This is a genomic window from Streptomyces sp. NPDC006326 (assembly GCF_040612915.1).
Taxonomy (GTDB): Bacteria; Actinomycetota; Actinomycetes; order Streptomycetales; family Streptomycetaceae; genus Streptomyces.
This window is the reverse complement of sequence record NZ_JBEXRC010000024.1, coordinates 56,300-111,648: the sequence shown is the minus strand read 5'-3', so window position 1 is coordinate 111,648 and position 55,349 is coordinate 56,300. Positions and strand designations below refer to the sequence as shown.

The 55,349-nt window shown below is 72.0% G+C and carries 54 protein-coding genes, 1 pseudogene and 1 riboswitch (2 of these 56 running past the window's edge); of the genes and pseudogenes, 22 read left to right on the top strand and 33 right to left on the bottom strand.

Annotated elements, in window-relative coordinates:
- From ABZ128_RS20140 to ABZ128_RS20115, 6 genes are all read right to left on the bottom strand, one after another.
- A protein-coding gene (locus tag ABZ128_RS20140; RefSeq protein ID WP_356849943.1) for an HEXXH motif-containing putative peptide modification protein crosses the window boundary here: on the bottom strand, positions 1 to 263 show its start. Its footprint begins 1,003 nt before the window's first position; the window shows 263 of its 1,266 coding nt (coding positions 1–263); it begins with the start codon at positions 261 to 263; the stop codon falls past the left edge of the window.
- A complete protein-coding gene (locus ABZ128_RS20135) occupies positions 260 to 1,516 on the bottom strand; it encodes an FxsB family cyclophane-forming radical SAM/SPASM peptide maturase (protein ID WP_356849942.1) in 1,257 nt (418 codons plus the stop codon). Before ABZ128_RS20135 ends, ABZ128_RS20140 begins: the two co-directional genes overlap by 4 nt.
- A gap of 115 nt (positions 1,517 to 1,631) precedes the next feature.
- The gene (fxsA, locus tag ABZ128_RS20130; RefSeq protein ID WP_356849940.1) at positions 1,632 to 1,826 is read right to left on the bottom strand and encodes an FxSxx-COOH cyclophane-containing RiPP peptide; all 195 of its coding nucleotides are present in this window, start codon (positions 1,824 to 1,826) and stop codon (positions 1,632 to 1,634) included.
- An 85-nt stretch (positions 1,827 to 1,911) separates the two neighbouring features.
- Positions 1,912 to 5,034: an SAV_2336 N-terminal domain-related protein gene (locus tag ABZ128_RS20125; RefSeq protein WP_356849938.1), complete on the bottom strand. Its 3,123-nt coding sequence runs from the start codon at positions 5,032 to 5,034 to the stop codon at positions 1,912 to 1,914.
- A 6-nt stretch (positions 5,035 to 5,040) separates the two neighbouring features.
- Positions 5,041 to 6,051: a MoxR family ATPase gene (locus ABZ128_RS20120; RefSeq protein WP_356849936.1), complete on the bottom strand. Its 1,011-nt coding sequence runs from the start codon at positions 6,049 to 6,051 to the stop codon at positions 5,041 to 5,043.
- Between the two features lie 19 nt (positions 6,052 to 6,070).
- Positions 6,071 to 8,149, bottom strand: a complete 2,079-nt coding sequence (locus tag ABZ128_RS20115) for a trypsin-like peptidase domain-containing protein (RefSeq protein ID WP_356849934.1) — start codon at positions 8,147 to 8,149, stop codon at positions 6,071 to 6,073.
- 132 nt (positions 8,150 to 8,281) lie between these two features.
- Here ABZ128_RS20115 and ABZ128_RS20110 point away from each other — a divergent pair, with 132 nt between their 5' ends.
- Positions 8,282 to 8,467 (top strand): DUF6104 family protein, encoded by a 186-nt coding sequence (locus ABZ128_RS20110; RefSeq protein WP_010061466.1) that lies wholly within the window; start codon positions 8,282 to 8,284, stop codon positions 8,465 to 8,467.
- A gap of 89 nt (positions 8,468 to 8,556) precedes the next feature.
- Here the strand turns inward: ABZ128_RS20110 and sodN are convergent, their stop codons facing one another.
- The gene (sodN, locus tag ABZ128_RS20105) at positions 8,557 to 8,952 is read right to left on the bottom strand and encodes a superoxide dismutase, Ni (RefSeq protein WP_048475438.1); all 396 of its coding nucleotides are present in this window, start codon (positions 8,950 to 8,952) and stop codon (positions 8,557 to 8,559) included.
- A 181-nt stretch (positions 8,953 to 9,133) separates the two neighbouring features.
- Between sodN and sodX the strand changes: the two genes are divergently transcribed.
- Complete coding sequence (gene sodX, locus ABZ128_RS20100) at positions 9,134 to 9,553, top strand: nickel-type superoxide dismutase maturation protease (RefSeq protein WP_356849933.1); 420 nt, start codon at positions 9,134 to 9,136, stop codon at positions 9,551 to 9,553.
- Here the strand turns inward: sodX and ABZ128_RS20095 are convergent.
- Positions 9,457 to 10,086 (bottom strand): CGNR zinc finger domain-containing protein, encoded by a 630-nt coding sequence (locus ABZ128_RS20095; RefSeq protein WP_356849931.1) that lies wholly within the window; start codon positions 10,084 to 10,086, stop codon positions 9,457 to 9,459. The two genes, sodX and ABZ128_RS20095, sit on opposite strands and share 97 nt — an antisense overlap.
- Before the next feature lie 80 nt (positions 10,087 to 10,166).
- Between ABZ128_RS20095 and ABZ128_RS20090 the strand changes: the two genes are divergently transcribed.
- Positions 10,167 to 10,922 (top strand): class I SAM-dependent methyltransferase, encoded by a 756-nt coding sequence (locus ABZ128_RS20090; protein WP_356849929.1) that lies wholly within the window; start codon positions 10,167 to 10,169, stop codon positions 10,920 to 10,922.
- A gap of 168 nt (positions 10,923 to 11,090) precedes the next feature.
- On the opposite strand, the gene ABZ128_RS20085 is transcribed toward ABZ128_RS20090, so the two are convergent.
- Genes ABZ128_RS20085 through ABZ128_RS20075 form a run of 3 tightly spaced genes read right to left on the bottom strand, consistent with a single transcriptional unit; the run spans position 11,091 to position 13,808 of the window.
- Positions 11,091 to 11,858, bottom strand: a complete 768-nt coding sequence (locus ABZ128_RS20085; protein WP_356849927.1) for an amino acid ABC transporter ATP-binding protein — start codon at positions 11,856 to 11,858, stop codon at positions 11,091 to 11,093.
- Positions 11,855 to 12,805 (bottom strand): amino acid ABC transporter permease, encoded by a 951-nt coding sequence (locus ABZ128_RS20080; protein WP_356849926.1) that lies wholly within the window; start codon positions 12,803 to 12,805, stop codon positions 11,855 to 11,857. The genes ABZ128_RS20085 and ABZ128_RS20080 overlap by 4 nt, the downstream gene beginning before the upstream one ends.
- A gap of 40 nt (positions 12,806 to 12,845) precedes the next feature.
- Complete coding sequence (locus tag ABZ128_RS20075; protein WP_356849925.1) at positions 12,846 to 13,808, bottom strand: ABC transporter substrate-binding protein; 963 nt, start codon at positions 13,806 to 13,808, stop codon at positions 12,846 to 12,848.
- Between the two features lie 536 nt (positions 13,809 to 14,344).
- Here ABZ128_RS20075 and ABZ128_RS20070 point away from each other — a divergent pair.
- Complete coding sequence (locus ABZ128_RS20070; protein ID WP_356849965.1) at positions 14,345 to 15,535, top strand: NADP-dependent malic enzyme; 1,191 nt, start codon at positions 14,345 to 14,347, stop codon at positions 15,533 to 15,535.
- A 495-nt stretch (positions 15,536 to 16,030) separates the two neighbouring features.
- Positions 16,031 to 16,993: a zinc-binding dehydrogenase gene (locus tag ABZ128_RS20065; RefSeq protein WP_356849924.1), complete on the top strand. Its 963-nt coding sequence runs from the start codon at positions 16,031 to 16,033 to the stop codon at positions 16,991 to 16,993.
- Positions 16,994 to 17,078: 85 nt separating this feature from the next.
- On the opposite strand, the gene ABZ128_RS20060 is transcribed toward ABZ128_RS20065, so the two are convergent.
- A complete protein-coding gene (locus tag ABZ128_RS20060) occupies positions 17,079 to 18,008 on the bottom strand; it encodes a helix-turn-helix transcriptional regulator (protein ID WP_356849922.1) in 930 nt (309 codons plus the stop codon).
- Position 18,009: 1 nt separating this feature from the next.
- Complete coding sequence (locus tag ABZ128_RS20055) at positions 18,010 to 18,924, bottom strand: DUF4097 family beta strand repeat-containing protein (RefSeq protein WP_356849920.1); 915 nt, start codon at positions 18,922 to 18,924, stop codon at positions 18,010 to 18,012.
- Between the two features lie 314 nt (positions 18,925 to 19,238).
- On the opposite strand from ABZ128_RS20055, the gene ABZ128_RS20050 reads away from it, so the two are divergent.
- Positions 19,239 to 19,649 (top strand): VOC family protein, encoded by a 411-nt coding sequence (locus ABZ128_RS20050; RefSeq protein ID WP_356849919.1) that lies wholly within the window; start codon positions 19,239 to 19,241, stop codon positions 19,647 to 19,649.
- Between the two features lie 23 nt (positions 19,650 to 19,672).
- Here the strand turns inward: ABZ128_RS20050 and ABZ128_RS20045 are convergent, their stop codons facing one another.
- Positions 19,673 to 20,605, bottom strand: a complete 933-nt coding sequence (locus ABZ128_RS20045; RefSeq protein WP_356849917.1) for a LysR family transcriptional regulator — start codon at positions 20,603 to 20,605, stop codon at positions 19,673 to 19,675.
- 246 nt (positions 20,606 to 20,851) lie between these two features.
- On the opposite strand from ABZ128_RS20045, the gene snpA reads away from it, so the two are divergent.
- Complete coding sequence (snpA, locus tag ABZ128_RS20040; protein WP_356849964.1) at positions 20,852 to 21,487, top strand: snapalysin; 636 nt, start codon at positions 20,852 to 20,854, stop codon at positions 21,485 to 21,487.
- Here the strand turns inward: snpA and ABZ128_RS20035 are convergent.
- The 5 genes from ABZ128_RS20035 to ABZ128_RS20015 all read right to left on the bottom strand — a co-directional run bounded on the left by ABZ128_RS20035 (position 21,484) and on the right by ABZ128_RS20015 (position 25,609).
- Entirely contained in the window at positions 21,484 to 21,690 is a 207-nt protein-coding gene (locus tag ABZ128_RS20035; RefSeq protein ID WP_356849916.1) for a hypothetical protein, read from the bottom strand. The genes snpA and ABZ128_RS20035 overlap by 4 nt on opposite strands.
- Positions 21,691 to 21,726: 36 nt before the next feature.
- The gene (locus tag ABZ128_RS20030; protein WP_356849915.1) at positions 21,727 to 22,311 is read right to left on the bottom strand and encodes a dihydrofolate reductase family protein; all 585 of its coding nucleotides are present in this window, start codon (positions 22,309 to 22,311) and stop codon (positions 21,727 to 21,729) included.
- Between the two features lie 104 nt (positions 22,312 to 22,415).
- Positions 22,416 to 23,009 (bottom strand): GNAT family N-acetyltransferase, encoded by a 594-nt coding sequence (locus ABZ128_RS20025; RefSeq protein WP_356849913.1) that lies wholly within the window; start codon positions 23,007 to 23,009, stop codon positions 22,416 to 22,418.
- A gap of 154 nt (positions 23,010 to 23,163) precedes the next feature.
- Positions 23,164 to 24,201, bottom strand: a complete 1,038-nt coding sequence (locus ABZ128_RS20020) for a family 2 encapsulin nanocompartment cargo protein polyprenyl transferase (protein ID WP_356849912.1) — start codon at positions 24,199 to 24,201, stop codon at positions 23,164 to 23,166.
- Between the two features lies 1 nt (position 24,202).
- Complete coding sequence (locus tag ABZ128_RS20015) at positions 24,203 to 25,609, bottom strand: family 2B encapsulin nanocompartment shell protein (RefSeq protein WP_356849910.1); 1,407 nt, start codon at positions 25,607 to 25,609, stop codon at positions 24,203 to 24,205.
- 318 nt (positions 25,610 to 25,927) lie between these two features.
- Here ABZ128_RS20015 and ABZ128_RS20010 point away from each other — a divergent pair, with 318 nt between their 5' ends.
- Positions 25,928 to 26,518 carry an N-acetylmuramoyl-L-alanine amidase gene (locus tag ABZ128_RS20010; protein ID WP_356849909.1) on the top strand — a complete coding sequence of 197 codons (591 nt, stop codon included), beginning with the start codon at positions 25,928 to 25,930 and terminating at the stop codon, positions 26,516 to 26,518.
- Between the two features lie 74 nt (positions 26,519 to 26,592).
- Positions 26,593 to 27,501 (top strand): pyridoxal-phosphate dependent enzyme, encoded by a 909-nt coding sequence (locus tag ABZ128_RS20005; RefSeq protein ID WP_356849907.1) that lies wholly within the window; start codon positions 26,593 to 26,595, stop codon positions 27,499 to 27,501.
- Between the two features lie 47 nt (positions 27,502 to 27,548).
- Here ABZ128_RS20005 and ABZ128_RS20000 read toward each other — a convergent pair whose 3' ends face one another.
- The gene (locus tag ABZ128_RS20000; protein WP_356849906.1) at positions 27,549 to 29,129 is read right to left on the bottom strand and encodes a Na+/H+ antiporter; all 1,581 of its coding nucleotides are present in this window, start codon (positions 29,127 to 29,129) and stop codon (positions 27,549 to 27,551) included.
- Between the two features lie 64 nt (positions 29,130 to 29,193).
- On the opposite strand from ABZ128_RS20000, the gene ABZ128_RS19995 reads away from it, so the two are divergent.
- From ABZ128_RS19995 to ABZ128_RS19985, 3 genes are all read left to right on the top strand, one after another.
- The gene (locus ABZ128_RS19995; RefSeq protein ID WP_356849904.1) at positions 29,194 to 29,454 is read left to right on the top strand and encodes a UBP-type zinc finger domain-containing protein; all 261 of its coding nucleotides are present in this window, start codon (positions 29,194 to 29,196) and stop codon (positions 29,452 to 29,454) included.
- Between the two features lie 204 nt (positions 29,455 to 29,658).
- Positions 29,659 to 30,072, top strand: a complete 414-nt coding sequence (locus ABZ128_RS19990) for an anti-sigma regulatory factor (protein ID WP_030153599.1) — start codon at positions 29,659 to 29,661, stop codon at positions 30,070 to 30,072.
- Positions 30,069 to 31,163, top strand: coding sequence for an RNA polymerase sigma factor SigF (locus ABZ128_RS19985; RefSeq protein WP_356849903.1), 1,095 nt, complete (start codon positions 30,069 to 30,071; stop codon positions 31,161 to 31,163). Before ABZ128_RS19990 ends, ABZ128_RS19985 begins: the two co-directional genes overlap by 4 nt.
- A gap of 40 nt (positions 31,164 to 31,203) precedes the next feature.
- Here the strand turns inward: ABZ128_RS19985 and ABZ128_RS19980 are convergent, their stop codons facing one another.
- A complete protein-coding gene (locus ABZ128_RS19980; protein WP_356849902.1) occupies positions 31,204 to 31,641 on the bottom strand; it encodes a hypothetical protein in 438 nt (145 codons plus the stop codon).
- A gap of 84 nt (positions 31,642 to 31,725) precedes the next feature.
- Between ABZ128_RS19980 and ABZ128_RS19975 the strand changes: the two genes are divergently transcribed.
- Positions 31,726 to 32,691: a diacylglycerol kinase family protein gene (locus ABZ128_RS19975; RefSeq protein ID WP_356849900.1), complete on the top strand. Its 966-nt coding sequence runs from the start codon at positions 31,726 to 31,728 to the stop codon at positions 32,689 to 32,691.
- Between the two features lie 322 nt (positions 32,692 to 33,013).
- Positions 33,014 to 33,271 carry a WhiB family transcriptional regulator gene (locus ABZ128_RS19970; protein WP_003953983.1) on the top strand — a complete coding sequence of 86 codons (258 nt, stop codon included), beginning with the start codon at positions 33,014 to 33,016 and terminating at the stop codon, positions 33,269 to 33,271.
- 179 nt (positions 33,272 to 33,450) lie between these two features.
- On the opposite strand, the gene ABZ128_RS19965 is transcribed toward ABZ128_RS19970, so the two are convergent.
- Both ABZ128_RS19965 and ABZ128_RS19960 read right to left on the bottom strand, forming a co-directional pair.
- Entirely contained in the window at positions 33,451 to 34,920 is a 1,470-nt protein-coding gene (locus tag ABZ128_RS19965) for a PAS domain-containing sensor histidine kinase (protein WP_356849962.1), read from the bottom strand.
- A 389-nt stretch (positions 34,921 to 35,309) separates the two neighbouring features.
- Positions 35,310 to 35,408: pseudogene (locus tag ABZ128_RS19960) on the bottom strand (TetR/AcrR family transcriptional regulator); the annotation flags it as partial.
- On the opposite strand from ABZ128_RS19960, the gene ABZ128_RS19955 reads away from it, so the two are divergent.
- Both ABZ128_RS19955 and nagB read left to right on the top strand, forming a co-directional pair.
- Positions 35,394 to 35,693, top strand: a complete 300-nt coding sequence (locus ABZ128_RS19955; RefSeq protein WP_356849899.1) for an SDR family oxidoreductase — start codon at positions 35,394 to 35,396, stop codon at positions 35,691 to 35,693. The pseudogene ABZ128_RS19960 and the gene ABZ128_RS19955 overlap by 15 nt on opposite strands.
- 156 nt (positions 35,694 to 35,849) lie before the next feature.
- Positions 35,850 to 36,635, top strand: coding sequence for a glucosamine-6-phosphate deaminase (gene nagB / locus ABZ128_RS19950; protein WP_356849897.1), 786 nt, complete (start codon positions 35,850 to 35,852; stop codon positions 36,633 to 36,635).
- A gap of 62 nt (positions 36,636 to 36,697) precedes the next feature.
- Here the strand turns inward: nagB and ABZ128_RS19945 are convergent, their stop codons facing one another.
- The 4 genes from ABZ128_RS19945 to ABZ128_RS19930 form a co-directional block, all read right to left on the bottom strand.
- The gene (locus tag ABZ128_RS19945) at positions 36,698 to 38,188 is read right to left on the bottom strand and encodes a glycoside hydrolase family 3 N-terminal domain-containing protein (protein WP_356849895.1); all 1,491 of its coding nucleotides are present in this window, start codon (positions 38,186 to 38,188) and stop codon (positions 36,698 to 36,700) included.
- A gap of 6 nt (positions 38,189 to 38,194) precedes the next feature.
- Entirely contained in the window at positions 38,195 to 39,031 is an 837-nt protein-coding gene (locus ABZ128_RS19940) for a carbohydrate ABC transporter permease (protein ID WP_356849961.1), read from the bottom strand.
- A 56-nt stretch (positions 39,032 to 39,087) separates the two neighbouring features.
- The gene (locus tag ABZ128_RS19935; RefSeq protein ID WP_356849894.1) at positions 39,088 to 40,104 is read right to left on the bottom strand and encodes a sugar ABC transporter permease; all 1,017 of its coding nucleotides are present in this window, start codon (positions 40,102 to 40,104) and stop codon (positions 39,088 to 39,090) included.
- A gap of 122 nt (positions 40,105 to 40,226) precedes the next feature.
- A complete protein-coding gene (locus ABZ128_RS19930) occupies positions 40,227 to 41,513 on the bottom strand; it encodes an extracellular solute-binding protein (protein ID WP_356849892.1) in 1,287 nt (428 codons plus the stop codon).
- Between the two features lie 290 nt (positions 41,514 to 41,803).
- Here ABZ128_RS19930 and ABZ128_RS19925 point away from each other — a divergent pair, with 290 nt between their 5' ends.
- The 3 genes from ABZ128_RS19925 to ABZ128_RS19915 all read left to right on the top strand — a co-directional run bounded on the left by ABZ128_RS19925 (position 41,804) and on the right by ABZ128_RS19915 (position 45,100).
- Entirely contained in the window at positions 41,804 to 42,568 is a 765-nt protein-coding gene (locus tag ABZ128_RS19925; RefSeq protein ID WP_123080305.1) for a GntR family transcriptional regulator, read from the top strand.
- A 247-nt stretch (positions 42,569 to 42,815) separates the two neighbouring features.
- On the top strand, positions 42,816 to 44,906 hold the full coding sequence (locus ABZ128_RS19920; RefSeq protein WP_356849959.1) for a carbon starvation CstA family protein: 2,091 nt from the start codon (positions 42,816 to 42,818) through the stop codon (positions 44,904 to 44,906).
- Entirely contained in the window at positions 44,903 to 45,100 is a 198-nt protein-coding gene (locus ABZ128_RS19915) for a YbdD/YjiX family protein (RefSeq protein WP_356849890.1), read from the top strand. The genes ABZ128_RS19920 and ABZ128_RS19915 overlap by 4 nt, the downstream gene beginning before the upstream one ends.
- Before the next feature lie 52 nt (positions 45,101 to 45,152).
- Here the strand turns inward: ABZ128_RS19915 and ABZ128_RS19910 are convergent, their stop codons facing one another.
- Complete coding sequence (locus tag ABZ128_RS19910) at positions 45,153 to 45,737, bottom strand: Uma2 family endonuclease (RefSeq protein WP_356849889.1); 585 nt, start codon at positions 45,735 to 45,737, stop codon at positions 45,153 to 45,155.
- A gap of 78 nt (positions 45,738 to 45,815) precedes the next feature.
- Between ABZ128_RS19910 and ABZ128_RS19905 the strand changes: the two genes are divergently transcribed.
- From ABZ128_RS19905 to ABZ128_RS19895, 3 genes are all read left to right on the top strand, one after another.
- Positions 45,816 to 46,316 carry a GNAT family N-acetyltransferase gene (locus tag ABZ128_RS19905; RefSeq protein WP_356849888.1) on the top strand — a complete coding sequence of 167 codons (501 nt, stop codon included), beginning with the start codon at positions 45,816 to 45,818 and terminating at the stop codon, positions 46,314 to 46,316.
- Between the two features lie 76 nt (positions 46,317 to 46,392).
- Positions 46,393 to 46,469, top strand: a riboswitch (cobalamin riboswitch).
- 152 nt (positions 46,470 to 46,621) lie between these two features.
- A complete protein-coding gene (locus tag ABZ128_RS19900; protein WP_356849886.1) occupies positions 46,622 to 49,003 on the top strand; it encodes a ribonucleoside-diphosphate reductase subunit alpha in 2,382 nt (793 codons plus the stop codon).
- Positions 49,003 to 50,022 carry a ribonucleotide-diphosphate reductase subunit beta gene (locus ABZ128_RS19895; protein ID WP_356849885.1) on the top strand — a complete coding sequence of 340 codons (1,020 nt, stop codon included), beginning with the start codon at positions 49,003 to 49,005 and terminating at the stop codon, positions 50,020 to 50,022. The genes ABZ128_RS19900 and ABZ128_RS19895 overlap by 1 nt, the downstream gene beginning before the upstream one ends.
- Before the next feature lie 10 nt (positions 50,023 to 50,032).
- Here ABZ128_RS19895 and ABZ128_RS19890 read toward each other — a convergent pair whose 3' ends face one another.
- The 5 genes from ABZ128_RS19890 to ABZ128_RS19870 form a co-directional block, all read right to left on the bottom strand.
- On the bottom strand, positions 50,033 to 51,454 hold the full coding sequence (locus tag ABZ128_RS19890) for a recombinase family protein (RefSeq protein WP_356849884.1): 1,422 nt from the start codon (positions 51,452 to 51,454) through the stop codon (positions 50,033 to 50,035).
- Between the two features lie 240 nt (positions 51,455 to 51,694).
- A complete protein-coding gene (gene def, locus ABZ128_RS19885; RefSeq protein WP_356849882.1) occupies positions 51,695 to 52,330 on the bottom strand; it encodes a peptide deformylase in 636 nt (211 codons plus the stop codon).
- Between the two features lie 66 nt (positions 52,331 to 52,396).
- Positions 52,397 to 53,392, bottom strand: coding sequence for a hypothetical protein (locus tag ABZ128_RS19880; protein ID WP_356849880.1), 996 nt, complete (start codon positions 53,390 to 53,392; stop codon positions 52,397 to 52,399).
- A 117-nt stretch (positions 53,393 to 53,509) separates the two neighbouring features.
- Positions 53,510 to 54,769, bottom strand: coding sequence for an HD domain-containing protein (locus ABZ128_RS19875; RefSeq protein WP_356849878.1), 1,260 nt, complete (start codon positions 54,767 to 54,769; stop codon positions 53,510 to 53,512).
- Positions 54,766 to 55,349: the final stretch of an HD-GYP domain-containing protein gene (locus ABZ128_RS19870; protein WP_356849876.1), read on the bottom strand. It continues 919 nt past the right edge of the window; 584 of the gene's 1,503 nt are visible here — the last part of the coding sequence; its start codon lies off the right edge, out of view; its stop codon occupies positions 54,766 to 54,768. The genes ABZ128_RS19875 and ABZ128_RS19870 overlap by 4 nt, the downstream gene beginning before the upstream one ends.

Genomic DNA, 55,349 nt, shown 5'->3' with positions numbered 1-55,349 from the left:
GTGGCCGGGTAGTGCAGGACGTCGTGGACGGCGCCGGGGTCGTGCCGTTCGGCCTCCTCCAGCAGGGCCCAGTGGTCGGCTGCCTCCGCCGCCCGGCCGCCGGGAACGGCGTCGAGTACGGCGCGCAGCAGGAGGAGGCGCTTGGAGCGGCGGACGGCGCGGATCAGACGGGTGCCCTCGGCGGAGGGTTCGGTGGAGGCGAGGGCGCGCAGGGTGGCCGCGCTGACGGCGAATCCGGTCAGGGTGGCGGCCGTCCCGGTCATGAGGCGGCCGCCCGGGGGGCCGCGGGGACCGCGGCCCGGTGCAGGGCGGCGGCGATGTGCCGGATGAGGACCTGGAGGTCGGCGCAGTACACGGACGGCTGCCGGAAGCCTTCGCCGGCGCGGTAGCGGTGCGGGTAGTGGCCGCCGCCGCAGACCGCGACGAGCTCGCAGGAGCGGCAGCCGTCGGCCAGGGCGTCGAGGCCGAGCTGCCGGGCGGCGAGCCCGGGGTGGTCGAGGAACTGGTCGAAGCTGTGGTGGTGCACGTCCATCCCGGTGGCGGCGGCGCCCTCGTAGGCGGATTTCAGGGAGTCGGCCTGTTCCAGGCTGCCGTCGGTCTCGATGACGGCGGTGGCGGCCGGGGCGAGGCCGAGGGTCTCGGTGGCGGCGGGCAGGCCCAGCAGCAGGGCGATGATCTCCTCGAAGATCCGGATCCGGGTGCGCAGGACCCCGTCCTGCCACCACCGTTCGAAGACGGCGAGGAGCCAGTCGGCGTACGGGGTCCGGGGCGGCTGGTGTCCGGGCGGCGGGGTGCTCCAATTGGCGAGGGGCAGCAGCAGCCCGATGGCGGGCGGGGCGAAGGCGAGGAGGGACTCGTAGGTCTCCACCGGGTCCTGGTCGAGGTCGATGACGCACAGCACCCCGGCGTAGCCGGCGGGATGGCGGGCGAGCAGCCGCAGGCCGCGGGCGGCGGCGGGGAAGCCGGGCCGTCCGGCGTGGTCCACGCGCCGGGTGTTGTGCGCGGGCAGCCCGCCGTCCAGGCTGACGCCGACGCGGATCCCGGCGGCGGCGAGCGCCGCGAGCCGGCCGCGGGTGAGGAGGGTGCCGTTGGTCTGGACGGTGGCGGTGACGCGGGTGCGCGGGGAGGTCCGGCCGAGCGCGGCCCGTACGGCGTCGACGGGGACGGCGAGCCGGTCGGGTGCGGTGAGCAGCGGTTCGCCGCCGTGCAGCACGAGGTCGACGCGCGTCAGTGCGTGGGCGGCGGCGTGTTCGGCGATCCGCTCGGCGGTGCGGGCGACGGTGGCGGGGGCCATGGCGGCGGGCTGGCCGCGCCAGCCCTGGTCGGCCATCTCGTAGACGTAGCAGTAGGTGCAGGCGAGATTGCAGCGGCTGCGGGTCTTGAGCACGAACTGCCGTATGGGGTACGGCCGGTGGCCCTGGGCGCGGGCGGCGGCCACGTCGAGCAGGGTGTGGGGCCAGGGAGCGTGCGTGCGGTGGGCGGGCAGCGCGGCGCCGCCCGTACGGGTCTGCCTCATGGACTGCACCTCCCTCCCCCCGGCGGACGGTCCATCCCTGCCCGCGGACAGCCCGGGCTAACGGCGGAAAACGGACAACTCTGCGTGCGGTGCGTGGTGTCGGGAACGCGCTGTGTCACGAAACCCCGGAATCGAAGGCGTTGAGGATTTCGGCGGGATGGGTGACCCGCTCCACCATGCCCTCGATCACCCGGGCGAGCACGGGATGGTCGATGGAGCGCAGTGCGGCCAGATCGAAGCCGGACAGGTCCGGTAAGGGTCCGGAGCAGGCTGTTTCCGCCGTGACCGGTTCCTGCTGCCGCGTCACCATGGGCTGCCCGTCCCCCTGTCGAGTCTGCGCGTTCAATGGTCCACTGCCCTTTCCCACTGCCTCGGCCCTCCAAGCCCCGGGGACGTCACAACGCCGCCTCCAGCAGGCGTACGCGCACCTGCACCGCCTCCCGCCGGTCGGCTGCGGCCGGCCCGAGCCGCCCCAGGAGCTCCACCGCGGAGCGGTAGGCGTCCAGGGCCGCCCGTGGCCGCGCGAGCCGCTCCAGCACCTCCCCCCGCAGCTCCTGGACCCGGGCGGCCAGTTCCACGGCCACCTCCTCGCGCTCCTCCCGGTCGACGGCCAGCGCCTGGCGCCAGGCCCGCCGGTAGGAGTCGGCCGCCCGGTCGAGCCGGTCCAGTCCCCGGGTGTGGGAGTGGATCTCCTGCTGGACGTCACCGTGCTCCCGCCAAGCCCGCGCCTGCTCCAGCGGGTCGCGGCTCTGCCGGACGGCCAGTTCCAGCAGGTACTCCGCCTCCCTCAGGTCCACCAGGTCGCCCTCGTACGCGTGCCGCAGCCGCAGCCCCGCCGCGAGCCTCAGCAGCCGCTGCGCCGACCTGGGGTCGGACTGCGGCACCGCCGCCCGGCTGTCGCGCAGCACCCGTACGGCGGCCGAGGTGAAGCGCCGCCCGTCGGAGGCCCGCGCCCGGTCCAGCAGGACCTCGCCCCACTCGGGCAGCAGCTCCCCGTACGCCTCCGCGTCCCGGGGGATCAGCCTGCGGGCCCGGCCGTAGGCGTCGGCCGCGTCCTCCAGGGCCGCCGGGTCCGCGTCCCGGGCGTGGCGGGCGCGGTGCACCCGGGCCAGGCAGACCAGCCCGGCCAGGCGCAGTTCCGGGTCGGCGGGGGCCTCGGCGAGGGCCAGGCCCAGCTGTTCGGCGGCCTCCTCCAGCCGCCCGGGCAGATGGCGCAGGGCCGTCGCCAGCTCCACCCGGATCCGTGCGTCGGGCCCGGCGGCGAGCCCCGCGGCGAGGCGGTCGGCGGCCTGTTCGGCCAGGGCGGTGCGCTCCGCCGGGTCGGTGGTCCGGCTCAGCAGGGCCAGCAGCACCCGGCCCAGGGCCGCCTGCACCAGCGCTACGGGGGCCGGCCCGGCCAGGGCCTCCAGGGCGGCCCGCGCCTCGCGCAGCGCCCCGGTGTCCTCGCGCAGCTCCCCCAGCCGGACCAGGGTCTGGGCCCGCCGCACCACGCAGTCCAGCCGTAGCTGCGGGTCCAGGCCGGGGGCGGCGGCCGCCGCCGCGAACTCCCGTTCCGCCGCGGCCAGCAGCTCCGCGTCGGGCACGGTCTCCAGGGCCCGTTCATACAGCACCCGGCCGAGGACGGCCCGGGCCTGCGCGGTCGGGAGCCCGGTCACCGCCCGCTGGGCCTCGGTCAGCAGGTCGGGGTCCCGGCGGCGGGCCCACAGCCGCAGCAGTACGGCGGCGAGTTCGCACTCCGCCTCGCCCGGCGGGTCGTCGGCGGTGGCGGGGGCCGCGACCGCCCGGCGCAGTACGGCGGCGGCCTCGTACAGCCCGCGCCCGCCGGCGTCCGGGTCGGGTGCGGCGAGCCGTTCGCGGGCGGTGCGCACCGCCCAGGCCCGGCCGGGCGGTGCGTCGGGGACGGCCGCGGCGCGTTCCTCCTCGTCGGGGCCGGGCAGGTAGCGCCGTACGACTCTCGCGGAGACCTCGGCGAAGGCCTGCGGGAGACGCCCGGCGGAGACCCGTTCGTCCCCGCCCTCCTCGACGAGGGGCGCGCCGGTGAGCTGCGAGACGGCGAGGGCGGGGAAGTTGCGCACGCCGCGGCCGAAGTGCGCGAGGACGTATTCCGAGCAGTGCTTGAGGACGAGGGCGGCCTCGTCCCGCCCGAGCGGTCCGAGCAGCACGTCCTGGACGCCGGGCACGAACTCGTACCACTGCCCGGGTGAGCTGCCGCGCCGCAGCAGCCCGCTGAGCAGGACCTCGGCCAGGTCCGAGGGCTCCGAGTCGGGCAGCATCGTGCGCTGGACCAGGCGCATCACCGGCAGGGTCAGGGGCGCCGCCGACAGGTACACGGCGAGCTGCACGGCGCGCGGCGAGGCCGAGGAGCGGAAGCGGCGCACCAGTTCCTGCGGCGGCCGGGCGGCCCGCGGCGGCGGTACGGGGGCGGCGGGGTGGTCGGCGAGCACCCGGCCCACCTCGGCGGGTACGGGTCCGGTGCCGAGTCCTGCGACGAGGCGGGCCCAGGCGCCGAGGGCGGTCGCGCGGGGCGGCAGCACGGGCACGGTCAGCCCGCCGGTGGGCCGCCCGGGGCGGGCCGGCCGGTCGGGGCGGAACGTCAGCCGGCCCGAGCCGCCTTCGACGCGGGCGAGGGTGCCGCGCTCGGTCGGCAGCCAGCTCCTGTTCCACAGCCGCTGCGGCAGCGGCTGCACGACCACGCAGGGGGTGCACTCGGCCCACCGGTACAGCAGCCGCTGTGCCTCGCCCTCACGCCACAGGGGGCCGGCGCAGTCGGAGACGACCATGGTCAGTGCCCGGCCGGTGGGGTCGCGCAGCTGGTCCCCGGAGCGCAGCCGGGTGCCGGCGCCGGGCCCGCGTCCGAGGGCCGCCCGGCCGTCGGCGAGCCGGTGCAGGTAGTGCACCTGTACGTCCCGGAAGGCGCCGAGGCGCTCGCACACGGCCCGCAGTTCCTCGAACATCTCCTGCCAGACGGCCATCGACGGGGACGCGTCCATCACCAGCCGCACGGTCGCCTCGCGCCGGCTCTCCGGCCGCAGCACGGGGATGACCAGGCCGAGGGCCCGGGCGCTGGCCTCGGCCGTGGCGGGCTCGTCGAGCACCAGCCGGGTGGGCGGGCCGGGCGGCCGGTGCCGCTGGAGGGCGCGCAGGGCCCGCTGGATGTCGAGTATCCGGGGCAGGGCCGCGGCCCCCGGCACCCGTACGGGCACTCCTCCCCCGTCGGGCAGCAGGGCGGCCTCCTCCGCGACGGTCCCCCGGGCCCGGGACGCGTACAGCCGGACGGGGTCCTCGGGCTGTGCGCCGGGCCGTACGGGCTCCTGTCCGGGCGGCGGCGGGCCCTCGGTGCGCGGGCGCCTGACCCGGGCCTCCTCCCGCGGGGGGCCGTCGGCCGCGGGAGGGCCGATGTGCCCGGCCAGCCACAGGGCGTCGGCGAGTTCCTCGGCGGAGGGGTCGAGCCCCGCGGTGCGCAGCAGCGCGGCCAGGTCGCGCAGGGCCGGGGGGACCGGTGGCCGGTCGGGGGTCACGGCCGCTCACCTCGGACGGTCGAGGCGCTGGATGAGCAGGTCGGCGAGGTCCTCCCGGGTGGGCGGGGCGGCGTAGTGGGTGAGGTAGATGGCGTTCAGCAGCTGGTCGGCGGCGACGAGTTCGGACTGGGAGCGGCCGAGGAACTCGCGGATGAGGTCGGCGCCGAGCTGGGCGGCCTCCTCGCCGAGGTGGGCGCGGACCATGGTGGCGAGCCGTTTCTCGCCGGGCTGGCCGAGTTTGAGCTGGATGCAGCGGCGCAGCAGGGCGGCGGGGAAGTCCCGTTCGCCGTTGCTGGTCAGGATGATGAAGGGGAAGGCCCGGCAGCGCACCCGGCCGCCGCGGACGGTGACCTTCGTCCCGTCGTCGGTGAGCACCTGCACCTCGGGTTCGGTGTCGGCGACCCGTTCCAGTTCGGGCAGCGCGTACTCGCCTTCCTCCAGCACGTTCAGGAGGTCGTTGGGCAGGTCGATGTCGCTCTTGTCGAGCTCGTCGACGAGCAGGACGCGGGGCCGTTCGGTGGGCAGCAGGGCGGTGCCGAGCGGGCCGAGGCGGATGTACTTGCCGATGCCCGGGGCGCCGCCGGGTGCGCCGCCGCCGGCGGCGATCTGCACGTCCTGGAGGCGGGCGATGGCGTCGTACCGGTACAGCCCTTCCTGGAGGACCGTCCGGGACACCACGGGCCAGCGCAGCACCCGGCCGAGTTTCAGCTCGTGGGCGACGGCGTGCGCGAGGGTCGACTTCCCGGTGCCCGGGTACCCGGTGACCAGCAGGGGCCGGCGCAGGTACAGCGCGGCGTTGATGGCCTCCAGCTCCTCCGGTTCGGGGCGGTGCAGTTCGGCGGCCTGCCGGTGCGCGCCGAGGCGCCGGGTGACGTTCCCGTCGGCGGTCGCGGCCTGGTCGCCGGGCTCGACGACGGGTCCGCCGTCGAAGTCCCGCCAGGGCGGTGGATCGGGCAGTGCGTCGATCCCGTCGTGGGGTTCGCCCACCCCCCGGTATATGAGCCATTCCTCGTTCACTGCTGCTCCCTCCCTCCGGTCACAGGTCACCGTGCAGCGGCTCGTCCTCGGGCAGGGCGCGGGCCGGGTCCTCCCAGACCAGGGTCATCCCGTCGGCCCAGTAGGCGTCCGGGTCGGCCCCGTGGGCGCGTGCCCGCAACGCCTGGAGCCGCTCCGGCAGCCGGTCGCCGTGTCCCGCCTCGGTCAGCTCCTCGCGCAGCCCGCGGTGGAACGGCGCGCACGGCGCGGCCGGATCGGCCGGGGGCCGCCGCCCGACGGCGACCCCGTACCCGGCGTCGTGGACCGCCTGCAGGGAGCCGAGGGTGGGCTCCTGGTCGGCGGCCCGGCAGTGCACGGGCACGGTGTTGTCGGGCAGTGCGTCGAGCCAGGCCGGGTCGGGGATCCTGGGGCGGCCCCGCGCGCAGTCGGCCCGCTCGTCCAGCGGCGGGCCGGCCTGGACGCGCGCCCAGCGGTCGGCCCTGCGGTGGGCGGCCTCGCTGCCGGGCGGGGGTTCGCCGCTCCCGGCAGGGTGGCGCAGCACCACGGGCCGCTGTACGCCCAGCGGGGCGCGGCCCGTCACGGTCCAGGTGTCGACGGGCAGCCCGAACAGCTCGGGGGCGACGGCCACTTCGAGCACGGCGGCGGCGTCGTGGGTGTCGCAGCGGCGGAACGCCTCGGCGAGCGGGGCCCGCAGGGCCTCGGGCAGTCCGGCCGCGGTGACGCGTTCGCCCGAGTCGACGGGGGTGAGCCGCCCCGGGTGGGCGGGTCCGGCGAGCACCGAGACCCGCCAGTCGTACACGTTCTCCCAGCCGTGGGCCCAGGCCTCCAGCAGGACCGAGGGCCCCGGCCGCGGCTCCCCGGCCGGCCGGCCCTGGGCTGCCGGGGGCCGGCCGGCCCGGGCGCGGCGGCGCCGCTCCCGTTCGACCAGGCCCCGTTCGTGCCGCTCGGCGAGCTCGCGGCGCAGGGGCCTCCACAGCCGTTCGGCCGTGGCCCGGACCCAGTCCCACAGCTCCTCGTCGGCGCCGGGGGACGGCGGCTCGCGGTGGTCGGCCACGCTCACGTCGGTCGCGTACCGGAGCATCGCGGCGGCCTCCCCGGCCGCGCCGGGCGGGTCGAGCAGCATCCCGAGCCCGTCGCGCCAGCTCAGCGGAGCGGGCAGGACCGGGTCCGGCTCCTCCCCGCGGGCCGCCTCGACCAGGGCCCGTACGGCCTCGGAGGAGCGGGGCGGCGGGAGTTCGGCGAGCAGCCCGCACAGGGTGGTGCGCTCGGCGGGGGTGAGCCGCCGGCGCCCTTCGTACGGGTCGTCCTCGGCGGGCAGCTCGTCGTGGACGTCGGTCCAGGTGCGGCGGCTGCCCAGATCGCTCAGGTGCTGGTCGTAGTGGTACAGGTCGTGGGCCTGGATGACCCGGCGGTACAGCCCGATCTGGCCGGTGGCGGCGAGCGGCAGGGTCCGTAACTGGATCACCGAGACGGCGAGCCCGCCGCCCCCGCTGTGCCGCCGTGCCTTGACCACGCCGACGACCTCGCCGCGGGCCAGGTCGACCACGGGGCCGCCGGACATGCCCGGTTCGATCTCATCGTCGTCGCCGAGGCGCAGCGCGGCGCCGTTCGCGGCGGTGCCGCGCAGCCGGGTGGTGCGGCCGGTGATCTCGGGGGCGCCGAGGTCCTCGGTGCAGCCGAAGTACGCGACCTCGTCGAGGCGCGGCCGGGCCCGGTCGGTCAGCCGGACGCAGGCGTGCGAGATCGGCGCGAGGACGCGGACCAGCGCCAGGTCGGGCAGGTCCCACAGGGCGCGCCGGGCGGGCCGGCGCTCCTCCAGCCGCTCGGGCAGGACGCACTCGACGCGGCCGGTGACGGTTCCGGTGGCGCCGCCGCCGGAGGAGAAGGTGATGCCGAGCTCACGTCCCACCAGACGCACCGCAGCACCCCCTTCGCCGACGACGTGCGCGCACGTCAGGACCCAGCCGGGGGCGATGAAGAAGCCGCTCCCCCAGGTGGGGCCGGTCCCAGAAGGTGCATACCCGCCCGGCGCCGCATGGACGCGTACGGTCGCCGCCTGGACGAGGGGTTCGAGGAGCTCGTAGGCGCGCGCGGTGCCGGTCGTGCGCCCGTCCTGCATCCCCTGCCCCCTCAGGTGTGTGGCAGTCAAGGCTAGCGCCGGGGGCGGGGAGGGGGGAGGTCTCGCCGGTTATGCGGATTATCCTGGCGGGAAACACCCCCTGCACACCTTCATCACGGCACGGAGCCCGACTTGTACTTCACCGATCGCGGCATCGAGGAGCTGGAGAAGCGGCGCGGCGAGGAGGAGGTCACCTTCGAGTGGCTCGCCGAGCAGCTGCGCACCTTCGTCGACCTGAACCCGGACTTCGAGGTTCCGGTGGAACGCCTGGCCACGTGGCTGGCCCGGCTGGACGACGAGGACGACGAGGACGAGTGAGACCAGCCGTTTCCCAGGGGGACGGCTGACGACGAAGGGGCCCGACCGCCACGGCGGTGGGCCCCTTCGTCGTGGGGAGCAGGCCAGGATCAGGCGGCCTTGGTCTCCCAGAAGATGCGGTCGATCTCGGCGATGAGGTCGAGGGCCTTCTGGCCGGTCGCCGGGTCGTTGGACGCCTTGGCGGCCGAGAGGGCCTTCAGGGTGTCGTTGACCAGGGTGTGCAGCTGCGGGTACTTCTCGAAGTGCGGCGGCTTGAAGTAGTCGCTCCAGAGCACCGAGACGTGGTGCTTCGCCAGCTCGGCGCGCTGCTCCTTGATGGTGATGGCGCGGGCGCGGAAGTCGGCGTCCTCGTTGGCCTGGTACTTCTCCTGGACGGCCTTGACGGACTCGGCCTCGATGCGGGCCTGGGCAGGGTCGTACACGCCGCACGGAAGATCGCAGTGGGCGGAGACCTTCGCCTTGGGGGCGAAGAGGCGGGAAAGCATGGAGTGTCCTCCTCGTGATCGTCTTCTCAAGGGGGAGATTACTCGCTGGGGAACCGGATTTCGCGGGCGCCCCCAGGGGCTTAGGACAAAAGTCCAGGGGCCCGGCGGAACCGGTGAGCGAACGTACGGGAGCGTGCGGCAGCATGCACACGACAGGCCGGGGCTGGTGAGGAGGTCACGCATGGCGGAGAACGGGCGGGCGCGGGTGCGGTTCGAGGTGCTGGAGGTGGCTGGGCCGTCGATGGTGCCGACGCTGCTGCACGGGGACCGGCTGGTGGTCCGGTACGGGGCGCCGGTCCGCCCGGGTGACGTGGTGGTGCTGCGCCACCCCTTCCAGCAGGACCTGCTGGTGGTCAAGCGGGCGGTGGAGCGGCGGCCGGGCGGCTGGTGGGTGCTCGGGGACAACCCGTACAACGAGACCGGCGACAGCACCGACTACGGGACGGTGCCCGAGGAGCTGGTGCTCGCGACGGCCGTGCTGCGCTTCAGGCCGCGCCCGGCCGGTCAGAGCTCGCTGAGGGCGCGGCTGTCCTGGGCCGCCTCGGCGCTGCGCCCGCTGTGGGCGGACGCCTCGGCCTCCAGCCGCTTGCGGGCGCGGTAGGCGGCGACGTTGGCGCGGGTGGCGCAGCGGTCGGAGCAGTAGCGCCGGGAGCGGTTGGTGGAGGTGTCGAGGTAGGCGTTGCGGCAGGGCGCCGCCTGGCACAGTCCGAGCCGGTCGGGGCCGTGTTCGGTGAGGTGGAAGGCCAGCCCGAAGGACGCGATGGCCGCGTAGCCGGCGGAGGCGTTCGAGGGGTGGTCGGCGAGGTGGATGTGCCAGTTGGGGCGGCCGTCCTCCCCGACGTGGTCGTGGCCGGAGACCTGGGGGCTGACCGGGAACTCCATCAGCAGGGAGTTCAGCAGGTCGACCGCGAGGACCTCGTCCCCGCCGTCGGCGGCCTCGAAGACGGCGCGCAGGCGGCCGCGGACGTTGCGGAAGCGGGTCACGTCGGCGTCGGTGACCCGGCGGGCGGCCTGGATGCCGGCGCCGAAGAGCGAGCGGACGGCGTCCACCGAGGTGAGCGCGTCCTTGTTGCGGGCCGGCTCCTCGGTGTTGACCAGGCGCACGGCGTAGTCCGAGTAATGGGCCAGTTCCACTTGTAGTCCTTACGGCTGCGGATTAGGGTCTCGGTAACGGCTGAGACACTTTCGAGGGTATTACGGCGGAGGGGTTCGCGATGGCAGAAACCACGACCGACTGGCAGGCCTGGCAGGACAGCTGGGACCGGCAGCAGGAGTGGTACATGCCCGACCGCGAGGAGCGGTTCCGGGTGATGCTGGACATGGTCGAGGCGCTGGTCGGGCCCACCCCCCGGGTGCTGGATCTGGCGTGCGGTACGGGAAGTATCACGGACCGCGTCCTCAAGCGGTTCCCGGAGGCCACCAGCACGGGCGTCGACCTCGACCCGGCGCTGCTGACCATCGCCCGCGGCCACTTCGCGGGGGACGACCGGGTCACCCTCGTCACCGCCGACCTCAAGGACCCCGCCTGGGTGTCGGCGCTCCCGCACCGCTCGTACGACGCGGTCCTGACCGCCACCGCCCTGCACTGGCTGCACAGCCCGGAGCTCACCGTGCTGTACAGCCAGATCGCGCCACTGGTGCGGGAGGGCGGGGTCTTCATGAACGCCGACCACATGCCCGATCCGGCGACCCCGCGGATCAACGCCGCCGAGCGCGCCCGGCGGCACGCCGCCATGAACCGGGCCCGCGCGGCCGGAGCGCTGGACTGGGCGGACTGGTGGGCGCTGGCCGCGGCCGATCCGGTGCTCGCGGAGCCGACCCGGCGCCGCTACGAGATCTACGGGGAGCACGCCGACGGAGACACCCCCGACGAGGCCTGGCACGCCCGCACCCTGCGCGAGGCGGGCTTCGCGGAGGCCCGGACGGTGTGGCGCTCCCCCTCGGACGCCCTGGTCCTAGGTCTCAAGTAGGGACTTGGAGGAAAGTGAGAATCTGAGGCGATCCAGGCCCGCCGAAGGCGTGCAGGAGGTGCGGTAAGGCGCGGTTGCACGCGGGAGGGGCGGTACGGGACATCCGTCCCGTACCGCCCCTCGTCACCGCGTCTCAGCGCGTTGCGGTGTGCTGGTGCACGGCCGCCGCTACAGCACCTTCGACAGGAACGCCTTCGTCCGGTCGTGCTGCGGGTTGCCGAGGACCTCGCGCGGGTGGCCGGATTCGACCACGACGCCGCCGTCCATGAAGACGAGGTTGTCGCCGACCTCGCGGGCGAAGCCCATCTCGTGGGTCACCACGATCATGGTCATGCCCGACTCGGCCAGGTCCCGCATGACGTCGAGGACGTCGCCGACGAGCTCCGGGTCGAGCGCCGAGGTGGGCTCGTCGAAGAGCATCAGCTTGGGCTCCATGGCGAGCGCGCGGGCGATGGCCACCCGCTGCTGCTGGCCGCCGGAGAGCTGCGAGGGGTAGTTCCCGCCCTTGTCGCCGAGGCCGACGCGGTCGAGCAGCTTGACGGCGCGCGCCCGCGCCACCGCCTTGCTCTCGCCCTTGACCTGGACGGGGGCCTCCATGACGTTCTCTATGGCCGTCATGTGCGGGAACAGGTTGAAGCGCTGGAAGACCATGCCGATCTCGCGGCGCTGGGCCGCGACCTCGCTGTCCTTCAGCTCGTAGAGCTTGTCGCCCTTCTGCTTGTACCCGACCAGCTGGCCGTCCACCGAGAGCCGTCCGGAGTTGATGCGCTCCAGGTGGTTGATGCACCGCAGGAAGGTGGACTTGCCGGAGCCGGACGGGCCGACCAGGCAGAACACCTCCCGGGGGGCGACTTCGAGGTCGATGCCCCGGAGGATGTGGGCGGCGCCGTACGACTTGTGGACGCCTTCTGCCTTGACCATCGGCTGGGCGGTCATCGCGCGACCTCCGTACGGCGGAACATGTTCAGGTTGGCACGCAGGCGCTGGAACGGCGTCGGCGGCAGGTTCCGCGTGGAACCACGGGCGAAGCGGCGCTCCAGGTAGTACTGGCCGACGCTGAACACACTGGTCAGGGCCAGGTACCAGACGGAGGCCACGAACAGCATCTCCATGATGGCACCGGCCGTGTTGCCGATGTTCGAGGAGGCCCGCAGGAGTTCGGTGTACTGCACCGCCGAGACCAGGGACGAGGTCTTCAGCATGTTGATGAACTCGTTGCCGGTCGGCGGGATGATCACGCGCATCGCCTGCGGCAGCACCACCCGGGCCATGGTCTTCGTCTGCGGCATGCCGAGGGCGTGGGCCGCCTCGGTCTGGCCCTCGTCGACGGACTGGATGCCGGCCCGGACGATCTCCGCCATGTACGCGCCCTCGTTCAGGCCGAGGCCCAGCAGGGCCACCATGAACGGGGTCATGACGTCGACGGTCTCGTTCTTGTAGATCGGACCGAGGTTGATGTACTGGAAGATCAGCGACAGGTTGAACCACACCAGCAGCTGGACGTACACCGGGGTGCCGCGGAAGAACCAGATGTAGAGCCAGGCGACGGAGTTCGTCACCGGGTTCTTGGAGAGGCGCATCACCGCGAAGAGGATGCCGAGCACGAGGCCCAGCGCCATCGCGGAAACGCTGATGATCACGGTGTTGCCGAGACCGCTCATGATCGCGGGGTCGAACAGCTTGTCGCCGACCGTCGCCCAGATCACGTTGCCCTGGGAGAAGGCGTAGACGAGCCAGCCGAGCAGCGCGACCACGACCACGCCGCTGATCCAGCGACCGTAGTGCCGGACCGGGATTGCCTTGATGGCCTCGTACGGGGTGCCCGAGGCGCCGGGTCCGGCCGGCGGGGTTGCGGCCGGACCCTTGTCGATCTTGTCAGTCACAATGACTGCCCTTCAGTGGAACTCGATGGTGCGTGGGGGATCACTGGCCGGCGTTGACCGTGGCTTCCTTCACGGCACTGTCCTGGACGTTCCACTTCTCCAGCGCCTTGGCGTAGGAGCCGTCCTTGATGATGGCGTCGAGCGCCTGCTTCAGGGCGTCGCGGAGCTGGGTGTTGTCCTTGCTCACGCCGATGCCGAAGAGGCCGACGTCGCTCTGCTGGCCGGCGATCTCGAAGTCGTTGCCGCCGCCCGAGGTCTTCACCGTGTAGGCGGCGACCGGGTAGTCGTTCAGGTCGGCGACGGCGCCGCCGGCCTTGACGCGGGTCTGCGCCTCGGCGTCGGTGTCGAAGGCCTGGATCGTGAGCTTCTTGTCGCCGCACTTCTCGGCCTGGGCCTTGAAGGTGTCCTCGTAGATCGTGCCGCGCTGGACGGCGACGGTCTTGCCGCAGAGGTCGTCCATGGACTTGATGCCCTCGGGGTTCCCCTTCTTCACGAGGAGGGAGAGGCCGGAGGAGAAGTAGTCGACGAAGTCGACGCCCTTGCCGATCTTCTGGCCCTTGTCGTCGAGGCCTTCCTGGCGCTTCTTGTTGTCGGTGATCGACGACATGATCGCGTCCTGGCGGCCCGAGTAGATCGAGGTGATCAGGCCGTCGAAGGTGCCCGCGGTGAACTGGAACTTCACACCGAGCTGCTTGCCGAGGGCCTCGGCGATGTCGGGGTCGACACCGACGATCTTGCCGTTCTCGACGAATTCCATCGGGGCGTACGCGGAGTCCGTACCCACCTTGATGACACCGGCGTCCTGGATCTTCTTCGGCAGTGCCGAGAAGAGCGGGGCGGAGGTGTCCTTGGAGGCCGCACCCGCCGTCGGGGTGGACGTGGAGCCCTTGTCCGTCTGGTCACCACAGCCGGTGAGGATCAGGGCGCCGGCGACCGCGATCGCGCCGACCGCGGCGATCCGGGACCGGGCGGCGGTCGTACGACGAGTGGTGCTAGCGGTCATGAGCTGGTTCCTCCGGGTGGCTGGGGAAAGCATCCGAGAGCGGTCGGGCACGCACCTTCGAGTGTCGCGACCTCGTGTGATTACGGCATCTTGCCATTCGGACTGACGCATTCAGGCAGTTCGTCAGGTCAAAATCGGATAACGGGTGGGCGGGGGTACCCAACAGCCCTGCGGACAGCGGGCCCGATGACCGCAGGAACCCGCGTGACCAGGCCCTTTTGACGGACTATTTGCGGTCCGTCTCGCCTGTTGGACAGAGCTGTTTGGACCTTTCGCCGAAAACGGGACAAGGGGCTTACAGTCGAGCAGGAATCGACTCGTCTGGGTGAGCGTTCATCCGGTACAACGGATCCTTACACCCCTCATCCGGGGCTCAGGGCGCGCGTGCGGCGCGCCCGCGCGTACGAACCTCCCCTTCGCGGAGACGGGCCAACCGTCGATGCGGAGTACGGACGCGGTGCCCGCCCACCCCTTAACCAGGAGTGGCCACCCTCAACGATTCAAAGACCTAAGGGGCCAAGAAAGTGGCAGCGGAGATCGTCAATCCTCGCAGCGACAGCGCGACGGACAACAACCCGGACGCGGTGTTCGCGCTGCACAGGGGCGGCAAGATGGCCATCGAGGCCACGGTGCCGGTCCAGAACAAGGATGACCTGTCCCTCGCGTACACGCCCGGTGTGGCGAAGGTCTGCAGCGCCATTGCGGAGCAGCCCGAACTGGTCAACGAGTACACCTGGAAGTCCAACGTGGTCGCCGTCGTCACCGACGGTACGGCCGTGCTCGGACTCGGTGACATCGGACCCGAGGCCTCCCTCCCCGTGATGGAGGGCAAGGCCATCCTCTTCAAGCAGTTCGGCGGCGTGGACGCGGTTCCGATCGCGCTCGCCACCAAGGACACGGACGAGATCATCGAGACCGTCGTCCGTCTCGCGCCGTCCTTCGGCGGGGTGAACCTGGAGGACATCTCCGCGCCCCGCTGCTTCGAGATCGAGCGCCGGCTGCAGGAGCAGCTGGACATCCCGATCTTCCACGACGACCAGCACGGCACCGCCATCGTGACGCTGGCCGCCCTGCGCAACGCCGCGAAGCTGACCGGGCGCACGCTCGGCGACCTGCGCGCCGTGATCTCGGGTGCCGGCGCGGCGGGCATCGCCATCGCCAAGATCCTCGTGGACGCGGGCATCGGCGACGTCTGTGTCACCGACCGCAAGGGCGTCGTCTCGGCCGACCGCGAGGACCTGACGGACGTCAAGGCCGAGATCGCGGGCCTGACGAACAAGACCGGCCTCACCGGCTCCCTGGAGAGCGCGCTGGCCGGCGCCGACGTCTTCATCGGTGTCTCCGGCGGCACGGTGCCGGAGGAGGCGGTGGCCTCGATGGCGCAGAACGCCTTCGTCTTCGCCATGGCCAACCCGAACCCGGAGGTCCACCCCGACGTCGCGCACAAGTACGCGGCGGTCGTGGCCACGGGCCGTTCGGACTTCCCGAACCAGATCAACAACGTGCTCGCCTTCCCCGGCATCTTCGCCGGTGCCCTGAAGGTCCGCGCCAGCCGGATCACCGAGGGCATGAAGATCGCCGCCGCCGACGCCATCGCCGGTGTCGTGGGTGACGAGCTCGCCGCCGACTACGTGATCCCGTCGCCCTTCGACGAGCGCGTGGCCGAGGCCGTCGCGACCGCGGTGGCCGCGGCGGCGAAGGCCGACGGCGTGGCCCGCCTCGTCTGACCCGCAGCGCACGCACCAGAAGGCCCGGCCGGATACTCCGGCCGGGCCTCTGCCTTTTGCATCGCAGCCGGCGCACCCTCCTGGCCCCCGAACCGGGAGGGGTCGCCGCGCCGCGGACTTTCCTTGCAGGGCACGTCGAAGGAATCACGGGTGCACGGAAGGAGCGCGCGGTCCAGATGACAGGCTCATGATCAGCCGCCCGCGCGGCTTGAATATTACCGTCCCCCGAGCCCTGATCCGCGCATTCCGCTTCCCTGCGGCGACAGCACAAGACTGCACGTACGGACGGTAGTTGGGAGGGCAACGGACAGTTCCGTTCAGGCTTTCGGAGGCCCACTCTGGACGCCAGTTCACCCCTGTCCGGTTCCCGCCCCGGTGGTTCTGCCCGTACGCGGCCCTCCCCGGGCTCCCGCCGGGCGCGTGCGACGAACGCCTCACCGGCAGCACCCCGACGGGCCTGGCCCCGGCCCCTACCGGGCGGTAGCGTCTGGCGGCATGTTCGCTGCCTACGCCGCCCGAATCGACCGTGACCAGCCGCTGAGCGGCCTTGAGCTGGGCGAGCGCCCGGCCCCCGAGGCGCGCCCCGGCTGGGTGACCGTGAACGTCAAGGCCGCCTCGCTCAACCACCACGACCTGTGGTCGCTGCGCGGGGTGGGCCTCGGCGAGGACAAACTCCCCATGATCCTCGGCTGCGACGCCGCAGGCGTCGACCAGGACGGCAACGAGGTCGTCCTGCACTCCGTGATCGGCCAGAGCGGCCACGGGGTCGGCCCGGACGAGCCGCGCTCCATCCTGACCGAGCGCTACCAGGGCACCTTCGCCGAGCAGGTCACCGTCCCCGCCTGGAACGTCCTGCGCAAGCCCGCCGAGCTGTCCTTCGAGGAGGCCGCCTGCCTGCCGACGGCCTGGCTGACGGCCTACCGGATGCTCTTCACGAACGCGGGCGTGCGCCCCGGCGACTCGGTGCTCGTCCAGGGCGCGGGCGGCGGCGTCGCCACCGCCGCGATCGCCCTCGGCAAGGCGGCGGGCCTGCGGGTCTTCGCCACCAGCCGGGACGAGGCCAAGCGCAAGCGGGCCGTGGAGCTGGGCGCCGTGGAGGCGTACGAGCCGGGCGCGCGGCTGCCGCAGCGGGTGGACGCGGTGATCGAGACGGTCGGCGCGGCCACCTGGTCGCATTCCGTCAAGTCCCTGCGGCCCGGCGGCACCCTGGTCATCTCGGGCGCGACCAGCGGGGACCGCCCGGCGCACGCGGAGCTGACCCGGATCTTCTTCCTGGAACTGAAGGTCGTCGGCTCCACGATGGGGTCCAAGGACGAGCTGGAGGACCTGCTGGCCTTCTGCGCCGCGACCGGGCTGCGGCCGGTGATCGACGAGGTGCTCCCGCTCGACCGGGCCCGGGAGGGCTTCGAGAAGCTGGCGGCCGGGGACCTCTTCGGCAAGATCGTCCTGAAGCCCTGACCCGCCGGGGCCCGCGCGCCCGTGCGGGGACGCGGGCCCCCGTGCGGGCGCGTGCGGCCCTCGTGCGGGCCGTCCGGGACCGGCCTCAGCGGGCGCAGGTCAGGGTGCCCCGGAGGTGGGCTGCCGCCGCCGCCAGGTGGGCGCGCGCCTGCGCCAGCTGGGCGGCGGTGATGCCGTGGTCGCGGGCCGCATCGCGCACGTCGTCGCGGAAGCGGTCCAGCAGCCGGTCCAGGTCACGTGCGGCGTCACCACTCGGGACGAGGTCCTCGGCCCAGCCGGCGCCCGCCTCGGCTCCGGCCTCGGCCCGGGCTCCGGCCTTCGCCTCGGTCTCCGCCCCGGCGGGCCGGGCCGCGGGGGCCGCCGGGGTGGTGCCGGCCAGCCAGCTGCCGGCCAGGTTGCCCAGGACCCCGCCCGACGTGGCGAACTGCTCCTGGAGCTGCCCCGCGATCCGGATGATCTCCTCGCGGGCCCGCTCCTGCGCCTCCTTGGCCTGGCGGCGGGCCTGCTGGGCCTCCTCGCGGGCCCGGCGGCTCTCGTCCTTCGCCCGGCGCGCCTGTTCCTTCCACTCCTGCTTGGCCCGGCGCAGCTCCTCCTTGGCCGCCGCCCAGGACGCGTCCTCGACCGGGGTCGCGGTCGCGTCGGCGGCGGCCCGGATCTCGCGCCGCAGGGCCCCCGCGGCGCCGCGTACGTCGTCGCGGATCTCGGCGGCCAGCTCCGAGACGGAGTCGCGGATCTCCAGTTCCAGGGCGGCCAGCTCCCCGCCCCGGTCGGCCAGTTCGGCGCGGCCGGCGTCGGTGATGGAGTACACCTTGCGGCCGCCTTCGGTGGCGTGCGTGACCAGCCCCTCGGCCTCCAGCTTGGCCAGCCGCGGGTAGACGGTGCCCGCCGAGGGCGCGTACAGGCCCTGGAAGCGCTCCTCCAGCAGGCGGATGACCTCGTACCCGTGCCGCGGGGCCTCGTCCAGCAGCTTGAGCAGGTACAGGCGCAGGCGTCCGTGGGCGAAGACGGGCGGCATGTCAGAGCACCTTCTTGTCGAGCACGAGGGGCGCGGCCGGGGCGTCGGCGGCGGGGCGGCGCAGCAGGGCGATGGCGCCCGAGACGGTGGTGGCCCGCAGGGTCCCGGTGCCGGAGCCCAGGGTGCCGGTGATCCGCTTGGTGCCCAGCTGGCCGGAGACCCGCAGGTCCTCGAAGGCGTTGGAGAGCCCGCCGGTGGCGGTGTTGGCCTCGACCCGCGCGTCCGCCGGGTGCGGAAGCCGGATGGCGACCTGACCGGACACGGAGTTCAGGGTCATGTCCACGGGGCGGGGGGCCGCCGGGTCGGCATCGAGGTCGATGAGCATGTCCCCGCTGACCGAGTCGGCCCGTACGCTCACGCCCGAGCCGTCGACGACCGTCAGGCCGCCGGAGACGGAGTGGAACGCGAGCTCGCCGGTGACGGACTGGGCCTCGACACTGCCCGAGACGGTGTGCGCCTTGACGCTGCCCGACAGCCCGACCAGCGTGGCGTCCCCCGAGACCCCGTTCAGCTCGGTGCCGCCCGCGATCCCGGAGACCACGGCGGCGGCGCTGACGGCGGCCAGCTGCACGCGGGTGGCGGCGGGGACGGTGAGCGTGACGGTGACGCTGCGCTCCCAGGCCTTGCGGCCGGAGCCGGAACCGGTCCAGGCCTTCCACGGCTTGCCCTCGAACCACTTCTTGAAGCCCTGCGAGCCGTTCCAGGGCAGGTCCTCGTAGGAGACGGTGAGCGTGCCGCCTTCCTGCACGACGTAGAGGGGCGGTCCGTCGACCTCGGCCACCTCCAGCCGGGCCGGGCCCTCGTCGGCGACCACGTTGACCGTGCCGGCGACCACGCGGACGCGGACCTCGGTCACCGGCTCGTCGAAGGTGAGCTTCTGCGGTGCGGCGACGGACCACGTCTTCTGCTCTGCCATGGGGGCCCTCCTGGGCGTACGGACTCGCGCAACATATCGCGTCTCTCGAAGAACACGATATATCGCGGATGGTCGAAGTCAAGGGCCGGGAGGCCGAGCGGCCCGGAACGGCGTTGCCCCGCGCCGAAATGATCACTACAGTCGGGCGGGTGACTGCCGGGTCGGCCTTGGGCCATGCACGAGTGGGGTTCCCGGCCTCGGCGTGAGCGCGGGGCGGGCCAGAGCCCCGCCGCCTTTCCGAGTCCTCCTGCCCTCCGGCGCCCTCCAGCGGCGCCGTTCCAGCGCATCCGAGACCCGGAGACACACACCCACTCATGCACGACGCACAGCAGTACCCGCAGCCGCCCGTCCGCCTGGACCACACCGCCGTCTACGCCAGGGACCGGCGGCTGTCGGCCGAGTTCCTGGCCGTGGTCATGGGGCTGGAGGTGGGCGCGCCCTTCGGGCCGTTCCTGCCCGTCGACCTCGGCAACGGGGTGACCCTCGACTACTACGAGAAGCGCGACGAGCCGATCCAGTCGCAGCACTACGCCTTCCTCGTCGCCGAGGAGCGGTTCGACGAGGTGATCGCCCGCCTGGAAGCGGTCGGGGTCACCTACTACGCCGACCCCGCCCACACCGAGCCCGGCCGGATCAACAGGCTGTTCGGCGGCCGCGGCGCCTACTTCGCCGACCCGGACGGCCACAACCTTGAGGTCATGACCCGGCCCTACGTCCGCCCCTAGAAGGCCCCCGCCCCCGGGCGCGGCTACGCCGCCAGCAGCGGACTCGCATGGTGGTGCAGCCACGCCCGGTACGGCGGCGTGCGCAGGGCGGCTTCGCGGTAGGCCGCCCGCAGGTCCTCGTACACCTCGGCGTGCGCACCCGGCCGCGTGGCCAGCAGCAGCCGTACGGCCAGCGGGTCGCCCGAGAGCGGCCGGATCGCCATGCCCTCCCGCGGCCCCGAGGTGGGCTGGCAGGGGGCGACCGCCTCACCGGAGAGGATCAGGGAAGCCGCCGTGTGGTAATCGGCGTGCAGCACCGGCGGATCCAGACCGGCCCGGGCGAACACCCGCCGCAGCCCGTCCCATTCGCCGTCCACCGAAGGGTCCACCGTCCACCGGTCGGCCGCGAGGTCCCGTAAATCGACCACGGACCGCCGCGCCGCCGGATGGTCCAGGGACATCGACACGAACTGCGGCTCACGCTCCATCAGCACCCGCAGCTCCAGACCCGCCGGCACCCGCAGCGGGCTGCCCTCGACCTCGTGCACGAACGCCACGTCCAGCTGCCCCGAAGCCACCATCCTGAGCAGCGCGTTGGGCGAGACGTCCACCACCAGCGAGGTCTCCGTGTCCGGCAGCCGCCGGTGCAGCCTGCGCAGCCAGCCGGGCAGCGCGCGGCTGGCCGTCGAGCCGATGCGCAGCCGCGGCCCGCGGGCCAGCGCCCTGGCCTCGGCGACGAGGGCGGCCATCTCGTCGAGCAGGGGCCGGGCGCGGCCGAGTACGGTACGGCCGAAGGGGGTGGGACGGCAGCCGGTGCGCTCGCGCAGGAACAGTTCGCCGTCCAGGGCCCGTTCGATCCGCTGGAGCTGGGTCGTCAGGGAGGGCTGGCTCACGCCGAGCTGCCGCGCCGCCTTGTGCAGGCTGCCGGCGTCGGCGATGGCGCACAGGGCGCGCAAGTGCCTGACCTCAAGCTCCATGCCCAGAGGGTAGGGCGGCCCCCGCCGAGCGCACCAGCCACTGACACCCCATCGAATCACGCCAATTTCAGGGAAGTTGCCGCCTGAAATCCTCCCGATAGTGCGGCGCTATCGATGGCTGACATCATCCGCCGGCCGCTCCCGCTCCCGCAGACTCCGGTACCGGAACGACCCACCCCCCACACCGGACGAGTAGGAGCACCCCACATGCGCCCCTCCGGCATGCCCCGAACCTCCCGCAAGGCCATGTTCGCCACCGCCATCGGCCTCGGGCTCGCCGCCGCCCTCGGCGGTGTCGTGCCCGCCGCGAGCGCCGCCGCCCCCACCGGCAGCCCCGCGACGTACGCCGCCTACGAGCGCTCCCAGGAGAACCAGGACGCGAACCGCGCCTTCTTCGAGGCCGTGCAGCGCTCGGTCGCCGAGCAGCGCGCCGCGAACCCCGGGCTCCTGGCCGTGACCGTCACGTACAACACCCGCAACGCACCCAGCTTCCGCAGCCAGATATCGCGCTCCACGCAGATATGGAACAGCTCGGTGTCCAACGTGAAGCTGCAGGAGGTCTCCTCCGGCGGGAACTTCGCGTACTACGAAGGCAGTGACTCGCGCGGTTCGTACGCGAGCACCGACGGGCACGGCCGCGGCTACATCTTCCTCGACTACCAGCAGAACCAGCAGTACAACTCCACCCGGGTGACCGCGCACGAGACCGGGCACGTGCTCGGCCTGCCCGACCACTACTCGGGCCCCTGCTCCGAGCTGATGTCGGGCGGCGGCCCGGGCACCTCCTGCCAGAACGCCTACCCGAACAGCACCGAGCGGGCGCGCGTGAACCAGCTGTGGGCGAACGGCCTCGCCGCCTCCGGCCTGGGCACGAAGGGCTAGCCGGCCACCAGGGGAATGTACCGCGGGCAGTCCGGGTTCCGGCAGGGACCCGGCGCCCACTCAGGGACGAAGATCCCGAGCGATTTGCGCCGCCGGACGACGGTCTCGACGGGGCGCCCGCAGGCCGGGCACGTGTGTTCCACGTGCCCGGCCTGCGGGGCGACCGCCTCGTGCTCGTGCTCGTGCTGCTGCTCACCGGCCATACCTCCACGGTAGGCCGGTTTTGCGTCTCCGGCGGGTCAGCGCTTGACGGTGTACGAGGTGATGACCTGGCCTCCGCCGAGCGCCACACAGCCGGTCAGTTCCAGTGGGCGCACCCCGAAGCCGGCCCGGGACATCGGCATGCCGGTCCCCACCACGACCGGGTACGTCTTGACGATGTACTCGTCGATCTCGTCGACCAGCCGGCCCGCGAGGTCGGCGCCGCCGCACAGCCAGATGCCGAGCCCGTCCCGGGCCTTGAGCTCGCGGACCTTGGCCGCGACGTCCCCGCTGATCAGCTGCACCTCGGGGTCGGGCGCCTGCGTGAGGGAGCGGGAGACGACGTACTGCTCGCGCATGTGGCCGTAGGGGCTGGTCATGCCCGCCTTGAGGCCCGGCTCGTAGGTCCTCCGCCCCATGAGCACCGTGTCGAACCGCTTCGGCGCGGCGTCCTCGATCCCCAGCTGCTCGCGGCCCTGGCCGGAAACCGTCTCGGGGTATTCGGCCTTCAGGTGCTCGATGAACCCGGGGTCGAGGAAGGTGTGGATGAAGTCGGCCTCGCCGTCCGGGGCTCCGATGAACCCGTCGACCGTCGTGGCGATGAAGTACGTGAGCTTGCGCAAGCGGGTCTCTTCCGTTCGACGGCACCCGGGCTCCCGGAGTACGTCACACAAAGTACTTCATACGAAGTGGTCCGGCAACCGTCGCGCGACCCCTCACTCCCGAGCTACCCCCGCGGCTTGCGCCACATCGGCCACATCTGCGGCCCGTCCGGCAGCTGCACCGCGGTCCCCGTGAACTCCCAGCCCAGCCGCTCGTACAGCGCCCTGCTGCGTTCACTGCTCGCCTCCAGGTACGCCGGCACGCCCTCCCGGTCGCAGCGCTCCAGCACCGGCCCGATCAGCTCGGTGCCCAGCCCCTGGCCCTGCCGGTCCGGGGACACCGCGATCATCAGCAGGTACTCGTGCTCCTCGGCCGTCGGGTGCACGGCGCCCGTCAGCCGTCCGACCAGCTCGCACCGCTCGTTGCCGGGGTCGGCCACCGCCCGCATCCGGGCCGGGACCTCATCCTCGCCCTCCGGCTCGCCCGCCGGGATCCGCAGCCAGAGGGCTGCCGCCGAACCGTCGGCCGCGTAGTCGATCCGGCCCTCCTCCAGGGCCACGTCCACGAACACGCCGAGGAACGCGCCGTGCACGGCGGCCCGGTGCTCCGGGTCGGGGAAGACCCAGCTGCTCACGGGGTCGGTGCGGAAGGCCTCGTCGAGCAGCCGCGCCACCGCGTCCCGGTCCGACTGCTGCGCCTGACGTATCTCCAGTCCCACTGGCCACACCCTTCGCTCACGTGTCAACTACCGCGAGCGATCCTAGAGTTGGCCCGCAAGAGCGGAAAGCCCTGTTCCGGCACCATGCGGTGCCGGAACAGGGCTTGCGTACCGCGCTTGTCCTCCTACGGCCGCCGGGGCCCCTCCCAGGGCCTCACGTGGTGCGCCGGGTGACGTACTCCGCCAGCGCCAGCAGCCCGCCCGCCGCCGCGAGGTCCGGCACGGCCCGCGACAGCTGCTGCACCGCCCGGCCCATCCGGTCCGCGGCATGGGCCTGCGCCCAGTCGCGACCGCCCGCCCGGTCCACCGCGTCGGCCGCCTTGCGTACGTCGCCCCCGGCCATGGGGCCCGCGTACAGGGCGGCCAGTTCCTCCCCGGCCGGGGTGCCGGAGGTGAGGGCGGCCACCACCGGGAGGGACTTCTTGCGGGCGAGCAGATCGGCCCCGGCGGGCTTGCCAGTGTGCCCGGGATCCCCCCAGATGCCGATCAGGTCGTCGATCAGCTGGAAGGCCAGTCCCGCCTCGCGCCCGAAGGCGTCCATGGCGTCGACCTCCTCGGGCCCGGCGCCCGCGTACAGGGCGCCCAGTGCGCACGCGCAGCCCAGCAGGGCACCGGTCTTGGCCATCGCCATGGCCAGGCACTCGTCGAGCGAGACGTACGGCCGCTGCTCGAAGGCGCAGTCGGCCTGCTGCCCCGCGCACAGCTCGATGACACAGGCGGCCAGCCGCGAGGAGGCCGCCGCCGAGGCGGGATGCGGGTCCTGCGCCAGCAGCCGCAGCGCGAGCGCCATCATGGCGTCGCCGGTGATGACCGCGTCCGGTGTCCCGAAGACGGTCCAGGCCGTTGGCCGGCCCCGGCGCCGTACGTCCTTGTCGACGACATCGTCGTGCAGCAGCGTGAAGTTGTGCGCCAGCTCCACGGCCACGGCCGCCCGCACCGCGCCCTCCACCGGGCCCGTGTGCGGGCCTTGCAGGGCCTGGGCCGCGGCGAGCACGAGGGCGGGACGGATGGCCTTGCCCGTATGACCGGCGGCCGGGGTGCCGTCCTCCAGCTCCCAGCCGAAGTGGTACATCGCCACGCGCCGCATCGCACCGGGCAGCCCCTCGACCGTACGGCGCAGTTCCGGGTTGACCGTTTCTCTTGTCCGTTCCAGCAGGACCGCGGCTTCCTGCCCCTCACCGGTGGTGATCACTTCAGCGCCAGCGGGCGATCTCGACGTTCTCCAGGACGCCGAGGGCGTCCGGCACCAGCACCGCGGCGGAGAAGTAGGCGGTGACCAGGTACGAGATGATCGCCTGCTCGCTGATGCCCATGAAGCGCACCGACGTGCTCGGCTCGATCTCGTCGGGAATGCCCGGCTGGTGGAGACCGATGACGCCCGACTCCTCCTCGCCGGTGCGCATGCAGAGGATGGACGTCGTACGCGCGTCGCTGATCGGGATCTTGTTGCACGGGAAGATCGGCACGCCCCGCCAGGACTGCACCCGGTGTCCGCCCACGTCGACCGCCTCCGGATACAGGCCGCGCTTGTTGCACTCGCGGCCGAAGGCGGCGATGGCCTTCGGGTGGGCGAGGAACAGCTTGGAGCCGCGCCGCATGCTGAGCAGCTGGTCCATGTCGTCGGGGCTGGGCACCCCGTCGTGGGGCTGGATGCGCTGGTCGTAGTCGGCGTTGTGGAGCAGGCCGAACTCGCGGTTGTTGACCATCTCGTGCTCTTGGCGCTCGCGCAGCGCCTCGACCGTGAGCCGCAGCTGCTGCTCGGTCTGGTTCATCGGGTGGTTGTACAGGTCGGCGACACGGGTGTGCACGCGCAGGACCGTTTGTGCAAGGGAGAGTTCGTACTCGCGCGGCCTCGCCTCGTAGTCGACGAAGGTGCCGGGCAGGACGGCCTCGCCCTGGTGGCCGGCGGAGAGGTCGATCGCGGCCTCGCCGTACGCGTTGGTGCGCTGTGAAGGCAGCGAGCGAGCGCCCTCCACGTGCGCGCGCAGCGAGTCGACGCGGTCGGCGAGGATCCGGAAGTCCTGACGGGTCAGGACGAGCGCGGTGCCGGAGGTGACGGAGCGGGCGGTGTACTCCCAGATCGCCTCCTCGTCGACGAGGGAGTCCTCGCCGAAGTAGGCGCCGTCGGCAACCGTCCGCAGCACGGCGTCCTCTCCGTACGGGCCGGGCCCGATCTGCTCGATCCGGCCGTGGGCGAGCAGGAACACGCGGTCAGAGGAGCTGCCGAAGGAGGTCAGCTCCTGGCCGGCCTCGAAGTCGACCTGCCGGCAGCGCTGGGCGAGCTCGGTGAGCACGTCCAGGTCCTCGTAGGTGCGCAGCAGGGGGAGCTCGCCGAGCTCGGCCGGGATGACCTGGACCTGCGTGCCGGTCTTGATGAACTCCACGCGTCCGTCACCGACCGTGTAGCTCAGACGCCTGTTGACCCGGTACGTGCCGCCCTGGACGGCCACCCACGGGAGCGCCTTCAGGAGCCACCGCGAGGTGATCTCCTGCATCTGCGGCGCGGACTTGGTCGTGGTTGCCAAGTTCCGCGCGGCCGAGGTGCCGAGACTCCGCTGGGGGGCCTGGGCCTCGGTTTCGGAACCCGCCTGGACCGACATGTTTTCCCCTTCGATCACTCCATGGATCTGCGGGAGCAGCTTTTCAGCACGGAACGCGATGGGACCATTACACAAAAGTGTGGGACTACTCCGCCCTGGGGCGGGGCACCCTTTGGGGCCACCCGCCGGCCCCGCGCCCCGAAGACCGGTGGCGGGACGCGGCGCTACGCGTGGGACGGGCGGGCCGGCCGGGACGAGTGTCCGGATCCGCTCGCTCGCCGTACGAACGCACTGGCCCGGAGGGGTCGCCTCCACTACACCGGTCTGTAATGAGGCGGACACGTGTCGTGACCGCCCTCCACCGGAGAGGAGGCGGCCGTGTCCGCACCCATGTCCGCGAGCCGGTTCATCGACGCCCTGCGCAACGAGGGCCTGACCGTCGTCGAGGTCGGCGCCTGGCGCACCCACAACCGCAACCACAAAGGCCCCTGGGGCCCGGTGCACGGGGTGATGATCCACCACACCGTCACCCATGGCACGGCCTACACCGTCCGGCTCTGCCGCGACGGCGACGAGGGCCTGCCCGGCCCGCTCTGCCACGGCGTGATCACCAAGGACGGCCGGGTCCACCTGGTCGGCTACGGCCGCGCCAACCACGCGGGCGCGGGCGACTCCGACGTCCTGGCGGCGGTGATCGCGGAAAAGCGGCTCCCCCCGGACCACCACGCGAACACCGACGGCAACCGCCACTTCTACGGCTTCGAATGCGAGAACCTCGGCGACGGCGACGACCCCTGGCCGGAGGTCCAGCTCGACGCCATGGCCCGCGCGGCGGCGGCCCTCTGCCGGGTCCACGCCTGGACGGAGCGCTCGGTGATCGGCCACCTCGAATGGCAGCCGGGCAAGATCGATCCGAAGGGCTTCACGATGGACTCCTTCCGCACCCGGGTGGGCAACCGCCTCAAATAACCAGGCGCCCGCGACGGGGAGGGGCGGGCCGTGGCGTGGGGGCGGGGTGGGAGGGAGGGGCTCACAATGGACGGGTGAACCGCCCCGCGCACCTTGACCTGCTCTTGCAGCCCCGGCCGCCCTCCGCACTGCAGGAGCTGCGCGACGAGCGGTTCGAGCGGTACGGGGTGCGCCTGGTGGTCAAGCGGGACGACCTCGTGCATCCGGAGCTGCCCGGCAACAAGTGGCGCAAGCTCGCGCCCAATCTGCGGGCCGCCGTCGGCGGGGGGTTTCCGGCGCTGGTGACCTTCGGCGGGGCGTACTCCAACCACCTGCGGGCCACCGCCGCGGCCGGGCGGCTGCTGGGGCTGGCGACCGTCGGCATCGTCCGCGGTGACGAGCTGGCCGGCCGGCCGCTCAACGACTCCCTCGGCCGGTGCGCGGCCGACGGGATGCGGCTGCACTTCGTCTCCCGTGCGGAGTACCGGCGCAAGTCCGACCCCGAGGTGCTGGCCCGGCTGCTGGCGCAGGCCGGCGCCGGCGCCGCGTACCCGGTCCCGGAAGGCGGCAGCAACGCCCTCGCCCTGCAGGGCTGTGCGGAGCTGGGGCGCGAACTGCACGGCGCGGGCGACGTGGTGGCAGTGGCCTGCGGCACGGGCGGCACCCTGGCGGGCCTGGCGGCCGGACTCGCCCCCGGCCAGCGGGCGCTCGGCGTGCCGGTGCTGGCGGGGGGCTTCCTCACGGAGGAGATACGTTCCCTCCAGCGGGCGGCCTTCGGCGGCCCGGCCGGGGAATGGAGCCTGGCGGAGGGCTTCCACCACGGCGGCTACGCCCGGGTCCCCGCCGAGCTGGAGGCCTTCGCCGCCGACTTCGAGGCGCGGCACGGCATCCCGGTCGAGCGGATCTACGTGGCCAAGCTGCTCTGGGCGCTGACCGACCTCACCGCGTCCGGCGCCTTCCCCCGGGGCACCACCCTGACGGCCGTCATCACCGGCCACCCGTAGAGCCCCGGAGCCGCGGAGCCCGGACCCCGGCGCCCCGGCGCCCCGGATCAGGCCCTTTCCTCGCGGTAGGCCGCCGCCTCCTCCAGGTCCAGGCTGCGCAGCAGGCCCCGCAGCATCTCGTCGTCGATGCGGCGCCGGTCGCGCAAGGTCACGAAGACCTCCCGCTCCGCCGCGATCATCTCGCGGGCCAGGCGCCGGTAGACGTCGTCGGCGGATTCGCCGGTGACCGGGTTGGTCTCGCCCAGCCGCTCCCACACCGCGTTGCGCCGCCGCTCCATCACCGTGCGGAGCCGCTCCGCCAGCGGCGGCGGCAGGGCGTTCTCCGGCTCGGCCAGCATCTCCGCGAGCCGGTCCTCCGCCGCCCGCGAGGCCTCGTTCTGCGCCTGCGCCTCCGCCAGGGTCTCCTGCTGCGGGTCCCGCCGGGGCAGCCGCAGCAGCCGGATCAGCGGCGGCAGCGTCAGCCCCTGCACCACCAGCGTGCCGATCACCGTCGTGAAGGTGAGGAAGAGGATCAGGTTCCGGTGCGGGACGCTCATCGGCACCGAGAAGGCGATCGCCAGCGAGACCACCCCGCGCATCCCCGCCCAGCCCACCACCACCGGCGCCTTCCAGGTGGTCTCCGGCTCCCGTTCCCGGATGCGCCGGGACACCCACCGCGGCACGAAGGTGGCCGGGAACACCCAGACGAACCGCGCGACCACCACCGCCAGGAAGACGATCAGGGCGTACCAGGCCGCGTGCAGCCCCTCGTACTCCTCCAGCCCCCGCAGCACCACGGGCAGCTGCAGCCCGATCAACGCGAAGACCACCGACTCCAGGATGAAGGCGACCATCTTCCACACCGCCTCCTCCTGGAGCCGGGTGGCGAAGTCGACCTGCCAGTTGCGGTGGCCGAGGTAGAGCGCCACCACGACCACCGCGAGGACGCCCGAGGCGTGCACCCGCTCGGCCGCCGCGTACGCCACGAACGGGATCAGCAGCGACAGGGTGTTCTGCAGCAGCGGCTCCCGCAGCCGCTTGCGCAGGTGGTGGATCGGCACCATCAGCACCAGGCCCACCCCGATGCCTCCCACCGAGGCGAGCAGGAACTCCGCGATCCCGCCCGCCCAGCCGACGCCGGTGCCCACCGCCGCGGCCAGTGCCACCTTGTACGCGGTGATGGCGGTGGCGTCGTTCACCAGGGACTCGCCCTGCAGGATGGTGGTGATCCGGTTCGGCAGCCCGAGCCTGCGGGCGATCGCCGTCGCGGCCACCGCGTCGGGCGGCGCGATCACCGCGCCCAGCACCAGCGCCACGGGCAGCGACAGCCCCGGTACCAGCAGGTACGCCGCATAGCCCACGGCGAGCGTCGCGAAGAGCACGTAGCCCACCGACAGCAGCGCGACCGGCCGGATGTTGGCCCGCAGGTCCAGGTACGAGCTGTCGACGGCGGCCGTGTGGAGCAGCGGCGGCAGCAGCAGCGGCAGCACGATGTGCGGGTCGAGGCCGTACGCGGGCAGGCCCGGGACGTACGAGGCGATCAGCCCGACCGCGACCAGCAGCAGCGGCGCCGGCACCGGCGTACGGCGGGCGGCCCCCGCGACGACCGCACTGCCCGCCACCAGTGCCACCAGCGGCAATACCTCCATCGAAGATCCATTCTCCTCGGAATTCGTCGTCCTCGGGCGCCCGCACCTCAGTACGCTGGCCATCATGAGCGAGTGCACGCATGTTCCCGAACTGCCGCGCCCCGAGCCTGTCCCGGCTGCCCAGACCTGCCTGGAATGTCTGGCGCTCGGCAGTCACCCGGTCCAGCTGCGGATGTGCCTCGGGTGCGGGTACGTCGCCTGCTGCGACTCCTCCCCCCACCGGCACGCCACGGCGCACTACCAGGCCACCGGCCATCCGGTGATGCGCAGCTTCGAACCGGGCGAGACCTGGCGGTGGTGTTTTGTCGACGGTTCAATCGTCTGAGGCGGGGTAGTTCAACCCTCCGCCGGTTCCCCCGATTTGGGCCCGCAGACCCCTAGCCACTGTGCGTACCCATGGGCATACCATCAGTCACTGGCCGTAGGCGGGGGTGTCCGCAGCGGGCGTCCTGAGGGGTGCCGCGACACGATCGCCCGGATCGCGGTAGCGTCACCGGCGAACAGAGCTCGTACCACCTTGGAGGTGAGGGTGTCCCAGATCGCAGGCGAGCCCGGGACCCAGGACTTCGTGGAAGTCCGGCTGCCCGCTGCGGGTGCCTACCTGTCAGTGCTGCGCACGGCCACGGCCGGTCTCGCGGCACGGTTGGACTTCACCCTCGACGAGATCGAGGACCTCCGCATCGCGGTGGACGAAGCCTGCGCGATCCTGCTCCAGCAGGCCGTGCCCGGCTCCGTCCTCAGCTGCGTGTTCCGGCTGGTCGACGATTCGCTGGAGGTGACCGTCTCGGCGCCGACCACGGACGGGCGTGCGCCGGAGCGCGACACGTTCGCCTGGACCGTCCTGTCCGCACTGGCCGGGAAGGTCGAGTCGACGGTCGAGGAGGACCGTACGGTGAGCATCAGCCTCTACAAACAGCGCGGCGCGGGTCCAGGCCCGGCGTGAGTGGCGGGGAGATCCCGGTGCGGGGCGGGGATCGGCCCCGGGTACGGCACGAGGTCGACGGCGGCATCCCGGAGCAGCAGCACGCCCGGCCGCACCCGGCTGACGCGGATGCGGAAGACGGCTTTTTGGACTCGGCGGAGCGACGGGCGGGCCCTATGAGCGAGAACCAGCACGAAGAACCACTGCCGGCGCAGCCACCAGGTGCCGCTGCCGCAGCCCCGGAGCAGCACGCGGGGCCGGCGACGGACGCGGTGACGGACCCGGACGTGACGGACACGGATCCGGACACGGACCGGGCGCCGGTCCTCCCGGTGCCCGCTTCGGTGCTGCCGGATCCCCGGGACCGCAGCGGGGCCCGGGCCCTGTTCATCGAGCTGCGGGCCCTGCCCGACGGCTCGCCGGAGAAGGCCGAGCTGCGCAACCGGCTCGTGCGGATGCACCTGCCGCTGGTCGAGCACCTGGCCCGGCGGTTCCGCAACCGCGGCGAACCGCTGGACGATCTGACGCAGGTCGCCACGATCGGCCTGATCAAGTCCGTGGACCGGTTCGACCCGGACCGCGGGGTCGAGTTCTCCACGTACGCGACACCGACGGTGGTCGGCGAGATCAAGCGCCACTTCCGGGACAAGGGATGGGCGGTACGGGTCCCCCGGCGGCTGCAGGAGCTGCGGCTCTCGCTGACGACGGCCACGGCCGAGCTGTCCCAGCAGCACGGCCGCTCCCCCACGGTCCACGAACTGGCCGAGCGGCTCGGGATCTCCGAGGAGGAGGTGCTGGAGGGGCTGGAATCGGCCAATGCCTACAGCACGCTCTCGCTGGACGTCCCGGACACGGACGACGAGTCGCCGGCGGTCGCGGACACCCTGGGCGCGGAGGACGAGGCGCTGGAGGGCGTCGAGTACCGCGAGTCGCTCAAGCCGCTGCTGGAAGGGCTGCCGCCGCGGGAGAAGCGGATCCTGCTGCTGCGGTTCTTCGGCAACATGACCCAGTCGCAGATCGCGCAGGAGGTCGGCATCTCCCAGATGCACGTCTCGCGCCTGCTGGCCCGCACCCTGGCCCAGCTCCGCGAGAAGCTCCTGGTGGAGGAGTAGGAGGAGGGCGTACGGGGCTACCGCCCCGCGCCCGTACGGGTCATCGGGTCTGCTCGCCGGGCCCGATGCCCAGGGCCTCGGTGGCCGTCGGGTTGACCAGCAGGCTCACCACGGCCACGGCGGACAGGGCGAGCGCGACGGCGGCGGCGATCATCGCCCCGCCCGTGGTGTACAGGGTCCACGCCACCGGCAGCGCCATCAGCTGGGTGATCAGCGCGGGGCCGCGGCTCCAGCGGCGGCCCAGGCGCAGCCCGCGGGCCGCGAGCAGGGGCAGCGCGGCGAGCACGAGCACGGTGATCCCGCCGGTTTCGGCCTGTTGCGGGGAGTCGGGGTCACCGGCGATGCCCACGAACAGCAGGTAGACGCCGAGGCCGGCCAGCGCGAGGCCCTCCAGGGCGGTGAGCGCGGCGGCGGCGGTCAGTCGGCGGGGCAGCGGGGCCCTGGTCGGGGCCGGGGCGGGGGTGGGCTTGGTACTCACCCCAGCAGGGTAGCCGCGCGCCCCCGGCTCCGGACGGGACGGGCAGTATGGGCCGCCTCGGAACGGGTCGGTAGGCTGACGTGCATGCGTGCACTTCTCGTGGCCAACCCAGCAGCGACGACCACGAGCGCGCGTACGCGCGATGTGCTCATCCACGCCCTGGCCAGCGAGATGAAGCTGGAGGCGGTGACCACCGAGTACCGGGGACACGCCCGGGACCTTGCGCGCAGGGCCGCGGAGAACGGCATCGACCTCGTCGTGGCGCTGGGCGGCGACGGCACGGTCAACGAGGTGGTCAACGGACTGCTCCACAGCGGGCCCGATCCGGAGCGGCTGCCCGGGCTGGCGGTGGTCCCCGGCGGTTCCACCAATGTCTTCGCCCGCGCGCTCGGCCTGCCCAATGACGCGGTCGAGGCGACCGGCGCCCTGCTGGACGCCCTGCGCGAGCGGCGCGAGCGGACGGTGGGCCTGGGTCTTGCGGCCGGCACCCCGGGCACGGAGGACGAGTCGGTCCCGGCGCGCTGGTTCACCTTCTGCGCGGGCTTCGGTTTCGATGCGGGCGTGGTGGGGCGGGTCGAGCAGCAGCGCGAGCGCGGCAAGCGTTCGACGCACGCCCTGTACGTACGGCAGCTGATGCGCCAGTTCTGGGACGAGCCGAACCGGCGGCACGGAACGATCACGCTGGAGCGCCCGGGCACGGATCCCGTGACCGATCTGGTGCTCTCGATAATCTGCAACACCTCGCCCTGGACGTACCTGGGCAACCGTCCGCTGTACGCCTCGCCGGAGGCCTCGTTCGATACTGCACTTGACGTATTGGCGCTGGACCGTTTGTCAACTCCGGCCGTCGCGCGGTACGCGACACAGCTCCTGACCTCGACTCCTGAGCGCGGTCCTCAGGGCAAGCATGCGGTGTCTCTGCACGATCTGACCGACTTCACCTTGCATTCGAAGGTTCCCCTCCCCTTCCAGATGGACGGCGACCATCTCGGTTTGCGCACCAGCGTTCGGTTCACAGGCGTACGCCGTGCACTGCGTGTGATTGTGTGAGTGGAAGGGCCCAAAGTCCTTTCACTCGAACGTTTACACGCGGGTCCACCCTCACGATGTAGGGCTGTGACCTAGTAGACACCGACGAATCAAAAAAAACTTTCCGGAAGGGGTTGTATCCCCGTCCGAGGTTTGCGAATCTCTTCATGGCGATCGGGACGGCCCGCAGAACCCGGCACCCCAACAGACCGCCAGAACCCCACCACGAATCTTCGACTGACCTTCCAGGTGACTGGCTGGTCGCCCTTCCCTCACGGGGGGATTCGTGAAAGCGTTCACATTCACAAGCAACCTGCCCGCAATACAAGGAGATGGAGCAGCCATGGACTGGCGTCACAACGCCGTTTGTCGTGAGGAAGACCCGGAACTCTTCTTCCCCATCGGCAACACCGGTCCTGCGCTGCTGCAGATCGAGGAAGCCAAGGCCGTCTGCCGCCGTTGCCCCGTCATGGAGCAGTGCCTGCAGTGGGCGCTTGAGTCCGGCCAGGACTCCGGCGTCTGGGGCGGTCTCAGCGAGGACGAGCGCCGCGCCATGAAGCGCCGCGCCGCTCGCAACCGGGCGCGCAACGCCAGCGCCTGACATTCGACTTTCGAGCCTCGACGCAGCGCGTAGTAACACCGTACAAGCGCTCAGCAACGTGCTCTTGAGCCCCGGACCGGGAAATCTGCGGTCCGGGGCTCAGTGCTGTCCGGGGCGGCGGCGGGACTGCGGCGCTCACCCTGAGTGACGATCCGGCCGACTGCCCTACGGCGGCCGCCCTACTTCTGCGGGCTGGCCGGGACGTCCAGGACCACCTTGGTGCCGCGCGGCTCCGCCCGGACCATGTCGAACGTGCCGCCGAGCTCACCCTCCACCAGGGTGCGTACGATCTGCAGCCCGAGATTCCCGGCCCGCTGGGGGTCGAATCCCTCGGGCAGGCCCGAACCGTCGTCGACCACCGTGATCAGCAGCCGGGCGTCGGCGCGGCCGGAGCCGGTGCGCGCCGCGGACACCTCCACCGTGCCGCCCTCCCCCTGGGTGAAGGCGTGCTCCAGGGCGTTCTGCAGGATCTCGGTCAGCACCATCGACAGCGGTGTGGCGACCTCGGCGTCGAGGATCCCGAAGCGGCCGGTGCGCCGGCAGTCCACCTTGCCCGGGGAGATCTCCGCGACCATCGCGATGACCCGGTCGGCGATCTCGTCGAACTCCACCCGCTCGTCCAGGTTCTGAGACAGCGTCTCATGGACGATGGCGATCGAACCGACCCGGCGGACGGCCTCGTTGAGGGCCTCGCGGCCCCCTTCGGAATCCATCCGGCGCGCCTGGAGGCGCAGCAGGGCGGCCACGGTCTGCAGGTTGTTCTTCACCCGGTGGTGGATCTCCCGGATGGTCGCGTCCTTGGTGATCAATTCCCGTTCCCGGCGGCGCAGTTCGGTGACGTCGCGGCACAGGACCAGGGAGCCGATCCGGATCCCCTTCGGCTTCAGCGGGATCGCGCGCAGCTGGATGACCCCGCCGTTGCCCTCGATCTCGGTCTCGCGGGGGGCCCAGCCGCTGGCGAGCTTGACGAGCGCCTCGTCCACGGGGCCGCGGGAGGGGGCCAGTTCGGCGGTGGTGGTGCCCAGGTGCTGGCCGACCAGGTCGGAGGCGAGTCCGAGGCGGTGGTAGGCGGAGAGCGCGTTCGGGGACGCGTACGTGACCACGCCGTCGGCGTCGAGGCGGATCAGGCCGTCACCGACCCGCGGGGAGGCGTCCATGTCGACCTGCTGCCCGGGGAACGGGAAGGAGCCGGCGGCGATCATCTGGGCCAGGTCGGAGGCGGACTGGAGGTACGTCAGCTCCAGCCGGCTCGGCGTGCGCACCGTGAGCAGGTTGGTGTTGCGGGCGATCACGCCCAGGACCCGGCCCTCGCGGCGCACGGGGATGGACTCGACCCGTACGGGCACCTCCTCGCGCCACTCCGGGTCGCCCTCGCGCACGATCCGGCCCTCGTCGAGGGCGGCGTCGAGCAGCGGGCGCCTTCCGCGGGGCACCAGGTGGCCGACCATGTCGTCCTGGTAGGAGGTGGGGCCCGTGTTCGGGCGCATCTGCGCGACCGAGACGTACCGGGTGCCGTCGAGGGTGGGGACCCACAGCACGAGGTCGGCGAAGGACAGGTCGGAGAGCAGCTGCCACTCCGAAACCAGCAGGTGCAGCCACTCCAGGTCGGTTTCACCGAGAGCGGTGTGCTGGCGTACGAGGTCGTTCATGGAGGGCACGTGGCGAGCGTACCCCGGGTAGGGGCCATGACATTCCACACGCCGCCCTACTCAGGAGTATCCAGGAGGGGTGCGGGACGCGTACTGTTGGAGGAAGTGACGGGTGCGCAGTCCCCGTCATTGGATGGACAGAACAGATTGGTCTAGTCCACAATTGCCATAAGCTTCCGCCCTCCCCGCACAGGAGGACGGATAGAGGTAGCCGCGCGCTCTGCCCTGACCGCGCAGGCACCTCCCCCGGCCGCGGGAACCGCACACCCGCCGGCCGTAAGTACTCCGGGCTACGGTGCCGGACGGGTTGAGGGTCCCGTCCTGGCACCGTGGCCCAGAGGAACCGGCGCCCGTACCGAGGCCAGGCCCGTACGCGCATCCGCCCCTGCGGCCAGCTCCGCCACCGCCTCCGGCTCCGCCCGCCCCGCGCCGTCGCGCGCCTGCTGGGACATCCCGATGAGGACGGCGGGCACATGGCGGGCCAGCGCCCGCCGTGCCCCCAGACGGCCCTGGTCAACAACGCGGGCGCGGCGGCCCTCGCCGGGATCACGGTGAACTCGGTCGGCCCCGGCACCACCGACACCGAGCGCAATGCGGCCTGGCCGGCGGACCCGGCGGCGCGGGCGCACGTCTCCTCCCGGTCGGTGTTCGGGCGGGTGGGGACGGCCGAGGAGGTCGCCGACGTGGTGGCCTTCCTCGCCTCGCCGGACTCCCGCTGGGTGACCGGCCGGCACCTGGACGCCACCGGCGGCCTGCAGCTCGCACTGCTCTGAGGCTCTGAGGCTCCGAGCAGAGCCGGGAGGCCGCGGGCGGGGATCCGGACCACCATGGAAAAGGGGGGCGGGAGGTGCGGAGCCCTGCCCGTGGCGCCCCGGCTCTGCTAGATTGGTCTATACCACACCACCGCACTCCAGATCGGCAGGCCCCGCGTGGAAGTTGTCATCGTCCCGGACGCCAAGGCAGGCGGCGAGCTCATCGCGGAGGCCATGGCCGCCCTGGTACGCCGCAAGCCCGACGCCCTGCTCGGCGTGGCGACCGGCTCGACCCCGCTGCCCGTCTACGAAGCCCTCGCCGCCAAGGTCAGGGCCGGTGAGGTCGACGCCTCCCGGGCCAGGATCTGCCAGCTCGACGAGTACGTCGGCCTGCCGGCCGGACACCCCGAGTCCTACCGCGCGGTCGTGCTGCGCGAGGTCGTCGAGCCGCTCGGCCTGTCCGAGGCCTCCTTCCTGGGCCCGGACGGCTCGGCCGAGGACATCGTGGCCGCGTGCGAGGCGTACGACCGGGCCCTGGCCGAGGCGGGCGGGGTCGACCTCCAGCTGCTGGGCATCGGCACCGACGGACACATCGGCTTCAACGAGCCGTGCTCCTCGCTGGCCTCCCGCACCCGCATCAAGACGCTGACGCAGCAGACCCGCGTCGACAACGCGCGGTTCTTCGACGACGACCTGGCCCAGGTGCCGCACCACGTCATCACCCAGGGCATCGGGACCATACTCGACGCCCGCCACCTGGTGCTCCTGGCCACCGGCGAGGGCAAGGCCGAGGCCGTCGCGCAGAGCGTCGAGGGCCCGCTGTCCGCCCTCGTCCCGGCCTCGGCGCTCCAGCTGCACCCGCACGCGACCGTCGTCGTGGACGAGGCCGCCGCCTCGAAGCTGAAGCTGGCCGACTACTTCCGCCACGCCTACGCCGACAAGCCCGCCTGGCAGGGCCTGTAGCCGTACGTGCGGAGGGCCGGACCCCTGTCGCGGGTCCGGCCCTCCGTGCGTGCGGGCAACGGCTATGCCCCGGCGATGACCTCCGCGGCCGCGCGGCCGCAGACGCGGGACGCGCCGTGGGTGGCGATGTACAGGGCTCCGCGTGGCTCGGCCCGCGGCACGCCCATCTCGACCACCACGGTGTCCGGCCGGGCCGCGACCAGCGCGTCCAGGGCCTCGGTCATCCAGGGGTGCCGGTGCGCGTCGCGGACCACCGCGACCACGGTGCGGCCGCCCGCCGCCGCCAGGACGTCCCCGGCCGAGGCGCCCTCGGGATACACGCCCGAGGCGGTGTCCGGTACCAGCGCGGCCAGTTCGGCGGCCAGGCCCCACGGGGTCTCGTCGCCCACCGCGATGTTCGCGACGGGCGCGAGGGTGGCGACGTACGGGGCGGACACCGGTGCGGCGGCGCCCGTCACGGCCACCGCGCGGCGGGCCGCCGTGAGGCCGATGCCGGGCGCGCCCCCCTCCGGCGCGCCCGGCACGGCGGCTGCTGCCCGGGCCTGCCGGGTCCAGGCGGCCAGCTCCCGCACCCGGGCGGCGGCGTCGGCGAGCCGCTCCTCGGGCAGCGTCCCCTCCCGTACGGCCGCGACCAGGGCGTCGCGCAGCCGGAGCACGGTGGCCTCGTCGGCGAGCCCGCCGCCCACGCAGATAGCGTCGGCGCCGGCCGCGAGGGCGAGGGCCGAGCCGCGTTCGATGCCGTACGTCCCGGCGATGGCGTTCATCTCCATGCCGTCGGTGACGATCAGGCCCTCGTAGCCGAGCTCCTTGCGCAGCAGGCCGGTCAGGATCTGCGGGCTGAGCGTGGCGGGGCGGGTGGGGTCGAGGGCGGGCACCAGGATGTGCGCGCTCATCACGGCCCGGGTGCCGGCCTCGATGGCGGCCTTGAAGGGGATGAGCTCGCGCACCTGGAGGGTGTCGAGGTCGACGTCGATGCGGGGCAGCGCGTGGTGGGAGTCGACGTTGGTGTCGCCGTGGCCGGGGAAGTGCTTGGTGCAGGCGGCGACTCCGGCGGCCTGGAGGCCCTCGACGTACGCGGCGGTGTGCCGGGCGGCGAGCGCGGTGTCGGCTCCGAAGGAGCGTACGCCGATGACGGGGTTGTCCGGGTTGGAGTTGACGTCGGCGGACGGCGCCCAGTTGAGGTTGACCCCGCACTCCGCGAGCCGCCGGCCCAGCTCACGGGCGACGCCGCGGGTGAGGGCGGTGTCGTCGACGGCGCCGAGGGCCAGGTTGCCCGGGAACGACGAGCCGCCGCGCACCTCCAGGCGCGTGACGTCGCCGCCCTCCTCGTCGATGGCGACGAGGACGTCGTCGCGCTCGGCGCGCAGCTGCGCGGTGAGTGCGGCGAGCTGCCCGGGCGAGGCGATGTTGCGGCCGAACAGGCCGACGGAGGTGAGGCCTTCGCCGATCCTGCGCAGCAGCCAGGCAGGGGCGGTGGTGCCCTCGAAGCCGGGCTGGAGGACCGCGAGGGCGTCGCGGGTGAGCGTGTCCGTGCCGTGCGCAAGGACAGTCATGGGCCGTTATCCCTTCACGGCGCCGGCGGTCATTCCGCCGACGGCCTTGCGCTGGAGGAAGATGAAGATCACCAGGACCGGGAGCGCGAAGAGCGTGGACGCGGCCATGGTGGCGCCCCAGTCGTTGCCGAAGGCCGTCTGGAACTGGGTCAGCCACAGCGGGAGGGTCTGCGCGGTCTTCTCCTTGTTCAGGATCAGGACCATCGCGAACTCGTTCCAGGCGGTGATGAAGCCGAAGAGCGAGGTGGACATCAGGCCCGGCGCGAGCAGCGGGAAGATCACCTTGCGGAAGGCCTGGCCCCGGGTGCAGCCGTCGATCTGGGCGGCCTCCTCCAGGGTCACCGGGACGGCGGCGATGAAGCCGCGCAGGGTCCAGATGGTGAAGGGCAGCACCATCACGAAGTAGACGGCCGTCAGCAGCGGGAGGCTGTTCAGCGTCTCGGCGTCGCGGGCGATCATGTACATCGCGATGACCATGACCTCCCACGGGGCCATCTGGGCCATCATCACGGCGAGTACGAGGCCCTTGCGGCCCTTGAACCTCATCCGGGCGAGGGCGAAGCTCGCGGCGAGCGCGACGAGCAGGGCCAGCAGGACGGCCCCGACGGTGACGGCCAGGCTGTTGGTGACGTAGGTCCAGAACAGCTCGACGCCGGTGGCCTTGGTGAAGTTGTCCAGGGTCGGGGTGAAGAGGAAGACCGGGTCCTTGGAGAGGATCTCGCCGGACGGCTTGAGCGCCGAGGAGAACATCCAGTAGACGGGGAAGACGAAGACGGCGGCCAGCAGCAGGGCGCCGAGGTTCTTGGCGAGGGTCCCCGGGCGCAGCGGGCGGCGCCTGCGCAGCTTCCGGGCGGGGGCCGGGGCGGCCTGGGAGGCCGGCTCCGGCGCGGTGGTCGTGCTCACTGCTCCTCCTCCTGCTTCAGGATCAGGCGGAAGTAGAAGGACATGACGATCACGAGCATCACGATCGTCAGGACGGAGATCGCCGCGGCGAGGGCGTAGTGGCCCTGGCTCTGGCCCTCGACGTACGCGAAGACGGAAAGGGTCTCGGAGGCGCGGTCGGGGCCGCCCTTGTTCATCGCGTAGACCTGGGTGAAGGCCTTGAAGACCCAGATCACCTCAAGGAAGGTCGTGACGAGGAAGAACGGCTTGAGGTTGGGGAAGACGACCTGCCAGAAGGTCTGCCAGCCGTTGGCGCCGTCCATGCGCGCGGCCTCGTACAGTTCGCCGCCGACCGTGGTCAGGCCGGCGTACATGTTGAGGGCGACGAAGGGGACGGAACCCCAGACCACCAGGACCGTGACGATCGTCAGGGTTGAGAGGCCGGTCTCGAACCAGTTGTGCTGCTCGTAGCCGGAGAAGCCGAGGGTGCGCATCACCCAGTTCATGACGCCGAACTGCTCGTCGAACAGCCAGTGGAAGACGGTGACGGAGGCGACGATCGGCATGGCCCAGGCCATCACCAGGGCCATCGACAGGACCAGGCGCATCCACGTGCCGAGGCGGTTCAGCAGGATGCCGACGAGGCTGCCGATCACCATGATCAGCGCGACGTTGGCGGCGGTGAAGGCGAAGGTGCGCAGGACGACGGTCCAGAAGTGGGCGTCGCCGAGCAGCTGGGTGTAGTTCGCGACGCCGTTGAAGGGCGACTTCCGCTGGATGAACTCGATCTTGTCGACCTTCTGGAAGGACAGGATCACGTTCTTGGCCAGCGGGTACAGCAGCAGCGTCGCCAGGCTGAGGACGGCCGGCCCGACCAGGAGGTACGGCAGCCAGCCGGAGGGGCGGGAGCCTCTGCCGCGGCTGCCGGGGGGCGGCGCGGTGGTCCCGGCGGGGGGCGGCGTCTGCTGCCGTCCGGCGGACGTGGGTGGTGCGTCCTGTGGAGCGGCCACCGCTCCCTGGGAGTGCACGGTCATGTCGTGGTTACCTCGGCTGCGTTCGGGCGTCGCATACGTCTGTCCAAGCGCGACCGGGGGTGCGGCGGGCGCGCGGGCGCCGGCCGCACACCCCGGTGCGTTCACTGCCGGTACGTCGGGTGCTACTTGTTGAGGCGGCTCGCGATGTCCTTGTCCGCGGCCTCGCCCGCCTTGGCGGCGTCCTCGCCCTTCAGCACCTTGGTCATGAACTCCTTGACCGGGTTGGGCTCGGTCTCGACGTTCGCCCAGTTCGGGGTGACCGGGGTGATCTTGCCGTTGACACCGGCCTTGCCCATGGCCTCGGCGAAGGAGCCCGCGGCCGGGGTGAAGTTCGCGGCCGCCTGGTTGGGGAGCAGCGCGCCCTTGGTCTCGGCGGCGTACTTGGTCATCTGGTCCTTGCCGGCGGCGAGGGCCAGCCATTCCTTGGCGAGCTCCTTGTTCTTGGAGCGCTCGGCGACGGCGAGGTTGGAGCCGCCGAGGAAGACGGTGCCCGGCTTGTCGGCGGTCTTGCCCGGGATCGGGAAGTAGCCGAAGTCGGCCTCCTTGCCCGCCTCCTTCAGGGCCTTCTCCGCTCCGCCGGCCTCCCAGCCGAGACCGATCCAGGAGGCGACGCCGCCCTTGGGGACGACGTCGGTGGACTGCTGCGGGGTGGCCTCGTCCTTGTCCTTGGGGGCGGTGGAGTAGGACTGGAGCTTCTTGTAGAACTCCATGGCGGAGGCGGCCTGGGGGGTGCCGAGACCGCCCTTCCACTTGCCGCCGTCCTTGACGGCGAGGTCGCCGCCCTCGTCCCAGACGAGTCCGGCGAGCACGTACCAGCTCTGGCCGGGCAGGTAGATGGGCTGCGAGGAGGGGTCGGAGGCCTTCAGCTTCTCCAGGCCGGCGATCCACTCGTCGCGGGTGGTCGGCGGGGTGACGCCGGCCTTGGCGAAGGCCTTCTTGTCGTAGACGACGACGCGGTTGGCGGCGTACCAGGGGGCGGAGTAGAGCTTGCCCTCGTACTCGGCCGAGGCGAGCATGCTCTTCTGCCAGGCGTCGGCACCGAGCTTGGCCTTGTCCTTGGTCAGGTCGGCGAGGCCGCCGGTGACGGCGTAGCCCACGGCCTGGGTGTTGCCGAGCTCCAGGACGTCCGGCGGGGTGTCCTCGGAGAGGGCCGTGGTGACCTTCTCCTGGATCCCCTTCCACTGCTGCTCTTCCACCTTGACGGTGACGCCCGGGTGCTTGGCCGAGAACTCCTTGTTCACCTCGTCGATCCAGGCCTTCGGCGCGGAGCCGTCCATCACCCAGACGGTGATCTCCTTGGCGCCGCCCGCGTCGGTCTTCCCCTTGTCGTCGCCGTCGTTCCCGCCGCACGCCGCGAGCCCGACCATCATGCCCGCGACACTGACCGCCGCGATGAGCTTGCGCTTCACGCCACCCTCCTCAGGGATGCTGCCTGCACCTTCCCTCGCCCGCCGCGGTGACATGCACCAAGTACTGCCCTGGGGCCGGGATCTGATCCATATTGGTTTAGACCAGTAACCGGAGCTTGGCCTAGACCTTTAGGGGTGTCAAGGGTCTAATGAGCGGGTGCCCGGTCCGTTACCGGACCGACACCTGGGGGAGGGGAGAGGCCCGTCCTCCGACCCGTGTCACCATGTGACCGCACATATCGGAGGAGCCGGTGACGGCAGCGAAACTGGAGTCGGGAAGGCGGGCGGCGATGGCCACCGAAGGGGCGACCACCGAGCCGGAAGGCGGGGCAGCCACTCGCACGGCGCGTGTGCCCAAGTACTACCGACTCAAGCGGCACTTGCTCGACATGACCGAGACCCTGCCCCCGGGCACCCCCGTGCCGCCGGAGCGCACGCTCGCGGCCGAATTCGACACCTCCCGGACCACCGTGCGCCAGGCGCTCCAGGAGCTCGTCGTGGAGGGCCGGCTGGAGCGCATCCAGGGCAAGGGCACCTTCGTCGCCAAACCGAAGGTCTCCCAGCCGCTCCAACTCTCCTCCTACACGGAGGACATGCGCGCCCAGGGACTGGAGCCCACCTCCCAGCTGCTGGACATCGGCTACGTGACGGCCGACGACACCCTGGCCGGTCTGCTCAAGATCGCCACGGGCGGCCGGGTCCTGCGCATCGAGCGGCTGCGCCTGGCCAGCGGTGAGCCCATGGCCATCGAGACCACCCACCTGTCGGCCAAGCGCTTCCCCGCGCTGCGCCGTTCGCTGGCCAAGTACACCTCCCTCTACACCGCCCTCGCCGAGGTGTACGACGTCCGGCTCGCCGAGGCCGAGGAGACGATCGAGACCTCGCTGGCCACCCCGCGCGAGGCGGGCCTGCTCGGCACCGACGTCGGCCTGCCGATGCTGATGCTCTCGCGGCACTCCCTGGACGCGGACGGCGAACCCGTCGAGTGGGTGCGGTCGGTGTACCGCGGGGACCGCTACAAGTTCGTCGCCCGGCTCCAGCGTCCCGCCGTCTGACAGTTCCCGGTACCGGATTGCGGACGGGGTCTTACGCTCACCGGGCCGCCCCCCGTAGATTCCCTGCGCTCAGCAGATGATCGACGAGGGGACGAGGGTCATGCCGGAACCGGAAGCAACAGGGACAGAACGGAACGCGGCGAGCCCGGGCACCGAGCCGGGCTCGCCTTCCGCATCCGGGCGCCCGACGCCCGCTTCGATCGCCGTGTGGGTGCTGGTCGCCCTCGTCGGGGCCATCGGCTGGGGCATGCTGGCGCTCTCGCGCGGCGAGGAGATCTCGGCCGCCTGGATGCTCGCCGCCGCGCTGGGCTCGTACGCCATCGGCTACCGCTTCTACGCGCGCTTCATCGCCCACCGCGTCCTGAAGGTCGACAAGACCCGGGCCACCCCCGCCGAACGCCTCGACAACGGCGTCGACTTCCACCCGACCGACCGCCGCGTGCTCTTCGGCCACCACTTCGCCGCCGTCGCCGGCGCCGGCCCGCTGGTCGGCCCCGTGCTCGCCGCGCAGATGGGCTACCTCCCGGGCACCATCTGGATCGTCGCGGGCGTGATCTTCGCGGGCGCCGTCCAGGACATGGTGACGCTCTTCTTCTCCACCCGCCGCGACGGCCGTTCGCTCGGCCAGATGGCCCGCGACGAGATCGGCCCCGTCGGCGGAGCCGCCGCGCTGCTCGCCGTCTTCACCATCATGATCATCCTGCTGGCCGTGCTCGGGCTGGTCATCGTCAACGCGCTGGGGCACTCCCCCTGGGGCGTCTTCTCCATCGGCATGACCATCCCCATCGCCCTCTTCATGGGCTTCTACCTGCGCGTGCTGCGCCCGGGCCGGGTCACCGAGGTCTCCGTCATCGGCGTCGCCCTGCTGCTGCTCGCCATCGTGGCGGGCGGCTGGGTCGCCGAGTCCTCCCTCGCGTCCACCTTCACCCTGGAGAAGGAGACGCTGGTCCTCTGGATGATCGGGTACGGCTTCATCGCCTCGGTGCTGCCCGTGTGGATGCTGCTCGCACCCCGCGACTACCTCTCCACCTTCATGAAGGTCGGCACGATCGGGCTGCTCGCGCTGGGCGTGGTCATCGCCATGCCGACGCTGAAGATGCCGGCGATCACCGACTTCGCCACGCGCGGGGACGGCCCGGTCTTCGCCGGCTCGATGTTCCCCTTCGTCTTCATCACCATCGCCTGCGGAGCCCTGTCCGGCTTCCACGCACTGGTCTCCTCCGGCACCACCCCGAAGATGATCCAGAAGGAGACCCAGGTCCGGGTCATCGGCTACGGGGCCATGCTGACGGAGTCCTGCGTCGCCGTGATGGCGATGATCGCGGCCACCATCATCGAACCCGGGCTCTTCTTGGCCGTGAACTCCCCCGCCGGGGTCATCGGCACCACGGTCCAGACCGCCTCGCAGGCGGTGTCCGACTTCGGCTTCGCCATCTCCCCGGAGTTCCTCGCGCAGGCCGCGAAGGAGGTCGAGGAAACCTCCCTGCTCTCCCGTACGGGTGGCGCGCCGACGTTCGCACTCGGAATGTCGGAGATCTTCTCGGCCGTGATCGGCGGCGCCGGGATGAAGGCCTTCTGGTACCACTTCGCCATCATGTTCGAGGCCCTGTTCATCCTGACCACGGTGGACGCGGGCACCCGGGTCGGCCGTTTCATGCTCCAGGACACCCTCGGCAACGTGCACAAGTCCTTCAGGAACGTCAGCTGGAAGCCCGGCGTGTGGCTGGCGAGCGCGGTCGTGGTCGGGGGCTGGGGCTACTTCCTCTGGGTCGGCGTCAAGGACCCGCTGGGCGGCATCAACCAGCTGTTCCCGCTGTTCGGCATCGCGAACCAGCTGCTCGCCGCGGTGGCCCTGGCCGTCTGCACGACCCTGCTGGTGAAGTCCGGGCGGCTCAAGTGGGCCTGGGTGACCGGGGTTCCGCTGGCCTGGGACGTGGCCGTCACCCTCACCGCGAGCTACCAGAAGGTCTTCTCCGACGACGTGAAGATCGGCTTCTTCGCGCAGCGCGACAAGTACCAGCAGGGCATCGACGCCGGGAAGGTGCTCAAGCCCGCCAAGAACATGGACGAGATGCACACCGTGGTCACCAACGCCACGGTCGACGGCGTGCTGTCGGCGCTGTTCGCCCTCCTGATCATCATCGTCCTGCTGGACGCGGCCCGCACCTGCCTGAAGGCCGTCCGCAACCCGGAGTCGGCCACGCTGTCCGAGGTCCCGTGGACCGAGTCGAAGATCATCGCCCCGGCCGGCCTCATCCCGACGGCCGAGGAACGGGCCGAGCTCGCCGCCGCGGGCCTCGACTCGGGCGGCGGCCGCGCCAAGGAGCCGGTGGCGTGAGCGGCGTCCGCGGGGCGCTGGCGAAGGCGCGGTTCTTCGTACGGGAGTTCTCGGGCGAGGCGGCCTACGACCGGTACGTCGCCCACGCCCGCGCGCACGACCCGGACGCCGAGGTCATGACCCGGCGCGCCTTCGAACGCGCCCGCACGGACTCCCGCGAGGCGGACCCCCGCGAGGGGTTCCGCTGCTGCTGACCCACTGACACATCCGAGGGCCCCGCCGGTCAGGCGGGGCCCTCGGAGGCTTTCAGCGCACCCAGTCCTTGAGGACCTCGGTCTGGAGGCTGATGCCGATGGGCTCGGGGAGCTCGACGTCCTTGCCGTACGGCACGGTCCGGACCGTCGCGTACCGCCTCCCCTCGGGCTCGCTGTAGACGGAGATTTCGCACGTGGCTCGGTCGATCAGGAGGTAGACCGGGATACCCGTCTCCGCGTAGGCGCGGGGCTTTTCGACATGGTCCCGCCGGTGGGTGTCCGAATCCCACGAGGTCACCTCGACGGCCATGAGGATCGGGCCGGGGTCGACCCAGTCGCCCTGCCCCACGAATGCCTCGGAGGGCGCCAGTACCGCGTCCGGGATGGCTCGCCCCTCCCGGTACTCCTGAGCCTTGATCCCCTGCCCCCCGTGCAGCCAGAGCTCCGGCCGGTGCTGCATACACATCCTGGTGAGCCACTGGATGATCATCTGGTGATCGCCGTCCGGCATGGCCTTGCTCCTGATGACTCCGTCGATGAACTCCAGCCGCGTCCCCACCCTCTCGCGAGCCGCTATGTGCGCGACGGCTTCGAAGTCCTCGGTCAGCATGTGGGGCCGGTCTGTCATCACGGTCATGCCTCGCTAGCCATTCTCGACGGTGCTGATTCCGACGATAGCGCCGGGCACCCACAGCCGTGGCGCACACTCGACCCCATGGACATCGTGATCAGGGAAGCGCTGGCGGCGGAGTACGAAGAGCTCGGGGAGATCACCGCGCGGGCCTACCTCGGGGACGGGCTGCTCACCTACGGCGAGGAGGACCCGTACCTGGCCCGGCTGCGGGACGTGGCCGGGAGGGCCGCCGACAGCGAGATACTCGTCGCCGCGCGCAGCGACGGTCAGCTGCTCGGCGGTGTCGCCTTCGCCCCGCCCGGGAGTTCCTTCCGCGACATCGCGGGGCCGGACGAGGCCGAGTTCCGGATGCTCGCCGTCGCCCGGGAAGGCCGGGGACGGGGTGCCGGCGAGGCCCTCGTACGCGCCTGCATCGGCCGGGCCCGGGCCGTCGAGGGCGTACGGCGTCTCGTGCTGTCCACCACCGACGAGATGCCGGCCGCCCACCGGATCTACGAACGCCTCGGCTTCGCACGGACTCCGGCGAGGGACTGGGAACCCTTCCCCGGCCTCGTTCTGCTCACGTACGGTCTCGAACTGTAGCCGCTGCGACACTACATCTAGGGGGTCACCCACGGGGCGGCCCCCACATGTATGCTCATCCTCGCTGTCGCCGCAGGGGAATCCGGTGCGAATCCGGAACTGTCCCGCAACGGTATGACGTACACCCACGGTGCTACCGCAAGTCCGAGGACCTGCCGACAGTGCGCCCGGCTCGACCGAACCGGGTGCCGATTCGTCCGGGCCTCGCGGTTGGGCCGGTGGACGCCATGCGGCCTGCTCTGCCCGCACGCGCTTCCCCCTGCCCCGACCCGCCGATGACCGGGCCGAGCGAGGGAGAGCTCCCCGTGACCATCGCGCCTTCCGCACCGCGCGCCGAGTCCGACCACCCCGAGACCGAGGGTCCGGGGGCCGCGCTGCTGCGTACCCTCACCGAGCTGACGGCCGACCTCCCGGACACCGACCCCGGACGGGTGGCCGCCGCCGCGCTGCGCGGACGCAGCGCGGCCGCCGACGAGGCCGAACTGCGCGCGCTGGCCACCGAGGCCGCCGCCGGGCTGATCTCCGAGGACCCGGCGTACTCCCGTCTCGCCGCCCGGCTGCTGACGATGGCCGTCGCGGACGAGGCCGCCGGCCAGGGCGCCACCTCCTTCTCCGCCTCCGTCGCGGTCGGCCACCGCGAGGGCCTGATCGCCGACCGCACCGCCGAGTTCGTGGCGCTGCACGCGGGCCGCCTCGACGCGCTGGTCGAACACGCCCTCGCCGAGGGCGCCGACGACCGCTTCGGCTTCTTCGGCCTGCGCACCCTGCACAGCCGCTACCTGCTGCGCCACCCGATCACCCGCCAGGTCGTCGAGACCCCGCAGCACTTCATGCTGCGCGTGGCCTGCGGCCTCGCCGAGAACGACAGCGTCCAGGCCGTCGAGGAAGTCGCCTCGCTCTACCGGCTGATGAGCCGCCTGGACTACCTGCCGTCCTCCCCCACGCTCTTCAACTCCGGCACCAGGCACCCGCAGATGTCCTCCTGCTACCTGCTGGACTCCCCGCTGGACGAACTCGACTCGATCTACGACCGCTACCACCAGGTCGCCCGCCTCTCCAAGCACGCCGGCGGCATCGGCCTGTCGTACTCCCGCATCCGCGCCCGCGGTTCGCTGATCCGCGGCACCAACGGCCACTCCAACGGCATCGTGCCGTTCCTGAAGACCCTCGACGCCTCCGTCGCCGCCGTGAACCAGGGCGGCCGCCGCAAGGGCGCCGCCGCCGTCTACCTGGAGACCTGGCACGCGGACATCGAGGAGTTCCTGGAGCTGCGCGACAACACGGGCGAGGACCAGCGCCGCACGCACAACCTCAACCTGGCGCACTGGGTGCCGGACGAGTTCATGCGCCGCGTGAACGACGACGCCGACTGGTCGCTGTTCTCCCCGGCCGACGTGCCCGAGCTGGTCGACCTGTGGGGCGACGAGTTCGACGCCGCCTACCGCAAGGCCGAGGCGGCCGGCCTGGCCCGCAAGACCATGCCCGCGCGCGACCTGTACGGCCGGATGATGCGCACCCTCGCGCAGACCGGCCAGGGCTGGATGACCTTCAAGGACGCCTCCAACCGCACGGCGAACCAGACCGCCGAGCCGGGCCGGGTCGTGCACTCCTCGAACCTGTGCACCGAGATCCTGGAGGTCACCAACGACGGCGAGACCGCCGTCTGCAACCTCGGCTCGGTCAACCTGGGCGCCTTCGTCCTCGCCGGTACGGGCGAGATGGACTGGGAGCGGCTGGACGAGACCGTCCGCACCGCCGTGACCTTCCTCGACCGCGTCGTGGACATCAACTTCTACCCCACCGAGCAGGCGGGCCGCTCCAACGCCAGGTGGCGTCCGGTGGGCCTGGGCGCGATGGGCCTCCAGGACGTCTTCTTCAAGCTGCGGCTGCCCTTCGACTCCGCCGAGGCCAAGGCCCTCTCCACCAAGATCGCCGAGCGCATCATGCTCGCGGCGTACGAGGCCTCGTGCGACCTCGCCGAGCGCCACGGCCCGCTCCCGGCCTGGTCCGAGACCCGTACCGCGCGCGGTGTGCTGCACCCGGACCACTACGAGACCGAGCGCGCCTGGCCCGAGCGCTGGGACGCGCTGCGCGCCCGCGTCGCCGAGACCGGCATGCGCAACTCGCTGCTCCTCGCCATCGCCCCGACGGCGACGATCGCCTCGATCGCGGGCGTGTACGAGTGCATCGAGCCGCAGGTCTCCAACCTGTTCAAGCGCGAGACGCTGAGCGGTGAGTTCCTCCAGGTCAACGCCTACCTGGTGGAGGAGCTGAAGAAGCTCGGCGTGTGGGACGCCCAGACCCGCGAGGCGCTGCGCGACTCCGGCGGCTCCGTCCAGGGCTTCGGCTGGATCCCGGCCGAGGTGCGCGAGCTGTACCGCACGGCGTGGGAGATCCCGCAGCGCGGCCTGATCGACATGGCGGCGGCCCGTACCCCGTACCTCGACCAGTCGCAGTCGCTGAACCTGTTCCTGGAGACGCCGACCATCGGGAAGCTGTCCTCGATGTACGCCTACGCCTGGAAGCAGGGCCTGAAGACCACCTACTACCTGCGCTCGCGCCCGGCGACGAAGATCGCCCGCGCCGCGCAGGCCGCCACCCCCGCAGCGCTCCCCCAGGCCGTCGCCGACGCGGAAGCGCTCGCCTGCTCCCTTGAGAACCCCGAGTCCTGCGAGGCCTGCCAGTAATGAGTACGACCCAGTCCGACAAGAACCTGCTGGACCCGGGCTTCGAGCTCACGCTCCGCCCCATGCGCTACCCGGACTTCTACGAGCGCTACCGGGACGCGATCAAGAACACCTGGACCGTGGAGGAGGTCGACCTCCACTCGGACGTCGCCGACCTCGCGAAGCTGACGGCCGCCGAGCAGCACATGATCGGCCGGCTGGTCGCCTTCTTCGCGACCGGCGACTCGATCGTGGCGAACAACCTGGTCCTGACGCTGTACAAGCACATCAACTCCCCGGAGGCGCGCCTGTACCTGTCGCGCCAGCTGTTCGAGGAGGCCGTGCACGTCCAGTTCTACCTGACGCTGCTCGACACCTACCTGCCCGACCCGGACGACCGCGCGGCCGCCTTCGACGCGGTCGAGAACATCCCGTCGATCCGCGAGAAGGCCCAGTTCTGCTTCCGCTGGATGGACTCGGTCGAGAAGATCGACCGCCTGGAGACGCAGGCCGACCGCCGCCGCTTCCTGCTGAACCTGATCTGCTTCGCCGCGTGCATCGAGGGCCTGTTCTTCTACGGCGCCTTCGCGTACGTGTACTGGTTCCGCTCGCGCGGCCTGCTGCACGGCCTGGCCACGGGCACCAACTGGGTGTTCCGCGACGAAACCTGCCACATGAGCTTCGCCTTCGAGGTCGTCGACACCATCCGTCAGGAAGAGCCCGAGCTGTTCGACGCGGACCTGGGCGAGCAGATCACGGCGATGATCCGTGAGGCGGTGGACGCCGAGCTGCAGTTCGGCCGCGATCTGTGCGGTGACGGCATGCCGGGTATGAACACCGAATCCATGCGGCAGTACCTGGAATGCGTGGCGGACGAACGCCTCCGCCGTCTCGGCCTCGCGCCGGTGTTCGGCTCGGAGAACCCGTTCTCCTTCATGGAGCTCCAGGGCGTCCAGGAACTGACGAACTTCTTCGAGCGCCGCCCGTCGGCCTACCAGGTCGCCGTCGAAGGCACGGTCGACCTGGACGAGGACTTCTGACGCGGCTGCGTCAGCGAACAGTGTTGACGGAGGTGGCTGTTTTCATTGCCACCTCTATCAGCCCTGGATCGAATGGGGCATTCCGAGAGCGCCCGTGCGGGATGGGATGTACGACGATCGCGTCGATGAGCGACGCGATCGTCTCCCGTTTCTTGTTCGTGTCCCATGCCTGCCACTGTTCGGACGTGAGACCCAACTTCTCACAAACGATTGCTTCGACGTACTGGTCAACGAGATCGGCACGACGGCCGACCTTGCGGCACCCTGACGAGGAACAGCGGTAAGAGGCATGTCGGTTGGTGCCATGTGGAGGGTGCCCGCCCATCTTCGAGCCGCACTGCGGCGTCCCCGTGCTCGTGTAGCCACATCGCAGAAATCCAGAGAGCAGGTATTTCCGCGTCGATTCCAAGTCGGCCGTTCGTGCCCGGCGGCCGTGCCCCGGGCCATTCCCCCTGGACCGTGATGCGTACTGGTCCTTGTATCCGCTCCGCTCATTGCTCTGCGAATACCAGCGGTCGCAGCGGTCGACCAGAGCCGACCACTCCGCAGGAGAGGCAACCCTCTGCCACTCCCCCACCACCGGCTCACCCGTGCCCCTGTCACGTACAAGTGCACCGTCGAGAATGCGGTAGCCGCAGATGGCGGGGTTCGTCAGCATCGCCTGCACAGTCGGAATCGTCCATCGGCCGCCGCGCACCGTGGGGACTCGCTCAGCCGTCAGCCAGTCGGCAATCGACATCCACGTCGCGCCGTTGAGAGCCCTCTCGACAGCCTCTCTCAAGTATGCCGACTCGTACGGATCGAGAACGGTGTTGGTGGGCCGCTGCTGCGCCGCGTCTGACCCCAGCCAGCCGAATCTCCGCTGGCCGCCAGAGCCCCGTCCTTCAGCGGCCCGATCCCTGATCGATCGGCGCCTACGCCGTCCAATCCGCTCCGACTCCGTCTGTCCTTGAGGCTCGACGCCGGCCTCCAGACGCATCAGCACGGACGGGATGTCGACGAGTTCACCTGTGTCCACCAGGTAAAGACAGCCGTCCTGTCGGAGGGAGAGCGCTTTGAGCAAGCAGAGATAGTCATCCGCGCTCCGGGCCAGCCGCTCCTCTTCCACCGAGATGACCCCACTGATGGGGAAACCTTCTGCTGTCCTGCGCATCAGCAGGTCGCGCACCATGCGCTCGAACGCTGCACGCGTGACATCGGGGTTGGCCGCCGAGACACCATCGTCGGTGTACAGACAAATCACCGCCCAGCCGATCCGGGCCGCTTCGTCCAGGTTGTTGAGGTGCTGCCTCGCGGCCGCTCCTGGTTGGGATCGACTGACCCGTGCGTAGGAGGCAACCGGCACACGATGACCCAGCCACTCGTCGAAGGCGACGCCCTCTGCCAGCGCCCGGGTCAGGCCCTCGGCGAGCTCCCACCTGAATGCCGACATACGCCCCCTCCACGCGAACCATCGGTCACTCATATGAACGAGAGTCGCACGATTGCGTCACGGCCCGATGCCGTCGCGGGCTGCGCCACACGGGGGCTGACTTGTCTGTGCGCGGGGCCGGGGCCGCTCGACGGACGGTCCTGCGCCACCACCTCCTGCGGACCTGGGGAAGACACCGAACTCATTCCGGCGCATGCCCCGGGCCCGCAGGCCACCTAGCCGACAAGCAGGCGATCGCCCTTACTCGTTCGGGACGGTCTCGTAGCGCGGGGTGCCCTCCGCCATCTGGCGCAGGGCGTCCTTGCGGTCGCGCTTCGAGAGGCGGTCGATGTAGAGGTAGCCGTACAGGTGGTCCGTCTCGTGCTGGAGGCAGCGGGCGAAGTAGCCCGTGCCGCGCACCTTGATCGGGTTGCCCTGCGCGTCCTGGCCGGTCACCTCGGCGTAATCCGGGCGGGCCAGGGAGGCGTAGGCGGTGGGGACCGACAGGCAGCCCTCGTTGGAGTCGTCCAGCACGCGGGCGGAGGCCGGCAGCTCCACCAGCTTCGGGTTGACCACGACACCGGTGTGGCGCACGCCCTCGTCGTCCGGGCAGTCGTAGACGAACACCTTGGCGTCCACGCCGATCTGGTTCGCCGCCAGGCCCACGCCCTCGGCGGCCTTCTGGCTGGCGAACATGTCGTCGATCAGCTGCGCCAGCTCGTCGCCGAACTCGGTGACGTCCTTGCACTCGCGGTGCAGGACCGGGTTGCCGACCACGGTGATCGGCCGGGCGGTGCCGCGCTCGCGGTGGGCGAGCTCGCGCGCCTCACAGTCCTCGGTGTCCACGACGTACCCGTCGTTGACGGCCTCGACAACCTCGTTCTCCTGCTGCGCCATGTCCGACGTACGCCTTCCGTAAGTCCACCCGTTCACCAATGTGCCGGTACAGCCTACGGTGCCCGGTCAGCAGACCTCTTCGAGATCCCGCCACTCACGGGTGTCCGGGCTGTCCGCGACCCAGCCGTCGAGCAGTCCGCGCACCAGGCCGGCCGGCGCCGCGATACCGCATTCGCGCTCGGGCACCCACAGCGATCCGGAGCCGGCCGTACGGTGCCCCAGCGGGCCGGGGTGCCCCGGTTCGCTGTGGTCGTGCGGGTCGAGCTGCTCGCCGTCGCCCTCGCCGCTCGGCATCACGCTCTCCGAGCAGGTCCGGCACAGCAGCCGCACCGAGGAAGACCAGTCCTCGGCGGCGAAGCCGGCGTCCGAGGCGAGCTGCTCCAGGGCGTCGCGGTCCGCCTCGGTGGCCGCCTCCAGCAGCACCACCCAGGTCGGCACCGGCGAGGGCGCCCACAGCTCGATCTCGTCGAAGACGGGGTAGGCCGGGCCGGCCGCGGTGACGCGCTCGCCGTGCGGGACCCCGTCGTGCAGGACGACCTCGCCCCAGCGCCGCCCCGAGGAGGGCAGCGGGATCGACAGGATCTCCATGCGGGCCGGGTCCAGCCGGCGGCCCCACACCACCTCGGCCTCGCCCTCGGGCGAGAGCCGGACGGCGGCACTGCCGAGCTCCATGCCCACCGGCTCGCCGCCCCCGCCCGCGCCGTGCGGATCGCCGGGCACCTTCAGCCCGTACGCCTGCCAGGCCCGGCGGGCCAGCGGCCAGTCCTGGAGCGCGGTCGCGGCGATGCCGACGTTCCACCAGTCCGGGGCCCCGGTCTCGCGGTCGAGGAGGGCCACGGCGCGCAGTCCGGCGGCCCGCGCCTGCTCCCAGTCGTGCCGGAACTTGTGCAGCAGTGCAAGGTTGAACCAGGACTCGGACAGCCAGGGCTCCAGGTCGGCGGCTCTGGTGAGCAGCGCCCCCGCGTCCTCGTACCGACCGTCGCCGATCAGCGTGAACGCGCGGTCGGTGGCCTGCCGCCACGAGGCGGAGGGCCGATGCCGTACCTTCCCGAAGATCCTCACGATTCCCGCCTGCCTGGGGGCACCTCCCAGCGGTTGCCGGGACAACGGTGCAGCCTTGCGGACACTCCTACTGGCATCCAACCATGCCCACTCGGACGGCCGCTCATTACCCATGGGTTACCCAGGGGGGACGGGAACAACTCTGTCACGTCCGCCCCTGGCCAGAACCCTGGCCAGGCATTCCACCACCTCCGGCTGGTAGTCGTGCCCGGTGCCCAGCCGGAGCTGTTCCAGCGCCTCCAGTGAGCCGCCCGGGTGACGGCTCCCGCCGAGCAGGTCGTCGTACGCGTTGACCGCGCGCACGATGCGCGCGGCGACGGGCTGCTCCCGGTACGGGTCGGCCTGGCGCTCCACGACCAGGGCGACCTCGGCGGGCACTCCCGTCCGGCGGGCCACCTCGCCGCCGAGCCCGGCGATCCGGCGGGCCTCGGCCGCGGGCAGCTCGGCGGTGGCCCCGGCGTGGACGGGGTCGACGAGGGAGAGCTGGCCGATGTCGTGCATGAGGGCGGCGTACTCCAGCACCGTGAGCTCCCGCTCCGAGAGGCCGAGCTCCCTGCCGACGGCGCAGCTCAGTGCGGCGACCCGGCGGGCGTGTCCGGGCCGCGTGTAGCCGGCGATCTCGGTGGCGCGGGCCAGGGAGGTGATGGTCTGGCGGTAGGTGGTGCGGATCGCGGTGATCCGGTGGAAGGACATCTGGGTCAGCAGCAGCGGTACGCAGAACACGGGCAGTGCCCACAGGCCGGCGACGGCGGCGCCGAGGGCCATGACGACGCCGGTGGCGCAGATCGCCGAGCCGATGCCGAGCTGGGCGCGCAGCTCGTCGCGGAGCAGGGGCAAGTACGGCCGGCCGGTGCGGGCCCCGGCCCCGGCGGCCAGGACGGCGTCGCACAGGGCGGTCAGCCCGAGCAGGAGGAGCAGGAAGAGGACGAGGTACGGGCTCTGGCCGAGCCACTGCTCCAGCCGGCCGGAGTTGTACAGCGGCTGGAAGCAGGCCGCGGCGAAGGCGACGGTCAGCACCCGTCGGGCGAGGTGGTCGACGGAGGGACCGCGGCCCCGGGCGATGTGCGGGACGATCCCGGCGAGGGCCGCGGCGGCTGTCACGGCGACGATCTGGAGCACCCCGTGGTGGGTGGGCAGGGCGGCGCTCCGCCCGAGCAGGGCGTAGGCGAGGGCGCCGGCGAAGCCGAGGGGTGCGGGGTGGCGGTCGTCGGGGCCGTCCCGGGTGTCCCGGCGGGCGAGCTCCCCGCAGGCGATCAGGGCGGCGAAGGCCAGCGCGGTGCCCGGTTCGACGACGCCGTTCCACAGGGTGTGCGCGAGGGCCGCGAGGGTGAGCGCCGCGGCGGCTCCGCGCACCCCCCACACGGCCCACCCGGTCACGGCCCGCCCCCGCGGTCCGCGTCCCCGGGGCCCCGTCCGCCCCCGGCCCGCGGCCGCATGCCGACCGGCGCCGGGTCGGACGGCGCAGGGGCGGCCGGCGGAGGGGCGGACGCCGCGGGGTCAGCCTGCGCAGGGCCGGCCGGCCGGGTTCCTTCCGCGGGCCGGCCGCCCTGGGCGGGCAGGGCCGCCGGGACGTCCTCGTCCGCCGTCACCACCGGGTGCCAGCCGTGCCGCCCGACGGCGTCCACCAGCGCGTGCACCATCGCCGGGTCGAACTGGGCTCCCGCACACCGCTCCAGCTCGGCCAGCGCGGTCGGCACCGGGCGGGCCCGACTGTACGAGCGGGTGGAGGTCATCGCGTCGAAGGCGTCGGCCACCGCCACCACCCGGGCCAGCTCCGGGATCTGCTCACCGGTCAGCCCGTACGGGTACCCGGAGCCGTCGACCCGCTCGTGGTGGTGCAGGATCGCGGCCCGCGCCTCGCCGAGGAAGCCGATGCCGCGGACCATCTCGTGCCCGTACTCGGGATGCAGTTCGATGATGCGCCGCTCCTCGGGGGTCAGCGGCCCGTCCTTGCGCA

What these genes read in the sequence shown, in the direction of transcription:
- ABZ128_RS20135 (WP_356849942.1), bottom strand. Translation starts at nt 1,516, where the DNA reads ATGAGGCAGACCCGTACGGGCGGCGCCGCGCTGCCCGCCCACCGCACG.
- fxsA (WP_356849940.1), bottom strand. Translation starts at nt 1,826, where the DNA reads ATGGTGACGCGGCAGCAGGAACCGGTCACGGCGGAAACAGCCTGCTCC.
- ABZ128_RS20115 (WP_356849934.1), bottom strand. Translation starts at nt 8,149, where the DNA reads ATGCAGGACGGGCGCACGACCGGCACCGCGCGCGCCTACGAGCTCCTC.
- sodN (WP_048475438.1), bottom strand. Translation starts at nt 8,952, where the DNA reads ATGCTTTCCCGCCTCTTCGCCCCCAAGGCGAAGGTCTCCGCCCACTGC.
- sodX (WP_356849933.1), top strand. Translation starts at nt 9,134, where the DNA reads ATGGCGGAGAACGGGCGGGCGCGGGTGCGGTTCGAGGTGCTGGAGGTG.
- ABZ128_RS20090 (WP_356849929.1), top strand. Translation starts at nt 10,167, where the DNA reads ATGGCAGAAACCACGACCGACTGGCAGGCCTGGCAGGACAGCTGGGAC.
- ABZ128_RS20085 (WP_356849927.1), bottom strand. Translation starts at nt 11,858, where the DNA reads ATGACCGCCCAGCCGATGGTCAAGGCAGAAGGCGTCCACAAGTCGTAC.
- ABZ128_RS20075 (WP_356849925.1), bottom strand. Translation starts at nt 13,808, where the DNA reads ATGACCGCTAGCACCACTCGTCGTACGACCGCCGCCCGGTCCCGGATC.
- ABZ128_RS20065 (WP_356849924.1), top strand. Translation starts at nt 16,031, where the DNA reads ATGTTCGCTGCCTACGCCGCCCGAATCGACCGTGACCAGCCGCTGAGC.
- ABZ128_RS20060 (WP_356849922.1), bottom strand. Translation starts at nt 18,008, where the DNA reads ATGCCGCCCGTCTTCGCCCACGGACGCCTGCGCCTGTACCTGCTCAAG.
- ABZ128_RS20055 (WP_356849920.1), bottom strand. Translation starts at nt 18,924, where the DNA reads ATGGCAGAGCAGAAGACGTGGTCCGTCGCCGCACCGCAGAAGCTCACC.
- ABZ128_RS20050 (WP_356849919.1), top strand. Translation starts at nt 19,239, where the DNA reads ATGCACGACGCACAGCAGTACCCGCAGCCGCCCGTCCGCCTGGACCAC.
- ABZ128_RS20045 (WP_356849917.1), bottom strand. Translation starts at nt 20,605, where the DNA reads ATGGAGCTTGAGGTCAGGCACTTGCGCGCCCTGTGCGCCATCGCCGAC.
- snpA (WP_356849964.1), top strand. Translation starts at nt 20,852, where the DNA reads ATGTTCGCCACCGCCATCGGCCTCGGGCTCGCCGCCGCCCTCGGCGGT.
- ABZ128_RS20035 (WP_356849916.1), bottom strand. Translation starts at nt 21,690, where the DNA reads ATGGCCGGTGAGCAGCAGCACGAGCACGAGCACGAGGCGGTCGCCCCG.
- ABZ128_RS20015 (WP_356849910.1), bottom strand. Translation starts at nt 25,609, where the DNA reads ATGTCGGTCCAGGCGGGTTCCGAAACCGAGGCCCAGGCCCCCCAGCGG.
- ABZ128_RS20000 (WP_356849906.1), bottom strand. Translation starts at nt 29,129, where the DNA reads ATGGAGGTATTGCCGCTGGTGGCACTGGTGGCGGGCAGTGCGGTCGTC.
- ABZ128_RS19995 (WP_356849904.1), top strand. Translation starts at nt 29,194, where the DNA reads ATGAGCGAGTGCACGCATGTTCCCGAACTGCCGCGCCCCGAGCCTGTC.
- ABZ128_RS19975 (WP_356849900.1), top strand. Translation starts at nt 31,726, where the DNA reads ATGCGTGCACTTCTCGTGGCCAACCCAGCAGCGACGACCACGAGCGCG.
- ABZ128_RS19970 (WP_003953983.1), top strand. Translation starts at nt 33,014, where the DNA reads ATGGACTGGCGTCACAACGCCGTTTGTCGTGAGGAAGACCCGGAACTC.
- ABZ128_RS19965 (WP_356849962.1), bottom strand. Translation starts at nt 34,920, where the DNA reads ATGAACGACCTCGTACGCCAGCACACCGCTCTCGGTGAAACCGACCTG.
- ABZ128_RS19955 (WP_356849899.1), top strand. Translation starts at nt 35,394, where the DNA reads ATGGCGGGCCAGCGCCCGCCGTGCCCCCAGACGGCCCTGGTCAACAAC.
- ABZ128_RS19945 (WP_356849895.1), bottom strand. Translation starts at nt 38,188, where the DNA reads ATGACTGTCCTTGCGCACGGCACGGACACGCTCACCCGCGACGCCCTC.
- ABZ128_RS19935 (WP_356849894.1), bottom strand. Translation starts at nt 40,104, where the DNA reads ATGACCGTGCACTCCCAGGGAGCGGTGGCCGCTCCACAGGACGCACCA.
- ABZ128_RS19925 (WP_123080305.1), top strand. Translation starts at nt 41,804, where the DNA reads ATGGCCACCGAAGGGGCGACCACCGAGCCGGAAGGCGGGGCAGCCACT.
- ABZ128_RS19920 (WP_356849959.1), top strand. Translation starts at nt 42,816, where the DNA reads ATGCTGGCGCTCTCGCGCGGCGAGGAGATCTCGGCCGCCTGGATGCTC.
- ABZ128_RS19910 (WP_356849889.1), bottom strand. Translation starts at nt 45,737, where the DNA reads ATGACCGTGATGACAGACCGGCCCCACATGCTGACCGAGGACTTCGAA.
- ABZ128_RS19905 (WP_356849888.1), top strand. Translation starts at nt 45,816, where the DNA reads ATGGACATCGTGATCAGGGAAGCGCTGGCGGCGGAGTACGAAGAGCTC.
- ABZ128_RS19895 (WP_356849885.1), top strand. Translation starts at nt 49,003, where the DNA reads ATGAGTACGACCCAGTCCGACAAGAACCTGCTGGACCCGGGCTTCGAG.
- ABZ128_RS19890 (WP_356849884.1), bottom strand. Translation starts at nt 51,454, where the DNA reads ATGTCGGCATTCAGGTGGGAGCTCGCCGAGGGCCTGACCCGGGCGCTG.
- def (WP_356849882.1), bottom strand. Translation starts at nt 52,330, where the DNA reads ATGGCGCAGCAGGAGAACGAGGTTGTCGAGGCCGTCAACGACGGGTAC.